We start from the raw sequence: 56717 nt of genomic DNA, 5'->3' as shown, positions 1-56717 counted from the left end.
AACGTCGGGATCGGCGCGCCCACCGTTGACTTGAGGACGAAGAGCGCGGCGAAGGCGAGGATGAGCCCTAACCCCCACCAGCCGAGGGCGGACGCGGGCCACACTCGCGTCGAGCGCAAGGCTTAGCTCTCTTTGTTGTCGCGGGAACGCCCGGTCATCCGCTCGATCTCGGCGTCGACGTCGGCCTCGGTGTGATAGCGATGACCCGGACCGTAGGCGTCCAGCCCGATGAAGAGGGCCGCGACTCCCATTCCGAAGATCGCCCACACCGGCCAGTAGTACGCGCCGGGGCTGGTGATGAACCAAATGGCGGTGAGCAGCAGGGCTACGGCAGCCCAGACGCCCACGAACGACCAGAAATTGGACTTGGCCCGCAGTCGGCGCCGGGCGGCCTTTCGCAGTTCTTCGTCAGTCATGTCCAGCAGGCTACGCGTGCCGAAAGGGACCACTATGGACGAAAGTCCCGGCGCCGGGACGCCGGTTCAGCGGGCGTGCAACTCGACCTCGGCGCGGGACTCGGGACGCTCGTCCGGTAGGGTTGGGCACGCGAAGGGGAGTATTCCACCTGCGCTGCAGTCGTCAAGACGGTCGCCGATGAAGCCGGCCCGGTTGCAGCGGTGCCGTTCACGGTGCGGAAGAGACTTTCGGGAATCAGGCGACCCATGCCTACCCGGACGAAAGGCCCCCGCCATGCACCTCGAACTCCCGCTCGCGTTCGAAGCGACATCCCTCGCCATCATCATCGCCATCATCATCGCCGACCTCGTGCACGCGTATTTGCGGCCGCACGTGCCATCCACGAAGGAGTCGAGCCTCTGGGTGGCGCTCTACGTGGTGCTCGCCCTCATCTTCGCCGTGCTCATGCTCGTCTTCGCCGACGCGGAACACGCGAGCCAGTTCCTGGCCGGCTGGCTCACCGAGTACAGCCTGAGCGTGGACAACCTCTTCGTCTTCGTGATCATCATGGCGCGATTCTCGGTGCCGAGGCAGTTTCAGCAAGAGGTGCTGATGGTGGGCATCATCATCGCCCTCGTGCTGCGCGGCATCTTCATCCTGCTCGGGGCCCAGCTCATCGAGAACTTCAGCTGGATCTTCTACTTGTTCGGCGCCTTCCTGCTCTTCACGGCGTTCCAGCAGGCGTTCCAGAACAGCGAGGAGATGGATGAACGCGAGAGCGCCGTCATCCGCTTCCTGCGCAAGAGAATCCCCATCTCCAACGAATTCGACGGATCGAAGCTGCGCACCGTCGTCGACGGCAGGAAGATCTTCACCCCGATCATCGTCGTGTTCCTCGCCATCGGCACCACCGACCTGGTCTTCGCTCTCGACTCGATCCCCGCCATCTTCGGCATCACCACGAGCCCGTTCATCGTGTTCACGGCCAACGTGTTCGCCCTGATGGGGCTGCGCCAGCTCTACTTCCTGCTCGGTGACCTCATCGACAAGCTCGTGTACCTCAAGTACGGGATCGCGTTCATCCTCGCCTTCATCGGCGTGAAGCTCGTGTCTCACGCCCTGCACACCAACGAGCTGCCATTCGTCAACGGCGGCAAGGGAGTGGACTGGGCCCCGGAGATCGACACGGTGACGTCGCTCGTCGTCATCGTGTCGTCGATGGCGGTCGCGACGGTCGCGAGCGTCATCAAGATCCAGGCCGACAAGCGCCGCGAGGTCGACACCCCTACCCAGTGACGACCGGCGCGGCGGTCGGTGACCGTGCCACGGCCCGCCTCTGTTTGCGCACGCGCCGCACGCGCCGCACGCGCCGTGCGCGGCCTACCGGCCGGCGTCGAGCCGCGCCATGGCGAGCCTTTCGGCCGCCTCCAGCGTCGTGATGCCCTGGTCGCGTGCGTCGGAGAAGATCGTCGCCACCGTGTCTCCGATCGCATCGACCCGCGCCGAGATGGCGGCCAGGTCGGCGTTCGGTCGCGAGGCGATGTCGAGATAGACCACGCCTCCGGCGTTCACGACGAAGTCGGGGGCCCAGAGGATGCCGCGGGCCGCGAGCTCGGAGGCGCCCTCGCGCCGGGCGAGCTGGTTGTTGGCCGCGCCGACGACGCCGAGCACGTTGAGTTCGCTGATCACGCTCGAGGTGAGCACGCCGCCGAGGCCGCACGGCACGAGCAGGTCCGCGTGCACGCGCAGCGCGTCCGCGACGTCCACCCAGGTCGCTCCGATCTCCCGGGCGAAGTCCTGCTTGGCGAGGTTGACGTCGGTGACGGTGAGTTTCGCGCCGGCCCGGGAGAGCGCCGTGGCGAGACGGCCGCCGACCTGGCCGAGGCCGGAGATCACGATGTGGCGCCCGGCGATCTCCCGGCTGCCGAAGAGCGCCTCGACGGTCGCGACGATGCTCGCGTAGACGCCGGCGGCCGTGGCATCCGCGGGTTCGCCGACGCCGCCCTGGTCGGCCGGCAGTCCGCACACGTGCTCGGTACGCTCGGCGACGATCGCCATGAGTTCTGCACTCGTGCCCACGTCTTCGGCGGTCATGTAGGCGCCGCCGAGGCTCTCGATCGCGTCGCCGAGGTCGAGCATCGCGTCGCGCTTCTGCTCGTCGGTGAGCACCGTGCCCACCGGGAGGTAGATTACGGACTTGCCCCCGCCGCGGTTGAGACCGGCGGCGGCGTTCTTGAGGGTCATGGCGGCGGAGAGTCGCAGCGAGTCTGCGACGGCATCCGTCCAGTTGTCGTACTGCCACACCCGCGCTCCGCCGAGGGCCTGGCCCAGTCGGGTGGAGTGAACGGCGACGCTCATGATGAGGCCGGAACGCGGTCCGGTGGTGATGAGCACTCGTTCGTGAGTGAACGGAATGGCTGCGAGGGCATCCAGCGACGGCGATGGTTGCGTGAGCGTCAAGAGGGTTCTCCTTGGTGTGGCCTTGTGGGCTGTGGGCGACGCGCGATTGTGGTGCGCGACAGAGCCCAGCCTATGCCGATTCGGTCGCCTTGGCCGAGGGACGGAAACTCCGGGGCGGGAGCATCGCCCGCCCAGGCATCGCGGGCCGATCGGGCCGATTTCCTCGGCCGACGGAGTGTTCATCGCCGAACCGGGCGGCGCCGAGGCGGCGGTGGCACCCGGCGAGAGGACCCTCGTGCCGCCGGGGGTCGATCTCGAGCTCGGTGACGACTCGATCCGGGTGCAGCGCGGCGCGTGGCGCCTCCTCCTTAACTCTCCAGAATCGGTGTTAGCCTGTCTGGATGTTGTTCGGTCTGCTTCTCCTTCGTGGCCGCGACGGGTCCTAGCTTTCAGGCCTCCCCCTCGTCGCGGTGTGTTGCGTCGCGGGGTCTGGTGCTGGCATGAGCGCCGCTGGCTGACCACCGTTTGGTAGAGGAGAGCGCACCACAAATGAATCACGTATCCCCGGCAGTGCCCCGCACACTGGCCGAGAAAGTCTGGGACGACCATCTCGTCGTCAAGGGCGAAGCGGGCAGCCCCGACCTCATCTACATCGACCTGCACCTGGTGCACGAGGTCACGAGCCCGCAGGCCTTCGACGGTCTGCGCCTCGCCGGTCGGCCGGTTCGCCGCCCGGACCTGACGATCGCGACGGAAGACCACAACACCCCGACTCTCGACATCGACAAGCCGATCGCCGACCTCACCAGCCGCACCCAGATCCAGACGCTGCGCAACAACTGCGCGGAGTTCGGCGTGCGGTTGCATCCCCTCGGCGACATCGAGCAGGGCATCGTGCACGTCGTCGGCCCGCAGCTCGGCCTCACGATGCCGGGCATCACCGTGGTCTGCGGCGACTCGCACACCTCGACGCACGGGGCGTTCGGCGCCATGGCGTTCGGCATCGGCACGAGCGAGGTCGAGCACGTGCTCGCCACCCAGACGCTGCCGCTCACCCCCTTCAAGACGATGGCGATCACCGTCGAGGGCGAGCTGCGCCCCGGTGTGACCGCCAAGGACATCATCCTCGCGGTGATCGCGCAGATCGGCACCGGCGGCGGGCAGGGCTACGTGCTCGAGTTCCGCGGCAGCGCCATCCGCTCGCTCTCCATGGAGGGCCGGATGACGGTCTGCAACATGTCGATCGAGGCGGGGGCCCGGGCCGGAATGATCGCGCCGGACCAGGTCACCTACGACTACCTCGAGGGCCGGGCGCACGCGCCGAAGGGCGAGGACTGGGATGCCGCGGTGGCCTACTGGAAGACCCTCGGCACCGACGCCGACGCCGTGTTCGACGCGGAGGTGTTCCTCGACGCGAACGAACTCGAACCGTTCGTCACCTGGGGCACGAATCCCGGGCAGGGCGCGTCGCTCAGCGGGAACGTGCCAGACCCTTCGGCCATCGCCGACCCGAACGAGCGGTCGTCGGCCGAGCGCGCCCTCGAATACATGGACCTCGAGGCGGGCACCCCGCTCAAGGAGATCCGGGTGGACGCCGTGTTCATGGGCTCCTGCACCAACAGCCGCATCGAGGACCTGCGCGCCTTCGCCTCGGTGATCAAGGGGCAGAAGAAGGCGGACGGCGTGCGCGTCATGGTCGTGCCGGGCAGCGCCCGGGTACGAATCGAGGCCGAGGCCGAGGGCATCGACCAGATCGTGAAGGACTTCGGGGCGGAGTGGCGGTTCGCCGGCTGCTCGATGTGCCTCGGGATGAACCCCGACCAGCTCGCGCCCGGCGAGCGCTGCGCATCCACCTCCAACCGCAACTTCGAGGGTCGCCAGGGCAAGGGCGGTCGCACCCACCTCGTCTCGCCGCTCGTCGCCGCGGCGACCGCGATCCGCGGCACTCTCTCCAGCCCGTGGGACCTCGGTGTCACGGCGAACTCCACTTCGGAAGGGGTGAACGCCTGATGGACAAGGTCTCCGTGGTCACCGGCGTCGCCGTGCCGCTCGAACGCGCGAACGTCGACACCGACCAGATCATCCCCGCCGTCTTCCTCAAGCGAGTGACGAAGACCGGATTCGACGACGCGCTCTTCTACGCGTGGCGCCAGGACCCGGACTTCGTGCTGAACCGTGCGGAATTCGCCGGCGCCCGGGTGCTCATCGCGGGCCCCGACTTCGGCACGGGATCGAGCCGGGAGCACGCCGTCTGGGCGCTGCGCGACTACGGTTTCCGGGCCGTACTCAGCCCGAGATTCGGCGACATCTTCCGCGGAAACGCGGGAAAGCAGGGCCTCCTCGCCGGCGAGATCAGCGAAGAGGACGTCGAGAGGATCTGGGCGGCGATCGAGGCCCAGCCGGGCATCGAGGCGTCGGTGGACCTCGTGTCCAAGACGGTCACGATCGGCGAGATCACCGCTCCTTTCGTAATCGATGATTACACTAGGTGGCGGCTCCTTGAAGGCCTTGATGACATAGGCCTTACGCTGCGCGATGAGGCGCAGATCACACGGTTCGAACTCGCCAGGGAGACCTGGCGGCCGCGCACCATACCCGTACAACAGGCAGTAGGTGATTGAGTGAACTCCCTTGTGAAGGATGCCCAGAAGGCTGGCGAACGAGTGGGCTTGAAGTCCGACCAGATCGTGATTACCGGAGGGAATCCTCTCAAGGGTCGCATCCGCGTGCGGGGGGCGAAGAACCTCGCGACGAAGGCGATGGTCGCTGCGCTGCTCGGTGAGACGCCGAGCGTGCTTCGCGACGTACCGGACATCAGCGATGTCGAGGTCGTGCGCGGCCTTCTCGAGGTGTACGGCGTCGTCGTGACGAGCACCGTGCCCGGCGAGCTGCAATTCGATACGAGCAATGTCGAACGCGCGCACTTCGCGGAGATCGACGCGCACGCCGGCTCGAGCCGCATCCCGATCCTGTTCTGCGGTCCTCTGCTGCACCGCCTCGGTGAGGCGCGCATCCCGGACCTCGGCGGCTGCCGCATCGGCGACCGTCCGATCGACTTCCACCTCGACGCGCTGCGCGCGTTCGGCGCCGTGGTCGACAAGAGCTTCGAGGGCATCTACATCACCGCCCCCGACGGTCTCAAGGGCGCGAACATCACCCTGCCGTACCCCAGCGTCGGCGCGACCGAGCAGGTTCTGCTCACCGCCGTGCGGGCCACGGGCACGACCGAGCTGAAGAACGCGGCGATCGAGCCGGAGATCATGGATCTCATCGCCATCCTGCAGAAGATGGGCGCCATCATCTCGGTGGAGCCCAACCGCGTGATCCTGATCGAGGGCGTGGACCGCCTCGTCGGCTACAAGCACACGGCGCTCTTCGACCGCAACGAGGTTGCGAGCTGGGCCGCGGCCGCGCTCGTGACCAAGGGTGACATCTTCGTCGAGGGCGCCCGCCAGGTGGAGATGATGACCTTCCTCAACGTCTTCCGCAAGGTGGGCGGCGCGTTCGACGTGGAGGACGACGGCATCCGCTTCTACCGTCCGGAGGGCGACCTCAAGCCGGTGACGATCGAGACCGACGTGCACCCCGGATTCATGACGGACTGGCAGCAGCCGCTCATCGTCGCCCTCACTCAGGCGACCGGCGTCTCCTTCGTGCACGAGACCGTGTACGAGGACCGCTTCGGCTTCACGGATGCCCTCAACGAGATGGGCGCGAACATCGTCGTGCACAAAGAGGGCCTGCCCGACCACCCCCGCAGGGTCGCCCGGCGCGACTTCGAGCAGGCGGCCGTGATCACCGGGCCGACCAAGCTGCACGGTGCAAACGTGCGCGTGCCCGACCTTCGCGGCGGGTTCAGCTACCTCATCGCGGCGCTCGGCGCCGAGGGAGTGTCGACCGTCAGCAACGTGGGCATCATCAGCCGCGGCTATGAGCACTTCATCGACAAGCTCGAGGTGCTCGGGGCCGACTTTGTCTTCGAGGGATAACTCGGCAGTGCCGCGAGCGACAGCGCCGGAGCGCCAGGAGCCGGAACACCAGAAGTCGGAGAAGATTCCGATCTTCCGCCTCCTGGCGCTGCTGTTGATTCCTCCGATGGAGCTTCTCGCTCGGTATGTCATCATCGACGGCGACAAGCTGCCGAAGCACGGTGCGTTCGTCTTTGCGCCCAACCACTACAGCGAGATCGATCCCGTCGTGATCGGGCGGGTGATGTACAAGCTCGGGCGCGCCCCTCGGTACCTGACCAAGGCATCCCTCTTCAAGGTTCCCGTGCTCGGCTGGTTCCTGCGCACCTCGGGCCAGATCCCCGTCGAGAGATCCGGCGTCTCCCGCGGCAGCGACCCCATCGCCTCGGCGAGCAAGCTCGTGCGCGACGGCCTGGCCGTGGTGATCTATCCGGAGGGATCCCTCACGAGGGACCCCGACCTGTGGCCGATGCGCGGCAAGACGGGCGCGGTGCGCATGGCCCTCGAGGCCGGCGTGCCGCTCATCCCGGTGGCGCACTGGGGCACCCAGCTCGTGATGCCGCGCTACGCGAAGAAGATCAGCGTGTTTCCGCGTAAGACCATCACGGTGAAGATCGGCGACCCCGTCGACCTCTCGGCCTTCGCGGGCCGCGGACTCGATCCGACTACCCTCCACGAGGCGACCGCGGTGCTCATGGCCGCCATCACCTCCCTGCTCGTCGACCTTCGCGGCGAGCCAGCCCCCGCCGAACCGTGGGATCCGGCGAAGCACAAGCAGAGTGAGACCGGTCGATTTGAGTAACACCATGCCCATCCGTATCACGGCACCCGGCGCGCGCAGGGTCGCCGTGCTCGGCGCCGGCAGCTGGGGAACCACCTTCGCGAAGGTGCTCGCAGACGGGGGAGCCGACGTCGCCCTGTGGGCACGCCGGGCGGAGCTTGCGCGCGAGATCTCGCAGTCGAAGCGCAACAGCGACTACTTGCCCGGCATCAACCTGCCGCGCAACCTCTGGTCGAGCCCACGCATCCCCGAGGTGATGGACGGGGCCGAAGTCGTCTTCCTCTCGATCCCCAGCCAGTCCCTGCGCGAGAACCTGCGGATATTCCGCGACGTGATCCCCTCCGACGCCATCGTCGTGAGCCTCATGAAGGGTGTCGAGAAGGGCACCCGGTTCCGGATGAGCGAGGTGATCCACCAGGAGCTGAAGATCGACGAGAGCCGCATCGCCGTCGCCTCCGGCCCGAACCTCGCGCTGGAGATCGCGAAGGAGCAGCCGACCGCCGCCGTGGTCGCGTCGACGAGTCTCGAGACCGCGACGTTCGTGGCCGAACTGGCCACCAATCCGTATTTCCGGTCCTTCGTCAACACCGACGTGATCGGCACGGAGTTCGGCGGGGTGCTCAAGAACCTCATCGCCGTGGCCATCGGCATCGTCGACGGCGTCGGCTACGGCGAGAACACCAAGGCGTCGATCATCACCCGCGGCCTCGTGGAGATGACCGACTTCGCGGTGGCCTACGGCGGCCTCGCCCAGACGCTCTCCGGGCTCGCCGGGCTCGGAGACCTCATCGCCACCTGCGAGTCCCCGCTCTCCCGCAACAACACGGCGGGCCGACTCCTCGGCCAGGGCTACAGCTTCACGGATGTCGTGGCCCAGATGAACCAGACGGCGGAGGGCCTGTCGTCGGTGGCCCCCATCCTCGAGCTCGCGGCGGCGAGGGGCGTGGACATGCCGATCGTGCTTCAGGTGGCCGGTGTACTTGCCGGCACGATGAACCCGCGCGACATCGCGCCGCACCTCACCACGGACACCGACAAGCCGGCGATCCTCGTCGAGTAGTTTGGTCTAACCGGTGGGGCTCGGTGTGGGCGTCTCCGTTCCGAGCACGTCGTCGCGGCTGAGGCACTTCGACGTCTGCTTGATCGAGCCGACGGCGTTGGCCAGCTCGTCGAGGTATTGGGTGCCTTGCCCATTGGTGAGTCGGGAGTCGACGATCACTTCGACCGCCGGGACGCGTCCGAAGGTCGTGAACACATAGACGGGCGCCTTCGAGCTGTCGCGCAGCCAGTCGATGCCGCTGACCGTGTGACAGACATCCTTGGTGGGGCCGGGAGGCGTCACCCCGCAGCGCAGCAGGATGGCGGCCGGGTTGCCCCACGCGCTCGTCGCCTGGGCGTTGGTCTGACGGATGGCCTCGTTTGCGAGGGAGTGTGGCAGGCGCACGATCACCTCGGCGCAATCGGGGTTCGTGGCGTCGGCGGCGGGGGTGAGCGGCACCGTGGGGGTGCACGCGACGACGGCCAGGAGAAAGAGCGGTGCGAGCGCGGCGAGGACGCCGGCCCTGAGCTTCGAATTCATCGCTTTCAGGCTACCGTTCCGGGCGCGGCTCAACCTGCGCCCGTTTCTCGGCCCGTCTCCGCCCGCGCGTTTCCGCCCGCCGTGTTTCCGCCTCGCCCGCGTTTCTCCGGGCCGCCCGTGTTTCCGCCTCGCCGTGTTTCTCGCCTTGCGCGTGTTTCTCCGGAGGTTTCGCGGACATCCGGATTCCGAAGCCCGCACTCGCAGGCAACGCGCGCTCGTGCCTGCCCCGCGAAGCACGAACCTCCGGAGAAGCTTTGGTTCGTGGCGGCTCCGATCACACCTCGATCTCGCCCCCGACGGTGCGCAGGTGGTCGCGGAAGCTCAGGCCGGGATCGAGCGCCCGGCTCGCGAGGAAGTCGCCGAGGCGCACCTGGCTGCGCAGGGAGACCCCGGAGCGGATGCGTTCCGCCTGCATCCGCTCGGTGTCCCTGATCGACTCGGCGAGGGAGAACACCCGCTCGGCCTCCTCTGCCGGGACGAACAGCACGCCGTCCTCGTCTCCGAAGACGAGGTCGCGCCGGCCCACCGTCCACTCGCCGACCGTTGCGGCGTCCAGCGCGTCCGGCGCCCGGTCGCCCACGCTCAGGGGCCCGGTCGGGAGGGCTCCGAGGCTGAACAGTGGCAGGCCGATGGCGAGGATGTCGACGGTGTCGCGGTGGAGCCCCCACACCGCGATGCCGCCCAGTGCGGCGGACGCGGCCTCGAGGGCCACCAGGTCGCCCACGCAGCTCTCGTCGAGTCGGCCCCCGTTGTCGACCACGAGAACGTCGCCGGGCGCGCACGACTCGAAGGCCTCGAGGAAGATGTCGACGCTGCCGACATGACGCACCGGAATCACCCGGCCGGCAAGGCGCATGCCCGCGGCCAGCGCGACGAGTCCGGTCGGAGCACACCGCACCGCGACACCGGCCCGGACGCAGCCGTCGGCGAGATGAGCGGTCGTGAGCTTCTCGAACCTGCTGGCCAGGGTGTCATTGTCCATGGGGGCGTCGTCTCCTCGCTCGGCTCGGCCGCGGTGCCTGTACTCGGGGCCGTTGCACATAACGGTAGCGTTTGAGGCATGCCCTCCCCGCGCGACCACGACACCCTCGCCAGTATCGGGGAGAGCGCGGCGCTCCTCCGAATCTTTCCCCGACTGCCCGACTCGGTGGCGGGCCTCCTCGGGCCGGGTGACGACGCGGCGGTGGTCGCCGCGCCGGACGGCCGCTTCGTGGTGACGACGGACATGATGATCCACGGTCCGGACTTCCGTCTCGCCTGGTCGACGCCGCACGATCTCGGCTGGAAGGCCGCGGCATCCAACCTCTCCGACGTCGCGGCGATGGGTGCGGTCCCGACCGCGCTCGTGGTGGCGATCGCCGCCCCGGCCGACTCGCCCGTCACACTGCTCGAAGGCATCGCGGATGGGCTGCGGGACGCGTGCGCCGCGCTTGCGCCGGGCTGCGGGGTGGTCGGAGGCGACCTCTCCGTGTCGCCGACGCTCACGATCGCCGTCACCGCCTTCGGCGACCTCGAGGGACGGCCTCCCGTGCTGCGCTCCGGGGCGCGGGTGGGCGACATCGTCGCCGTGGCCGGTGTGCTCGGCGAGGCCGCCGCCGCCCTCTCGCTTCTCTTCACGGAGGCGGTCGACCCGCTCGGACATCCGGATGCCCGGCTCGCGACCGCCCTGCGCCCACGCACCGCGCCGCAGCTGGCACCCACGCCGCCGATTTCCGCGGGGAAGATCGCCGCGCTCGCCGGGGCGACGGCGATGCTCGACCTGAGCGACGGGCTCGCCATCGACTCGGCCCGGCTAGCGCGGGCGAGCGGGCTGGGCATCGACTTCGATCTCGCCTCGCTTCGCGCTGGCGGCGCGGACCCGGCCCTGGCGCTCGGCGGCGGTGAGGACCATTCGTTGCTCGCGACCTTCCCCGCCGGGACGCCGTTGCCCGCGCCGTTCCGCCGCATCGGAGTCTGCGTGGCCGGGGAGGGCCTCACCGTGGACGGGGCGCCGCACGATTCGGCCGGCTGGGACCCCTATCGCGACTGGAGCGGGTCCGCCGGGTAGCGTTCGCCTCGCATCTCCCCTCCGCTTCGTCGCCGGTGCACCCGCGGCGGGAGTCGTGCCGTCGCGGACGGATAAACGCTCCCGTGCGCCGGCCCGGCAGCGGCGGAAACGGCGTCCAGCGCCCTCGCGGCGGGGGAAGCCGCACCCGGCGGCGGGGACATATCGTGGCGGAGGGAGGCGAGACTCCCGCCGTGACGCGCTATCCCCGCCGCGAGCCGCGAGCAATTCGGCCTCAGACGGAGCGGGCCCACCACAGCGTCGTGTCGCCGTAGTCTTTGCGGCGGTCGAGCTCGATTCCGGATGGCCAGGCGGGTTCCGGGGACCGGCTGCTGCGTTCCACCAGCACCACGGCATCCGCGGCGAGGCGCCTGGACAGGGACTCCAGGCTCTGCGCGAGCTCGGCCTCGTCGAGGTCGTATGGCGGATCGAGGAAGACGAGATCCCACTCGTCGAGGGTCGAGTCGAGGAAGGCCTGAGCGGCCTGACCGGACACGACGACACGCAGCTCGCTGTTCTTCGGAGCGCGGCCGAGCACGACGGCGGCGTTCTTGCGGCAGACGTTGGCGGCGGCGGCGACGCGGTCCACGAGAGTCACCTGCGCGGCGCCCCGGCTCGCGGCCTCGAGGCCGAGCGCACCGGAGCCGGCGTAGAGGTCGAGCACGCGGGCTCCGGCGATCACGTCCCGGGCGTCGAGGGCCGAGAAGATCGCCTCGCGAACCCGATCGCTCGTGGGGCGGGTGCCGGAGCCCGGCGTCGCGAGGGTCAGGGAGCCGGCGAACCCGGCGATGATGCGTGTCATGGCGCAACGAGCCTACCGGCGGCCGTGCCGTCCCCGATTCCGCGGCCCCGAGCCGCGTTTCTCCGGAGGATCGCGGATCCGCGCACCGTCGCGGTCCCTCCTGGCCAAAGGGTACGGGCCACGGCATCCGGCGGATCGCGAAACCTCCGGAGAAACGCGCCCGAGCCGGAGAAACGCGCCTGGGCGGGAGAACGCGCCCGGGCGGGAGACGGAGCCGAGCCGAGGAACGAGCCGAGGAACGAGCCGGAACATGCCCGCCGTTCTGCCAATTGTCTACCGGGCGGGATTACCGTGGGAGCATGGCTCCCGATTTCCGCAAGCCGTTCCGCGTCATGACGTTCCGCCCTCGTCACCTGCCGCCGAGCGTCGTTCCAGAGACCCCCGACCTCGCCCCTCCGATTCGGCCGAGCCTGGTCAACAATGCGATCTACGAAGACGGATGCCGCGTCGCGACCCTCGACTCCCTCGACGACACGTTCGCGGCGCTCGAGGCGCGGCCGGGCTCGATGGCATGGATCGGGCTCTACCGTCCGACCACCGCGGAGATAACCTCGCTCGCCGACCAGTTCGGCCTGCACGAGCTCGCCGTCGAAGACGCGATCGTCGCCCACCAACGGCCGAAGATCGAGCGCTACGGGTCGACCCTGTTCGTCGTCTTGCGCGCCGCCCGCTACCTCGACGCGAAGGAGGAGGTGGAGTTCGGCGAGCTGCACGTGTTCATCGGTCACAACTTCGTGATCACGGTGCGGCACGCCGAGTCGCCGGACCTCTCGCTGGTGCGCGGCCGCCTCGAGCGCACGCCCGAACTGCTCGCCCGTGGCACCGAGGCGGTGTTGTACGCGATTCTCGACGCCGTGGTCGACGGCTACGCGCCCGTCGTCGCCGGCCTCTCGAACGACATCGACGAGATCGAGACGCAGGTGTTCGACGGGGACCCGAGCGTCTCCCGGCGCATCTACGAGCTGTCCCGCGAGGTTATCGATTTCGAGCGGGCCGCCCGCCCGCTGATCGGCATGCTCGATCAGATCTCGCACGGTTTCGAGAAGTACAAGATCGGTGAGGACCTGCAGCAATACCTGCGGGATGTCGCCGACCACGTCACGAACGTCAACGAGCGCATCGAGGAGTTCCGCATTCTGCTCCGCGACATCCTCACGGTGAATGCGACGCTCGTGGCCCAGCGCCAGAACGAGGACATGCAGAAGGTGGGGGAGGCGAGCAACCGCCAGGCGGAGGAGGCCCGCAAGATCTCCGCGTGGGCGGCCATCCTGTTCGCGCCCTCGATCATCACCGGGATCTACGGGATGAACTTCCACGTGATGCCGGAGCTGGCCTGGCCGTTGGGTTACCCGATCGCGATCCTGCTGATGGTGGCGGTGAGCGGCGGGCTGTTCGCGATCTTCCGCAACCGGCGCTGGCTGTGAGCGAGGATGGCGTGCAGACGGCGGAGGCGGAGCCCTCCGAACTCGAGGCACTCTTCACCCCGCCGGAGGCCGTCGCCGAACCGCGGCGGGCATCCCTCGCCGTGCAACTCGTCGTTATGGTCGCGGCGGTGTCTGCACTCTGCGTGGTCGCCGTGCTCGTGATCACCGTCGCGGCACCGGTCGTGACGCAGGTCGTCGCAACCCTCCTCGCGCGGCTCGCACCCTCGTCGTACTAGCGGGGTCGGCGGTCGCGGGTACCCTCGGAGGGTGGAATCCCCCCTCGATGCGAAGCTCAGCACCGCCCTCGGCGGGCGCACGGCCTCGGCGATCGAGAAGGGCCTCGGGCTCGCGACGGTCGGCGACCTTCTGAGCCACTATCCGCGCCGCTACGCCCAGCGCGGTGAGCTCACGGCGCTCACCGAGCTTCCGCTCGACGAGAACGTCACGATCGTCGCTGAGGTGATCGAGAGCCGGGAGCGGCCGATGCGGGCGAAGCGCGGGTCGATCCTCGAGGTGCGGATCAGCGACGGAAAGGGCATCCTCACCCTCACCTTCTTCAACCAGGCCTGGCGCGCCAAGGAGCTGCGGCCAGGAGTGCGCGGCATCTTCGCCGGCAAGGTGGGCGACTACCGGGGCACGATGCAGCTCGCTCACCCCGACTACGAGCTCTTCGAGAAGCCGGATGCGGAAGGCGGTGCGGCGGACGGCGAGACCGCAGCCGCCGACGAGCTGGCCCGCAAGTGGGCCGAACAGCCGATCCCGATCTACCCGGCCACGGCCACCGTCGCCTCCTGGCAACTGCAGAAGGCGATCGGCGTCGTTCTCGACACCCTGCCACCGCTCGCCGATCCGGTGCCGGGGCCGGTGCGCGGCGACCGCAAGCTCATGAGCTACTCCCGGGCCGTCGAGCTGATCCACCGTCCGCAGAAGGATGCCGACTGGGGGGCGGCGCGCAAGGCGCTGCGGTTCCAGGAGGCGTTCGTTCTCCAGGCCGCGCTTCTGCAGCAGCGTCAGTCATTGCGCGAGCAGGCCGCCGTTCCGCGGGTGCCCAGGGCCGGCGGATACCTGGAACGCTTCGACGCCCAACTCGCCTTCACCCTCACCGGCGACCAGACCACGGTCGGGGCCGAGATCGCCGACGATATCGCTGCGGCGGCGCCGATGAACCGGCTCGTCCAGGGCGAGGTGGGGTCGGGCAAGACTCTCGTGGCGCTGCGGGCGATGCTCGCGGTGGCGGACTCCGGCGGTCAGTCGGCGCTGCTGGCACCCACCGAGGTGCTGGCGGGCCAGCACCTGCGGTCGATCGTGAAGACCCTCGGTCCGGACCTCGCCGCGTCCCTCCGGCCCGCGATCATCACCGGGCAGCTTCCGGCAGCCGACAAGCGCAAGGCGCTCCTCGCCGCCGTCTCCGGCCAGGCGAACATCGTCGTCGGCACGCACGCCCTGATGAGCGAGAGCGTCGGCTTCTTCGATCTCGGACTCGTCGTCGTCGACGAGCAGCACCGCTTCGGGGTGGAACAGCGCGAGGCCCTGCGACGCAAGGGCGCGACTCCGCCGCACGTGCTCGTGCTCACCGCCACGCCCATCCCGCGGACTGTCGCGATGACGGTCTTCGGCGACCTGGACGTGTCGACGATCGCTGAACTGCCGTCCGGCCGGGTGCAGATCCAGAGCTTCGTCGTGCCGCTCGCCGACAAGCCGGGCTGGGTGAACCGGGTCTGGGAGCGTCTCGCCGAAGAGCTCGCGAAGGGCAGGCAGGGCTTCGTCGTGTGCCCGGCGATCGACTCGACGACGGTGGACGACACCGACGACGAACTCGAGTCGAGTCCGGCCAAGCGGGCGAACGTCACCGATGTGCTCGCCGAACTGCGCGCGAACCCGCTGCTCGCATCCGCCCGCATCGAGGCGCTGCACGGGCGGCTGCCGAGCGAGGAGAAGGACGCGATCATGCGCGCGTTCGCCCGGGGCGAGATCGACGTGCTCGTCGCGACGACGGTGATCGAGGTGGGCGTCGACGTGCCCAATGCGTCGACGATGGTGATCCTGGACGCCGACCGCTTCGGCGTCTCCCAACTGCACCAGCTGCGCGGCCGGGTGGGGCGCGGTGGCGTGCCTGGGCTGTGTCTCATGGTGACGGATGCCGAGGACGGCACGGTGGCCCGCGAGCGCGTCGAGGTGGTCGCCTCCACCCTCGACGGCTTCGAACTGGCGCAGAAGGACCTGGAACTGCGCCAGGAGGGCGACGTGCTCGGCAGTGTGCAGTCCGGCGGTCGGTCGTCCCTGCGCCTGCTTCGAGTGGCCAGGGACGGCGAGTTGATCACCGAGGCCCGCGCGATCGCCAGGGCGGTACTCGACGACGACCCCGCCCTCGCGGGCCATCCGGCCCTGCGGGCGGCTCTCGATCGTCGCCTCGACGAGGCCAGTCGCGACTTCCTCGCCAAGAATTAAAGACTCACTCCGCAACAGGACGGGTCGATGTCACAAGTCAGTAACGTCGAGCCGATAGTCTCAGAGACATGAACAGGATCGCCGTCGTCCCTGGTTCCTTCGACCCCGTGACCCTCGGTCATCTGGACGTCATCGAACGCGCTGCGGGGATCTTCGATCAGCTGCACGTCCTGGTCGTGCACAACCCGGACAAGTCGGCCCTGCTTCCGGTTGCCCAGCGCGTGGCCCTCATCGAGCGGGCGATCGCCGAGGGCGGTCTGCCGGAGAACATCACGGTCACCTCCTGGAGCGTCGGCCTGCTCGTCGACTACTGCACGGATGTCGGCGCGAGCGTGCTCGTGAAGGGTGTGCGTTCCCAGGTGGACGTGGCCTACGAGACGCCCATGGCGATCGTCAACCGCAACCTCGCCGGGGTGGAGACCATCTTCATGCTGCCGGATCCGGCCCACGCCCACGTGTCGAGCTCGCTTGTTCGCCAGGTTGCGGCGCTCGGCGGAGACGTGAGCCCGTATGTTCCGCGCTCGGTGGCCGACTTCCTCCAGAAGCTGTAGCCCCGCCCCGACAGTCGCCGTGCGCGCGAGCGGCGGCAATTGGTCTGGTGGCAGGATGGAGTCATGCTTCCCCTCAAACTCGGTTACAAGGCCTCCGCCGAGCAGTTCGACCCGCGTGAGCTGGTGGAGATCGCGGTCGCCGCGGAGGCGCACGGCATGGAGAGCGTCGCGGTGAGCGACCACTTCCAGCCCTGGCGGCACGCCGGCGGGCACGCGCCGTTCTCGCTCGCCTGGATGGCGGCCGTCGGCGAACGCACGACGACGGTGCAGATCGGCACCTCGGTGATGACGCCGACGTTCCGGTACAACCCGGCCGTGATCGCCCAGGCGTTCGCGACGATGGGGTGCCTGTATCCGGGGCGGATCATGCTCGGGGTCGGCACCGGCGAGGCGCTGAACGAGATCGCGACCGGATTCCGCGGCGCGGGGGAGCAGGACTGGCCGGAGTTCAAGGAGCGCTTCGCTCGCCTGCGCGAGGCGGTTTCGCTGATGCGTCAGCTCTGGACCGAGGACCGGGTCGACTTCCAGGGCGAGTACTACTCCACCCACGGGGCCTCCATCTACGATCGTCCGGACTTCCCGGTGCCGGTGTACATCGCGGCCGGCGGCCCGGTCGTCGCCCGGTACGCCGGGCGGGCCGGCGACGGCTTCATCTGCACGTCCGGCAAGGGCATGGAGCTCTACACCGAGCAGCTCATCCCTGCAGTGCAGGAGGGCGCAGACAAGGCCGGCCGGGATTCCGCCGGCATCGACCGGATGATCGAGATCAAGCTCTCCTACGACACCACCGTCGAGGCGGCGCTGGAGAACACCCGGTTCTGGGCCCCGCTGGCGCTCTCCAAGGAGCAGAAGCACGACATCACCGACCCGATCGAGATGGAGGCCGCGGCGGATGCCCTGCCGATCGAGCGGATCGCCTCCCGCTTCATCGTGGGCGCCGACCCCGAACTCGTCGTCGCCGAGATCAAGACCTACCTCGACGCCGGCTTCAACCACCTGGTTTTCCACGGCCCGGGCCAGGATCAGCGGCGCTTCCTCAGCCTCTTCGAGAAGGATCTCGCACCGCGCCTCCGAGCCCTGGCCTAGCGCGGACGACCGCCGCCGGGGCATCCCCGACGGCGGTCTCCGTCGCATCCGCCTTCATCAGCGCTGCGGCAGGTTGAGCCGGACCCACCGTTCGGTGGCGCGCTCGCGCTCGAGGCGGGCGATCTGCTGCTCGACGCGGCGGGCACGCCTCTCGCGCGACTCGACGTCGAGCGGACGGCGCCCCCACTTGATCAGGGCCACGCCGAGGTGCAGCGCTGCCCGGTCGAGCAGGCTCACCCGACGAGCGGGGCGCTCCCGACGGTACTGCCGGGATTGGGGCGGATGATCGTGGCGACCGGGAGTGGTCGACACGGCATTGTGAGACGCGGTGCTATTCATTCGTGATGTTCCTCTGCGTGCGGCAGCGGGCGCGCGCGAACGCGGTTGCGTTCGCCGTCGCCCGGTGCGGCGGGAGCCGCTCCGAGAGCGGCGGATGGGACGGCGCGTCGGTGACGGTGCCGTGCGGGGTGGTGGACCCGAGCAGGCGCGACGATGATCGCCGCGTTGAGGCCTGCCGGGACGGGCTTCGAGAGCGTCACCACCGTCAGGACCGGTGGCGGAATGTGCTTCCGAGGGAAGCGGCGCTAGCCGATCAGGCGGTGGGGACGCCGACGAAGCCGGCGGGGATTCGGGACATTCCCGGAATATCTGTGGTGTACACGCTGGCCTCCTTTCGACGATGGCGCTTGATCACCGTACCGGCAGGAGCGACCGGCACGCAAGGAAAAATTCGATCAATCGAACAATCGTCGAATTCGAGCCGATCGAGCCTCGTCATCGGCCCCTTGATTCCCTAAGATCGCCTCATGTACCTCATCCTGCCCCTTGTGGTCCTCGGAATCGTGATCGCCGCCCTCGTCGACATCATCGGCTCCGACCAGGGGCGCATCCGGCATCTCGACAAGACGCTGTGGCTCCTGATCGTGATCCTGTTGCCGCTGGTCGGCTCGATCGTGTGGTTCGCCATCGGCCGGGAGCGTCCCCAGGTCGTCGACCGGGGGAGCTTCGGCGACCCGCGGCGGCGGGAGACGCCGGTGCCGCTGCCGAGCAGCAGCAGCACCGAGCGTGAAATCGAGGCGCTCGAACGGGAGATCCGCGACAGCGAGAATGAGGACCGCATCCGACGGCTCGAGGCCGAGTTGCGCGCGAGGGACCTCGAGAACTGATCCTGCCGCCTGGGCCGTGCCGTAGGGTGCAGGGGTGGGAATCTCTGCGGCCGAACTGGACTCCTTCCGCGGGCGAACGCTGCCCGATCTCGTCGGTCCCGGCCTCCGCCTGCTCTTCGTCGGCATCAATCCCGGCCTGCGCACCGCGGCCGTCCAGGCGCACTTCGGTCGGCGCGGCAACCGTTTCTACCCGGCGCTCTTCCGCGCGGGAATCGTGGACCGCGTGATCGACGCCTCGGAGGGGCTGGATCCCGCCGACCGCGAGCACCTGATAGCCCGGGGAGTCGGCATCACGAGCCTCGTGCCGGGCGCGACGCGCCGAGCGGACGAACTGGACGACGAGCAGTTGAAGGCCGGGGCCGCGGCCCTGGCGGTGCGCGTGGAGAGCCTCCGCCCGGCGGCGGTCGCGATGCTCGGCATCACCGCCTACCGCATCGCCTTCGGTCGCCGCCAGGCGCTCGTCGGTCGGCAGCCCGAGACGATCGGTGGCGCCCAGCTGTGGGTGGTGCCGAATCCGAGCGGGCTCAACGCCCACTCGAGCCTCGCCGACCTCGGTGACGCCTATCGCGAGGTCGCGCTGGCGGCCGGGATCCTCGTCTTCGCCCGGCCGTCGCCCGGCACGCGAGAATAGAGGCATGCCCCCCACATCGCCCCACATCGGCTACGCCGCCATGCTGGAGCAGTTCCACCCCACCGAGATCATCGAACTGAGCACCCACGCCGAGCGGAACGGCTTCGCCGGCACCATGGCGGCCGACCGCTTCCAGCCCTGGGTTCCGCGGCAGGGGCACGCGAGCTTCGTCTGGAACGTGCTCGGCGCCCTCGGGCAGACCACGTCCGGGGACCTCGGTACCGGCATGACCGTGCCGACCTTTCGCTGGCATCCGGCCATGGTCGCCCAGGCGAGCGCCACGCTTGAGGCGATGTATCCCGGTCGACACTGGCTCGGCATCGGTTCGGGGGAGGCGATCGACGAGCATGTCACCGGGGCCTACTGGCCGGAGACCGCCGAGCGCATCAACCGGATGTTCGAGGCCGTCGACGTGATCAACAAGCTCTTCACCGCCTCCGCGGCCGGCCGGGACGCGAAGCACTCCGGCACGTTCTTCAAGCTCGAGTCGTCCAGGCTGTGGACGATGCCGGACGCGCCGCCGCCGATCCTCGTGGCCACCTCTGGGCCGGTCACGGCCAAACGCGCGGGCCGCGTGGTCGACGGGCTCATCGTGGACGGGGCACCGATCGAGAAGATCGCCGCGCTCCTCGACCGCTTCGACGAGGGGGCGCGGGAGGTGGGCAAGGACCCGTCCCGCAGCCTCAAGGTGCTGCGCCTGCACCTCAGTTGGGCGCCCACCGCCGGCGAGGCGATGACCAACGCGATCACGGAGTGGCCGAACGGCGGGATGCGGTTCCCGCGCTCCGACATCCGCTCGCCCTTCGAGTTCGAACAGCTCGCCCGGCTCGTGCGAGCGGAGGACTTCGAGGGCAGGATGCTCGTGTCCGAGCAGCCGGACGCGCACCGCGCACATATCCAGCGCTACCTCGACCTCGGCTTCGACCGCATCTACCTGCACAACGCCGGCCGCAACCAGCGCGAGTGGATCGACGTCTTCGCCCGCGACGTGCTGCCGGCGCTCACCCGATGATGCTCTCCGTCTTCGCCCTCGACGGAATCGCCGAGATCGTCTCCGGCGACGACCTCGCGTCGATCATCGGCGACGCTGCCGAGGGCCGCCTGCAGGACGGCGACATCCTCGCCGTCACCTCCAAGGTCGTGTCGAAGGCCGAGGGCCGCATGATCTCTGCGCTGGATCGGGAGCAGGCGATCACCGACGAGACCGTGCGCGTCGTGGCGACGCGCGCCTACCCCGGCGGGGTCACCCGGATCGTGGAGAACCGGCTCGGGGTGGTGGGAGCCGCCGCCGGCGTCGACGCCTCCAACACGCCGCACGGAACCGTCCTGCTGCTGCCGGTGGACCCGGATGCCTCGGCCCGCGTCATCCGTTCCGTCCTGTCTGCACGCTTCGGGCTCCGACTCGGCGTGATCATCACCGACACGCTCGGCCGAGCCTGGCGTGAGGGCCAGACGGACGTCGCGATCGGTGCGAGCGGGGTCGTGGTGCTCGAGGATCTGCGCGGCTCGACCGACGCTCAGGGCCGATCCCTCGAGGTCACCCTGCCCGCGGTGGGCGACGAGATCGCGGCGGCGGCCGACCTCGTGAAGCGCAAGGCCAGCGGGCTGCCGGTGGCCGTCGTGCGAGGGATGGGGCACCTGCTCGATGAGGCGGCGCCGGGCGCCCGGGTGCTGGTTCGACCGTCGGAGAAGGACATGTTCCGGCTGGGCACCGATGAGGCCTGGCACCAGGGTTTCGACGCAGGGCGCGCGGCGCGTGACTGACTGGTGGGTCGTCGTGCCGGTGAAGGGCACGGCGGACGCGAAGTCCCGGTTCGGCGGGTCGCCCGGCGCGCACGCATCGCTCGCACGGGCCATCGCTCTCGACACCGTGGAGGCCGCTCTCGCCACCCCGGGAGTGCTGGGGGTGCTCGTGGTCACGTCGTCCGAGGCCTCAGCGGACTTCGCCGGGATCGGCGCTACCGTCGTCGTGGAGGCGGGCCCGCCGGGGCTGACTTCGGCGATCGCGCAGGGCATCGAACGTGCGACGGCCCGGTCCGCAATGGGCGAGGGGGTAGCGATCCTTCTCGGCGACCTGCCGGCCCTCAGCGCGGAGGAACTCGGGCAGGCCCTCGGGCTCGCGGCCGCTCATCCGCGGGCGATGGTGGCGGATGCGGACGGCACGGGAACCACCCTCATCACGGCACTGAGCCCGGCGACGCATGCGCCCGCCTTCGGCATCGGTTCGGCGGCCGCGCACGCCGCCGCGGGGTACGTCGTGCTCCCCGTTTCCGCAGCTTCGGGCCTGCGGCGGGACGTCGACACGCTCGAGGAGCTTCGGGAGTTGGCCGGGCGGCTGGGTGTGCGGACGGCGGCCGCGTTCCGCGGCTTGTGAGGCGGGTGCCCGCTCGACCTTGCCGCGCCATGGTCGCGGTGGGTGAGGTGCCCACATCTGCCGCTATGTCGGCGGCAGATGCGACGAATCTGGGCACCTCACCGGGTTCGATCCCTGGAGTGACTCGCCGGGAGTGAACCGCAGGGGACGCGTGCCGGTTGCCGCGCTCGGTGGGCTGGTGTTGCTCGGGCTTGCGCTGCCTCGCCCGCAGCGCGAAGGAGAGCGCGCTCGATCAGCGCGAGTTGACCACGTCCAGCGGCAGCAGCCGAAGCGACTTGCCCGTCGACGCGTAGCCGGTGGACGCGTTCCGGCGCGCGACCTCGCGCCGCTCCGCCGACGGCTCGCCGTACGTCGTGGTGCGCTGGTAGGCTTCGCGTCCGATCGCCGAGGTGAGCTCCTCGAGCTCGTCCACGGTCTTCTCCGAACCGTTGTCGGCGCCGGCCATGCGGCTGATCGTCTCCTCCATGAGGGTGCCGCCCACATCATCCGCGCCGCCCTGCAGCATGAGTTGCGTGCCCTCCGTGCCGAGCTTCACCCAGGAGGTCTGGATGTGGTCGATGCGGCCGTGAAGCATGAGGCGCGCGACCGCGTGCACCGCCCGATTCTCCTGGGCGGTCGGGCCAGGACGGGCGACCCCGGCGAGATATACCGGTGAGTTCATATGAACGAACGGCAGGAGTACGAACTCGGTGAACCCGCCCGTGTCGTCCTGCACGCGAGACAGGGTCCGCAGGTGCCCGACCCAGTGGGTGGGGTTGTCGACGTGGCCGTACATCATTGTGGAGCTCGAGCGGATGCCGATGCTGTGCGCGGTCGACACGATGTCGATCCAGGCCGCGGCCGGCAGCTTCCCCTTGGTGAGCACCCAGCGCACCTCGTCGTCGAGGATCTCGGCGGCGGTTCCCGGGATCGTGTCGAGTCCGGCCGCCTGAGCCTCGAGCAGGAAGTCCCGATAGCTGAGGCCGGTGCGCGCCGCGCCGTTCACGATCTCCATCGGGCTGAACGCGTGAAGGTGGATTCCGGGCTGGCGTTCCTTCACCTGCCGGGCGAGGTCGAAGTAGGCGGTGCCGGGCAGGTCGGGATGGATGCCGCCCTGCATGCAGATCTCTGTCGCCCCGATGTTCCAGGCCTCGTCCACCCGGTCGCCGACCTGCTTCATGGAGAGAGTGAAGGCGTCGGCATCGGTCTTGCGCTGCGCGAAGGCGCAGAAGCGACAGCCGGTGTAGCAGACGTTGGTGAAGTTGATGTTGCGATTGACCACGTAGCCGACGCGGTCGCCGACCGTGTCGTGGCGCACCCGGTCGGCGAGGCTGGCGAGCGCATCCAGGTCTTGCCCCTCTGCGCCGAGAAGCGCGAGGTACTCGGCGTCGCTGAGCCCCGCCGGGTCTGTCTCGGCGCGGGACAGCGCCGCGCGCACGGCGGGGTCGCCCGAGTGGCCGACCGGTCGTCGGGTGTCGCCCACGGTCTCGCGCAGCTCGGACCAGTCGCCGTAGACGTCCTCGAAGTCGCTGCGCCGGTCGGTCGAGCGGCCCTCGGTGTCGATCTCGGTGTGGAGGTTGACCCGGCCGGAGCCGATCCACTCGGGGTCCGGCTCCTGCCACGGCAGTCCGACCGGAACCCGGCCCTCGACGGCGAGTCCGTCGGGGGTGGCGAGAGCGCGGATGTGGGGGAGCAGCCGCGGGTCGAGCCACGGCTCCTCCGCGCGAACGTAGTGCGGGTGCACGGTGAGGCGCTCGCGCAGGGTGTAGCCCGCGGCATCCGTGAGCCTGGCGAGTTCGTCGATGTTCGGCCAGGGGCGCTCGGGGTTGACGTGGTCGGGGGTGAGCGGGCTCACGCCGCCCCAGTCGTCGATGCCGGCGCGCACGAGCATGGCCAGCTCGTTCTCGTCGGTGAGGTTCGGCGGTGCCTGGAGGCGGGCACCCGGACCGAGCACGATGCGCGACACGGCCACGGCGGCGATATATTCCTCTACCGGCAAGTCTTCGCGCCGCATCATCGCGGTCGACATCTTCGACCGGAAGTTCTGGATGATGACTTCCTGGATGTGCCCGTGGCGCCGGCTCGCGGCGCGGATCGCGAACAGCCCCTCGATTCTCTCGGCGTAGGTTTCGCCGATGCCGAGGAGCAGACCGGTGGTGAACGGCACGTTGCTGCGGCCGGCGTCCTCGATCACCCGGAGACGGATGGCCGGGTCCTTGTCCGGCGACCCGTAGTGGGCCTGGCCCTTCTCGGTGAAGAGCCGAGTCGAGGTGGTCTCGAGCATCATGCCCATCGACGGCGAGACGGGCTTGAGGCGCTGGATCTCCTCCCAGGTCATGACGCCCGGGTTCATGTGCACGAGGAGTCCGGTCTCCTCGAGGATTCGCACGGCCATCGCCCGCAGGTAGGCGACCGTCGAGTCGTAGCCGTTCGCATCCAGCCATTCCCGCGCCTCCGGCCAGCGCTCCTCCGGCCGGTCGCCGAGGGTGAAGAGCACCTCCTTGCAGCCGAGGGCGGCCCCGTTTCGGGCCACTTCGAGGATCTCGTCCGGCGACATGAACATCGCCTTGCCCTGGGACTTGAGCTGCGCGGGAGTCTTCACGAAGGCGCAGTAGTGGCAGCGGTCCTGGCAGAGGTGGGTGACCGGGATGAAGACCTTGCGGGAGTAGGTGATCACCCCGGGGCGCCCGGCCCGCTCCAGCCCGGCATCCCGAACGCGACCGGCCGCCACCAGGAGGCGGTCGAGGTCGGCGCCCCGGGCGTGCAGCAGGGTCTCGGCCTCGGTCGCGTCGATCGTCACGCCGGTCTCGGCGCGCTTCAGGGCACGACTGATGGCGGATGCGCTGGGGACGAAGGCTTCTTCACTGAATTCCGGCATGGCTCAACGTTTCTTGATCGAAAGAAAGAGCCCAAAGCCGGGCGCGAAACCAGATTCGCCGCCAGTCTAACGCCGGCATGTTTCGGGCGTGCACAATGCGCGGCTTGTGCGGCGCGGCCTCTGCGCCGTGCCCCGACTCACCTCGACCGGCTGCGTCCCGATGCACCCCGATGCACCCCGCGGCATCGCGCTGCACCCGGCTGCACCCTGCTCCAGCTCGCGGCATCCCGCTCCAACTCGCCTTTCTCCGGAGGATTGCGGCTCAACCAGGCGAAATCGGGCTTTTCGACCGCGATACGGCGCGCGCAGAACAAAACCTCCGGAGAAACGTCAGAGCGGAGGAGAAGGTCTAAGCGGAGGAGAAACGTCGGAGCGGAGGAGAAACCGGATGCGGCGGGCCGGGGTCGGAACAGAGCGACGGGTCGCTGCCGTGGCGGCGACTCTCGCACACGTTTCTCCGGAGGATCGCGGCTCAACGGGTGAAAAATAGGGCGTTTCGGACTCGATACGGCCGGCAGGGAACCAAACCTCCGGAGAAACGCGAGTGGGCCGAGGTGAGTGGGCCGAGGCGGCGGGGCCGAGGCGGCGGGCGACGAGACTACCGGGTGGCGAACGCGAGGGCGTCGGCGGCGAGGCGCGCGCTCGACTCCGGGTCGCGCATCCAGAGCGGCACCGCGGTCGCGCGGATGCCGGCGGCCTCGACCGCGGGAACGGCGGCGGCATCCGCCTGGTCGACGAGCCAGGCGTCGAGCAGGCCGCCGGCCGACCGCGCGCCGTAGTGCGCCGCCACGGCCTGCGCCGAGGTGGCGACGCCGATCGCCGACAGGCAGGCATCCGCCATGCCGCGCACGACGGCGCCCGCGATGATCGGGGAGACGCCGACCACCGGCGCCGGTGCAGCCGCGATGGCCTCGCGGATGCCCGGGATGCCGAGGACGGTGCCGATCGAGACGACGGGATTCGACGGCGCGACGAGGATCACGTCCGCGGAGCCGATCGCCTCGAGTACGCCGGGGGCGGGGCGGGCGGCCTCGACCCGGTGCTGCACGAACGCGCGGGCGGGCAGCGCCGCCCGATGCCGCGTCCACCACTCCTGGAAGTGCATCGACGTGCCGGCGTCGTCGACGACGACATGCGTCTCGACCTCGTCGTCGGTCGCCGGCAGGAGCGTCGCGCCGAGGTCCCAGCGGGAGGTGATGCGCCGGGTCACCTCGCTGAGCGGCAGCCCGTCCCGCAGCAGCGACGTGCGGGCGAGGTGCGTGCCGAGGTCGAGGTCGCCGAGGGTGAACCACGGCCAGCCGACGCCGTAGGCGCGAAGCTCGGCGCTCACCCGTTCGGTCTCGCCGATGCGACCCCAGCCGCGCTCCTCGTCGTTCTCGCCGGCGAGGGTGTACATGATCGAGTCGAGGTCGGGCGCGATCCGCACCCCGGTGAGCCACATGTCGTCCCCGGTGTTCACGATCGCGGTGAGCTCGGCGGTGGAGCCGGCCGCCCCGTCGGGGAGGGCCGACCGCACGTGTTGGCGCAGTCCGCGGATGAAGCGGGCGCCGCCGACGCCGCCGGAGAGCACGGTAATTTTCACGGGTCAACGCTAGCCGCTGCGCCGACAGCGTTCGGGCCACGAGCGCACGGCAGATTCCCAGCCGCAATTCAGCGGTCCATCTGGCAGACTCACGAGAGGTACTCCACACGCTTTGCGAAGGTCAACGGTGAACAACACGAGCGACGCCATGGCACTCGACGATTTCTATCGAAACTGCGCCGAGATCATCCGTCGAGTCGAGACCGTGATCGACGGCAAGCGCGAGGCCGTTCAAATGGCACTCACGGCGCTGCTCGCCGAGGGGCACGTGCTGATCGAGGATGTTCCGGGCGTCGGCAAGACCATGCTGGCTCGGGCGCTTGCCAAGTCCGTCGACTGCACAGTCAACCGCATCCAGTTCACCCCCGACCTGCTTCCCTCTGACATCACCGGTGTCTCCATCTACAACCAGGTGGAGCGCGAGTTCGAGTTCAAGCCCGGGCCGATCTTCGCGAACATCGTGATCGGCGACGAGATCAACCGGGCGAGCCCGAAGACCCAGTCGGCGCTGCTCGAGAGCATGGAGGAGGGCCAGGTCACCGTCGACGGCACGACCTCGATCCTCGCCTCGCCGTTCACCGTCATCGCGACCCAGAACCCGGTCGAGATGGAGGGAACCTACCCGCTGCCCGAGGCGCAGCGCGACCGCTTCATGATGCGCATCTCGATGGGCTATCCAGACGAGGCCGCCGAACTGGCGATGCTTCGCCGGAGGGAGTCGTCGAGCCCGCTCGACGACCTCGAACCGGTGGTGAGCACGGTGCAGCTGATCGCCATGATCGAGACCGTGAGGGGAGTTTTCGTGTCGTGGGCGGTCGAGCAGTACGCGGTGAGCATCGCCCAGGCGACGCGACGCGACGAGGATCTGAGGCTCGGCGCGAGTCCGCGGGCGACACTCCAGCTCGTGCGCGCCGCGAAGGCCCGGGCGGCCCTCGATGGCCGTGAGTTCGTGCTTCCCGACGACATCGACGCCCTCGCCATCCCGGTGCTCAGCCACCGACTCATCCCCACCAACCGGGTGTCTGGCCGGGGCAATCCGTTCGACCCGGGCGCGGTCTCCGAGATCATCGCCCGCATCGTGGGGGCGACGCCCGTGCCGCTCGGTGCAGTGGGGCCGGCCTGAGACCGCCATGTCCAGCCGCTGGCGCCGACGGCGCTCCTCGCGCACGGCGCGACTGACCAGACGCGGGGTGGTGCTGCTCGTCCTCGGCGCCGCCGCCCTGCCGCTCGCCTACTGGTTGGGGCGGCGGGAGCTGCTCTACCTCGGCAGCTTCCTCGTCTTGCTGCCGCTCGTTGCCCTCGCCTTCGTGCGGTGGCGGAGGGTGCGGATGTCGGTGCGCCGAACCTTCGCGCCCTCCGTGGTGAGCGCGGGACATCCCACCGTGGTGCACCTCGACATCGAGAACCAGGCCACCACGCCGACCATGGAGGTCGCCTGGCGTGACACCTGGCCATGGCGGCCGTACTCCACCCAGCCCGGGCGGCTCGGCGCGCTCAAGCCGCGGGGGCCACGGTTCGCCGGGCGAGGCAATTCGGCCCGCATGAAGTATGAGCTGGTTCCCCCGATCCGCGGAGCCTTCCCGGTGGGGCCGATGCTCGTCGACTTCGCCGACCCCTTCGGCCTCGCGACGGGCGAGGCCGTCGCCGGCGCGATGCAGACCCTGATCGTGACCCCGGATGTGGTGGCCCTGCCAGACAACGTCGTGTCGATCGCCGCAGACGAGGGGCCGACCCGCACGCTGCAGCGCAGGGCGCTCGGCGGCGAAGACGACCTCATGACCCGGGAGTACCGACGCGGGGACGCCCTCCGGCGCGTGCACTGGCGCGCATCCGCCCACCATGGCGAGCTCATGGTGCGCCAGGAGGAGCAGCGAAGCCACGCGGAGGCGCGCATCGTGCTGGAGACCCGCCGCGTCCGCTACCGCGACGCCGAGTCGGGGCGCGAGGTCGACCAGCCGGAGAGCGAATCCTTCGAGCGGGCGGTCTCCCTGATCGCCTCGGTCGGACTTCACCTGCTGCGCAGCGGATTCGTCGTGCGCGTGATCGAGACCGGGCAGCAGCAACTCGCGCCGCCCGATCGCCCGAACGAGTTCCTCGAGAGCCTCGCCGTGGTGCGGCTCGTCGACGACGCGACCTCTGACCTCACCCTCCTCAGCGGCGTGGACCGGCCGGACCGCTCCCAGGGCTCCATCTTCGCGGTGCTCTCGGAGCCCGACCACCAGCTCGTCGAGCGTCTCGTCACCCAGCGCCACTCCTTCGATCTCGCCGTCGCCTTCCTCGTCTCGCCCCGCCAGCTGGCGCTGGCCGGCGTGCTGCGCGCGGGCGGCTGGATCTGCATCCCGGTGGCCGTCGGCGAACCGATAGAGTCCGTCTGGCGCGCGGTCGGTGCCGCCCAGGAGGCGAGCCGTGCACGCGGTTAGCGCGGCGAGCAGGCTCCGCCCCGCCGCCACCGCACCCTCCGATTTCGGCCGGGATCGCTCGGTGAGGGTGAGCGGCGCGCTCCTCCTCGCGCTGATCGCCACGATCACCGGACTGCACGTGATCCTCGAGGGTGCGCTCTGGTGGATCCAGCTCGTGCTGCTCAGCGCGCTCGTGCTCGGGACGGCGACCGGCGCGCGCTACCTCACGCGGTACCGATGGCTGCCGCCGCTCCTGTCGCTACTCGTGTTCGGGGGAGCGCTGACGCTGTTCTTCGCCTCCGGCACCGGCTTTCTCGGAGTCGTGCCGACCGGCGACTCGTTCGAGCGGTTCCGCGAACTGACCGATGCCGCCGCCGTGTCGATCAACCGGCAGTCCCTGCCGGCCGTGGCGAACATCCCGATCACCTTCCTGCTCTGCGCCGGAGTGGGGGCAATCGCGTGGATCGCCGACCTGATCGCGCTCACCCTGCGTTTTCCGGCGCTCGCCGGCATCCCGCTCGCCGTGCTCCTCGCGGTGCCCAGTGTCGTGTCCATCGATTCCACCGACCCGTTCGTGTTCGTGGCCGCTGCCCTCGCGTTCCTGCTGCTCCTGCGGAGCGCCGTGCCCCTCAGGCTCACTCGCGCGACCGTGTCACTCGCCTCGGCGATCATCGTCGGCACGATGGTGCTCCCGCTCGTGCTTCCCGCTGTCACGCCGGCGGAGGAGGTCGGATCGGGGCTCAGCACGGGCGTGAACCCGGTGCTCTCCCTCGGCGACGACCTGCGCCAGGACATCGAGCACACGGTGCTCGACTACAGCACGAAGTCGGGCGACGGGCACTACCTGAGGCTCGTGAGCCTGGAGAAATTCGTCGGATCGAGCTGGAGCCCAGACAATTTCTCGGTCAACCGGGGCAACACGACGAACAAGCTGGGGGAGGCCCCAGGACTGTCGCCCGACGTGGGCCGATCGAACGAAACGAGCTACGTCTCGATCAAGTCCCTCACGAGTCCGTGGCTCCCCCTTCCGTACCCCACCACCACGATCAGCGGGCTCGTCGGTGACTGGTTCTGGGATCCGGCCGGACTCGTGGTGCGCAGCCCCAACCAGACCGCGGAGGGCGAGTCCTATCGGGCCGTGAGCCTCACGATCTCGCCGACGCCGGCGCAACTCGAGGCCGCCGGCTCCACCGTGCCGAGCGGTCTTGCACCCTACCTGGACCTCCCGGCCGACATCCCGGCGGTGATCGGCGCGACAGCCCAGGCGGTGGCGGGCGGCGCGCCAAGCAACTATGAGAAGGCGCTGCTGCTGCAGGACTTCTTCCGGATCGGCGACTTCGAATACTCCGAGACCGCCCCGGTGAAGGCCGGCTACGACGGCACGGGAATGAAGGTCGTCGCCGCGTTCCTCAAGGCGAAATCGGGGTACTGCATCCACTTCGCGTCGGCCATGGCGGTGATGGCGCGCAGCCTCGGCATCCCGTCGAGGATTGCGATCGGCTTTCTGCCCGGATCCCGCACCGGTTTCGACAGCGCGGGCCGCACCCTCTTCGAGGTGACCTCCCACGACCTTCACGCCTGGCCGGAGCTGTACTTCGAGGGCATCGGCTGGACCCGTTTCGAGCCGACTCCCGGACGGGGCGACATCCCGAGCTACGCCGACCAGAGCCTGGCCGATGTGCCGATCCCGGTCAATTCGACCCCCGCGTCGAACTCGCCGGCCGCCGCCCCGCGGCCGTCGTCGTCGGCCTCGGTCAACCCTCTGGATCCCTCCGGCCCCAACCGGGCGAACGGCGGCGGGATCGCCGGACTCAACTCGTGGCTCTGGACGGCGTTCGCGCTGCTGTTGGTGGCGCTGGTGACCTCCGTCCCCGGGCCGGTCAGGAGCCTGCAGCGCCGCCGCCGGGTGCGCTCGCTGCGAGCGGGAACGGCCCAGGCCGTCGTCGCCTGGCGTGAGGTGCTGCAGTCGGCGGACGACCTCGGCTACGCGATCCCACAGACGGCGACGCCACGGGAGGCGGAGGAGATGCTCGCTACCCATGTGCCGGGGGCGCACCCGGCCCTCGGCCGCCTCCGGGTCGCCGTCGAACGGGAGAGCTACGCGGCGCCGAGCGGCGGCGGTGCGTACCCGGGGGCGTCCGGTGACGTGCTGACGGTGGTCGGCGGCCTCCGCGCGACCGCCGGACGCTGGCGAAGGCTTCGGGCGGCGATCGCCCCGCGGTCGCTCTGGGCCCGCCTGGCGGCGCGGCTCAACCGCGAGGCCTAGGGACTAGGCGCGAGGACTGGGCGCGAGGCTCGTGTGCGGCCTCCCGGCTTGGGTCTAGGGCGTGTCTCCTAATGCTTTGAGCCAGATTGTGATGGCCCTGAGGACGGCTCCGCCGCGGTAGGTGATGGCGAGTTTGTCGTAGCGGGTGGCGATGCCACGCCATTGTTTGAACGTGTTGAAGGAGCGTTCGACGACGTTGCGGCGTTTGTAAATCTCCTTGTCAAAGGCGGGCGGCCGGCCACCCTTGCTGCCGCGCCGTTTCCGGTGGCCGATCTGGTCTGCCGGTTCCGGTATGACTGCCTGAATGCCGCGGGACCGCAGCAGCTTCCTGATCGCTTTCGACGAATACGCCTTGTCGCCGAGGGCCCGAACCGGGGTCGACCGAGGTCGTCCCGGGCCATGCCGTGGCACTTCCAGCGCAGTCAACAGATACGGGAACATCGGTGCGTCGCCACCCTGCCCCGGGGCGACAATCACTACCAGCGGACGCATTTTCGCATCGCACAGATGGTGGATCTTCGTCGTCAAACCGCCGCGCGACCGGCCGATTGCATGATCAGGAGGCTCGTGCCGAAATTTCGTGTAATTCGACAGGTCCCCCTGTGTCGCGGGGAAGGTTCGTAGCGTGCTGGTGGGCACGGTTCACCGTGGAATCCACCGACACCTCCCACTCGATCACCCCGGCCGCATCGGCATCAGCGAGCAGCCGGGTGAGAACCAGATCCCAGGTCCCGTCTCCCGAGAACCGCCGGTGCCGTTTCCAGACCGTCTTCCACGAACCGAAGTGATCCGGCAAGTCCCGCCACGGAATCCCGGCCCGATACCGGTAGATGATCCCCTCCACGACCCGCCGGTGGTCCTGAAAAGGCCTCCCCGACCGACCGACCGAACTGGGCATCAACGGCTCGATCCGAGCCCACTGGGCATCCGACAACACAGCAAAACGAGTCACCCAAAAATGATGGCAAACATCACCAGCAACGATAAGGAGACACGCCCTAGGGCCACGCCGCTGAGGCGAGGCTGGCGGCGACGGAGTCGAAGTCGTCCCGAACCAGGCCCGCCGTCACGCGCACGAAGTGTCCGCCGGGACCGGCGAGGCTGCCCTGCCCGGCCTGGCCCACCTGGAACGGCGTGCCCGCCGCCACGCGGATCCCGGCAGCGGCGAGCCGCACGACCGCGGTGCGCTCGTCCGCGACGGGCAGCCAGGTGTTGATGCCGTCGGCCGGGGCGACCGTGAGGCCCGCCCGGCCGAGCGCCTCCGACAGCTTGCGCTGGCGTGCGCGGTAGACGCGGCGGGCGTCGTTCACCTCGGAGACGGAGGTGGAGTCGGTGAGCAGGTCGTGCAGTATCGTCTGCAGCATCCGCGAGGTCCAGCCCGGCCCGAGGATCCGACGAGCCACGAGCTGCTCGATGATCTCGGTGTTGCCGCCGACCGCCGCGATCCGCAGGTCGGGGCCGTGGGACTTGGAGAAGCTGCGGATGTGGATGACCTGGTCGGGCAGCCACGCCCCGAGGCTCACATCCCTCGTCGCGGCGATCTCGCCGGAGTGGTCGTCCTCGATGATGATGGCGTCGCTCGCGTGGCGGCTGCGCTTCACGACGCGGGCGAGTTCCTCGGCCCGCGCCTTCGTCATCGACCGACCGGTGGGGTTCTGGGCCCGCGGCTGCAGGATGATCACGGTCGGCCGCAGGGTGAGGGCCTCCTCGAGCAGGTCGGGGCGCATCCCGTCGGCGTCGAGCCCGACGGGGACCCGCACCGCACCGAAGTGGTCGAGCAGGTCGAAGATGGGCGGGAAGCCGGGATCCTCCACCACCACCCGGTCACCAAAACGAACCGTGATCTCCATCGCGCGGGAGAGAGCGTCGAGGGCGCCGTCGACCACGGTCACCGCCTCGACCTCGTACGACCAGGTCGAGCGCAGGATGGCCTCGAGCTCCGGGATCACCGGCTGGTCGAGGTAGCTCACGGTGCCGGCCCGCATCGACACGCGGGAGAGGGCCGGGCCGAGCGCCGGGAGGAGTACCGGATCCGGGGTGCCGGTGGAGAGGTCGAGTCGGGTGGCCTCGAGCTGGCCGGCGAGCCCCTGGAACCGCGGGGGAAGCCACTTGCGTGGGGTGGCCATCACGAAGCTCCCGCTTCGGCCGCGCGAGATGATGAGGCCGACGCTCGACAGAGCCTGCCAGGCGTGGCTCACCGTCGCCGGGCTCACACCGAGGTCGGCGGCGAGTTCCCGCACGGTCGGCAGCCGGTCGCCGGGGGCGAGGTCGCCGGAGGTGATCAGGCGGGCGACCGCCGCGGCGATGCCATGCGGCGACGTCTCCTCGACGGCCCGCGCGATCGCCGTCACGACACGTCCTTGCGCTCAACCATTGATCTGATTCCGATTCGCCTCTATGTTTACGCCAACGTCACACAATGAAACATATGGGAAATGTTTACGGCGCACAATAACAAAACGAAGATGGCAATGGAGGCCCCGATGACTGTCGTACGTGCAGCGCTCACCCAAACCACATGGACCGGCGACAAGGAATCCATGATCGCCAAGCACGAACAGTTCGCCCGGGATGCCGCCGCGCAGGGCGCGCAGATCATCTGCTTCCAGGAGCTCTTCTACGGGCCGTACTTCGGCATCATCGAGGACACCAAGTACTACGACTACGCCGAGACGATTCCGGGCCCGACCGTCGAGCGCTTCCAGGCTCTCGCCAAGGAACTGAAGCTCGTGATCGTGCTGCCGATCTACGAAGAGGACATGCCGGGCGTGTACTACAACACGGCTGTCGTGATCGACGCCGACGGCACGATGCTCGGCAAGTACCGCAAGCACCACATCCCGAACCTCCCGCAGTTCTGGGAGAAGTTCTACTTCCGTCCAGGCAACCTCGGCTACCCGGTCTTCGACACCGCCGTCGGCAAGGTCGGCGTGTACATCTGTTACGACCGGCACTTTCCGGAGGGATGGCGCGAACTGGGGCTGGGCGGCGCGCAGATCGTCTTCAATCCCTCGGCCACCAAACCCGGCCTCTCCAACCGCCTGTGGGAGCTGGAACAGCCCGCCGCTGCGGCGGCGAACCAGTATTTCATCGGGGCCAACAACCGGATCGGCACCGAGACGGAGGAGTTCGGCGACGCCGCCGTCACCTTCTACGGCAGCTCGTACTTCGTCGACCCGCGGGGCAACTTCGTGGGGGATGTCGCGAGCACCGACAAGACCGAGATCGTGATCCGCGACCTCGACCTCGACGTGCTGCGCGAGGTGCGCAACGCCTGGCAGTTCTACCGGGATCGCCGGCCGGAGTCGTACACCGCGACGGTGGCGCCGTAGAGCGGCGGGAAGAATCGCGATGAAGACCCTGATCAAGAACGGCACGGTCGTCAATTCGACCGGCACCGCCACGGCCGACGTGCTCATCGATGGCGAGACGATCGCCGCGGTGCTCGCCCCCGGGTCGAGCCTGCTCGGCTTCGACGTCGAGTCGAACGTCGACACCGTGATCGACGCCCGCGGCAAGTACGTGATCCCCGGCGGGATCGATGCGCACACCCACATGGAGATGCCGTTCGGCGGCACGAACGCGAGCGACACCTTCGAGACGGGAACGCGCGCCGCCGCATGGGGCGGCACGACATCCATCGTCGACTTCGTCGTGCAGTACGCGGGAGAGAACATCCTCGACCAGTACCACCTCTGGCACGAGAAGGCCGCGGGCAACTGCGCGATCGACTACGGCTTCCACCAGATCCTCAGCGACGTGCAGGACTCGTCGCTCGTGGCGATGGACGAGTTGCTCGCCGAGGGCGTCTCGAGCTTCAAACTGTTCATGGCCTACAAGGGCGTCTTCCTCTCCGATGACGGCCAGATCACCAAGGCGATGCAGAAGGCGGCGAGCAACGGCTCGATGATCATGATGCACGCCGAGAACGGCAGCGTGATCGACCTGCTGGTGCAGCAGGCGGTGGCCGCTGGCAACACCTCGCCGCTCTACCACGGCCTCACCCGGCCGTGGCAGGCGGAGGAGGAGGCCACCCACCGTGCCATCATGCTCGCCAACCTCACCGGCGCGCCGCTCTACGTCGTGCACGTGAGCGCCAGGCAGGCGGTCGACCAGATCGCCGCCGCCCGCGACAACGGCCAGAACGTGTTCGGCGAGACCTGCCCCCAGTACCTGTACCTGTCGCTCGAGGAGCAGCTCGGCGCCCAGAGCGGGGAGTGGGGAGCCTTCGAGGGGGCCAAGTGGGTGTGCTCCACCCCCCTGCGCTCGCGCAAGGAGGGCCACCAGCACCACATGTGGCAGGCGTTGCGCACCAACGACATCCAGATGGTCTCCACCGACCACTGCCCGTTCTGCATGAAGGGCCAGAAGGACATGGGGCTCGGGGACTTCTCGAAGATCCCGAACGGCATCGGCTCGGTCGAGCACCGCATGGACCTGCTCTACCAGGGCGTGGTCGACAAGAAGATCTCGCTCGAGCGCTGGGTGGAGGTGACCTCCACGACCCCCGCCCGCATGTTCGGCATGTATGGCAAGAAGGGTGTGATCCAGCCCGGCGCGGACGGCGACGTCGTGATCTACGACCCGAACGGGCACACCTCGATCGGCCTGAACAAGACCCACCACATGAACATGGACTACTCCGCCTGGGAGGGCTTCGAGATCGACGGGCACGTCGACACCGTGATCTCCCGCGGCAAGGTCATCGTCGACGACAACCGCTACGTCGGAACGAAGGGCGACGGAAAGTACTTCAAGCGCGGCCTCTCCCAATACCTGATCTGATGAACCCCAACTCCGCGGTTGTTCCCCTTTGTCACGATTGTTCCCCGGCGAGCGGGTCCAATCCTGACAAACGGGAACATTCGCGGGCGAAGAAGAGAGCACAGTAGCCATGGAATTCGGAGCAGTACTCCAGACCAACCCGCCGGCGTCCCGCACGGTGCACCTCGCCAAGCTCGCGGAACAGCACGGATTCGAGTACGTGTGGACGTTCGACTCGCACCTGCTCTGGCAGGAGCCGTACGTGATCTACAGCCAGATCCTGGCCGAGACGCACCGGATCAAGGTCGGCCCGATGGTCACCAATCCGGCAACACGCGACTGGACGGTGACGGCCTCGCTCTACGCGACGCTCAACGAGATGTATGGCAACCGCACCATCTGCGGCATCGGACGGGGCGACTCGGCGGTGCGGGTGACGAACGGGGCGCCGACGACGCTCAAGGCTCTGCGCGAGGCGATCCACGTGATCCGCGAACTGGCGAATTCGCGGTCCGTCGAGTACAACGGCGCGCAGTTGCAGTTTCCCTGGAGCCACGGCTCCGAGCTCGAGGTGTGGGTGGCCGCGTACGGCCCCCTCGCCCTCAAACTCACCGGGGAGGTGGGGGACGGATTCATCCTGCAGCTCGCCGATCTCGACATCGCCGAGTGGATGATCAAGACCGTTCGCGACGCGGCCGAGAAGGCGGGCCGCGACCCGGCCGCCGTCAAGTTCTGCGTCGCGGCGCCGATGTACATCGGCGACGACTGGACCCACATGCGCGACCAGTGCCGCTGGTTCGGCGGCATGGTCGGCAACCACGTGGCCGACATCGTGGCCAAGTACGGCGAGTCCTCGTCGGTACCCGCCGCGCTCACCGACTACATCAAGGCGCGCGAGGGCTACGACTACAACCAGCACGGGCGAAGCGGCAACACCCACGCCGCCTTCGTGCCGGACGACATCGTCGACCGGTTCTGCCTGCTCGGCAGCGCGAGCGACCACATCGCCAAGCTCGGCGCGCTGAAGGAGCTCGGCGTCGACCAATTCGCGGGCTACCTGCAGCACGACAACAAGGAAGAGACACTTCGGGTGTACGGCGAGACCGTGATGCCTGCCCTGCGCGAACAGATCGTGGCCAAGGCATGACCGGAGAGGCCGCATGAGGCGCACGGCGGGCAAGCGGGCTCGCGCGATCGCGCTCGGGACGGCGGGCGTGTTGCTGCTCGCCCTGGCCTGGGAGCTCTACAAGAGCTTCGGACCGCTCGCCGGCTGGGGCGTCGGGGGAGTGCTGCTGCTGCCGCGCACCGACGACATCTCGATGCCGCACCTCGGCGCCATGCTCGCCCGGACGGCCGAGCCTCTCACCTCCGCCGCGGACTCGCAGCCGGTCTGGCTCATCGTGCTGCTCGGCTGCGTGTCGAGCCTCGGCACCGCCTTCCTCGGGCTGCTCATCGGGGCGGTGGTGGGCATCGGCCTCGCTCTCGTCATGCTCCGCTTCCGCGTCGCGGAGGCGGCGGTTCTGCCGTGGCTCGTGCTCAGCCAGACCGTGCCGCTCATCGCGCTCGCTCCGCTCGTGGTCACCTGGGGCGGCCAGTTGCAGTTCGGCAGCTTCAGCTGGCAGCGCTGGATGTCGGTGGCCGTGATCGCGAGCTACCTCGCCTTCTTCCCGGTGGCGATCGGTGCCCTGCGCGGGTTCCAGTCGCCCGAGGTCGCGCACACCGAGCTCATGCACAGCTACGCGGTCGGCTGGTGGAAGACCCTGTTCTACCTGAGGCTTCCGGCGAGCGTGCCCTACCTGTTGCCGGCCATGCGGCTCGGCGCCGCGAGCGCCATCATCGGCACCGTCGTCGCCGAGGTGTCGACAGGCACCGAGGGGGGCATCGGGCGACTCATCATCGAGTTCGCGCAGTCCGGCTCGAGCGATCCGGCCAAGGCATACTCGCCGATCGCCGGAGCGGTGCTCATGGGGCTCGCGGCCGCCGGGATCGTCTCCATCATGGGCCTCGCGCTCAGCCGCTATCGAAGGAACGAGGCCCAGTCATGACCGACTCCAGCCAGCACGCCGTGGAGATCGTCGGCGTCACGAAGACCTTCGCGGGAACGGGGTCGAAGCGCGCCAAGAGCCAGGGCGACGGCACCGTCGTCGCCCTCGACGACGTGAGCCTCACCGTCTCGCCCGGCGAATTCGTCTCCCTCATCGGCCCATCCGGGTGCGGCAAGTCCACGCTCCTCCGCCTGATCGGGGATCTGGACGAGCCGACGGCCGGCACGGTGTCGGTGTTCGGCAAGACCGCCCGCCAGGCGCGCATCGATCAGGACTACGGCATCGCATTCCAGAGCGCCGGCCTGCTGCCGTGGCGTTCGGTCGCCGCGAACATCGAGCTGCCGCTCGCGCTGCATCGCTTCGGGGCCCGCGAGCGCCGCGACCGGGTGGCGGAGCTGCTCTCCCTCGTCGGGCTCTCCGACTTCGGTGACAAATACCCCGAGCAGCTCTCCGGCGGGATGCAGCAGCGAGTGGCCATCGCGAGGTCGCTCGCCGAGAAGCCCCGACTGCTGCTCATGGACGAGCCGTTCGGCGCGCTCGATGAGATGACGAGGGAGCGGATGCAGTCCGAGCTCGTGCGCATCTGCGCCGAGACCGGGGCGGCCGTCGTCTTCGTGACCCACTCCATCCCCGAGGCGGTCTTCCTGAGTGACCGCGTGGTCGTGATGAGCCCGCGCCCCGGCCGCATCCGCGAGATCGTGCCCGTGGCCCTCGGCGACGACCGCGGCGAACTGCTGCGCGAAGACTCGCGGTTCTTCGCCGGGGTCACGGCCGTTCGCGAGGCCCTGCACGGCGCGCCGGCGGCGTCCGCGGTGCGCGGGGTGGAGTCTCGATGAACTCGGTGATCGTGCGCCGGGTGCTGCCGCCCGTGCTGCTCGGCGTGCTCGCGCTGATCGCGTGGCAGCTCGTGGTGCAGCTCGCGGGCATCCAGCCCTACCTGCTCCCGTCGCCGCTCGCCATCTGGACGCAGGTGCAGCTCATCGGTCCGCTCTTCGTGCCCGCCACGGTGGCGACCGGCACGAATGCCCTCGTCGGGCTTGTCATCGGGGCGGTGATCGCCATCCTCATCGCGCTTCTCGCCTCCCGCCTGCCGGTGGTCGACGAGCTCATCGCCCCCATCGTGGCGGCCGTCGCCGTCGTGCCGATCGTGGCTCTCGCGCCCATCCTCGGCAGCATGTTCGGGGCCACGAGCGAGACACCGCGGCGGGTGATCGTGGCGATCGTCGTGTTCGTGCCGGTCTTCATCAACACCGTTCGCGGGCTGCGCCAGGTGAAGCCGGTGCATCGCGACCTGATGCGGGCCTATGCGGCCTCCAACTGGCAGATCTCCCGCACCGTGACCATCCCGGGGGCCCTGCCGTACGTGTTCACCGGCCTCAACATCGCGTCGTCGCTCGCGGTGATCTCCGCGATCGTGGCCGAGTACTTCGGTGGCCTGCAGAACGGGCTCGGCTCGCGCATCACCTCCGCGGCGGCCAACAGCGCGTACCCGCGGGCCTGGGCCTACGTGTTCGCCGCGATTCTGCTCGGTGTCGTCTTCTACGGCGTCACGCTCGTCCTCGAGAGGCTCGCCTCGCGTCGGAGGACCTGACCTCCCCAGCGTCACCCTGCCGACGGCGTCAGGGGGCACCAGAAAGAAAGCACCAGCACCTTCCATCACAGCCAAGGAGAGATCGAATGAAACCCAGCAGAAGAGTCGTGCTCGGCGCTGCGGCGATGGCCGCAACCGCCGCCCTGATGCTCAGCGCATGCTCCACGTCAACACCATCCGCTTCGTCCAGCGCGACATCCGGGGCGCTCACCCCGGTGAAGCTGCAGCTCCAGTGGTTCGCCCAGGCGCAGTTCGCCGGGTACTACGCGGCGCTCAAGCAGGGCTACTTCAAGGATGAGGGACTCGACGTCACCATCCTCGAGGGCGGAACGGACATCGTGCCGCAGACCGTCCTCGCCAACAACCAGGCCGACTTCGCGATCGCCTGGGTTCCGAAGGCGCTTGCGTCCCGCGAGCAGGGCGCCGGCATTACCGACGTCGGCCAGATCTACCAGCGCTCGGGAACCCTCCAGGTGTCGATGAAGAAGGCGAACATCACGAGCGCCGCCGATCTCAAGGGCAAGAAGGTGGGCAACTGGGGCTTCGGCAACGAGTTCGAGCTGTTCGCTGGAATGACAAAGGCGAAGCTCAACCCGGCCAAGGACGTGACCCTGGTGCAGCAGAACTTCGACGAGAGCGCCCTGCTCTCCGGCGACATCGATGCCGCGCAGGCCATGGTCTACAACGAGTACGCGCAGATCCTGGAGACGAAGAACCCGGCGACGGGCGAGCTCTACAAGGCGAGCGACCTCAACGTGATCGACTGGAACAAGGAGGGAACGGCGATGCTTCAGGACGCGATCTGGGCCAACACCGCGAAACTCTCCAGCGACAAGGCGTACCAGGCGACAACGGTCAAGTTCCTCAAGGCCGTGATCAAGGGCTGGATCTACGCCAGGGACAACCCGCAGAAGGCCGCGGACATCGTGGTCTCCTACGGAACGAAGCTCGGCACTAGCCACCAGCTCTGGCAGACCAACGAGGTCAACAAGCTCATCTGGCCGTCCCCGGACGGAATCGGGGTCATCAACGCCGCCGACTGGAAGCGCACGGTCGGGGTCGCGATGGATGCCAAGAACCTCGAGGGCTCGACAGTGATCACCAAGGCGCCGGACTCCGACGCCTACACCAACACCTACATCAAGAAGGCGCTCGGCGAACTCAAGTCCGAGAACGTCGACACCACGGGCGCGAACTTCAAGCCCATCGACGTCACCCTCGCCGAGGGTGGCAAGTAACAACTCACTAGTCTGGTGCGGGGGCCGTCTTCGGCCCCCGCACCGCTCACAAAGGCAGCCATGAACATTCTCGACCCCGCGGCCGGCGAACACGCCTACGAACTCGACCGCTCCCACGTCTTCCACTCCTGGTCCGCCCAGGGGGCGCTGAAGCCCTTCGTGATCGCGGGGGCGCTCGCCTCCACCGTCTGGGACTTCGACGGCAATCACTATCTCGACTTCTCGAGCCAGCTCGTGAACATGAACATCGGGCACCAGCATCCGAGGGTCGTCGCGGCCATCAAGGCGCAGGCCGACACCCTCACGATGGTCGCCCCGGCCCACGCGAACCTCGCGCGCGGCGAGGCGGCCAAGCGCATCCTGGCCAAGGCCGGCCGGCCGTTCAGCAAGGTCTTCTTCACCAACGGTGGTGCCGACGCCAACGAGAACGCCATCCGCATGGCGCGGCTCGTGACCGGACGCGACAAGGTGCTCTCGCAATACCGGTCGTACCACGGCAACACCGGAGCGGCGATCGTGGCAACGGGGGACTGGCGACGGATGCCCAACGAGTTCGCCCGCGGACACGTGCACTTCTTCGGGCCGTTCGCCTACCGGTCCGAGTTCTGGTCTGACTCGCCGGAGCAGGAGTGCGAGCGCGCGCTGCACCACCTGGAGCGGATGATCGTGTCCGAGGGCCAGTCCACGATCGCGGCGATCCTGCTCGAGGGGGTCCCGGGAACGGCCGGCGTGCTCGTGCCGCCGCCCGGCTACCTCGAGGGCGTGCGGGCGCTCGCGGACAAGTACGGCATCCTGCTCATCCTCGACGAGGTGATGTCCGGGTTCGGCCGCACCGGCGAGTGGTTCTCCTGGCAGGGATTCTCGCGCGAGGAGGGCAACTGGAAGCCCGACCTCGTCACCTTCGCGAAGGGCGTCAACTCCGGCTACGTGCCCACCGGCGGGGTGATCATCTCGGAGTCGATCGCCAACGCGTTCGACGACGTCGTGTTCCCCGGCGGGCTCACCTACTCGGGGCATCCGCTCGCCATGGCGTCCATCGTCGCCTCGATCGACGCGATGGACGACGAGGGGATCATCGACCACGCCCGGGTGATCGGCAGCGACCACCTCGAGCCCGGACTCGCGGAGCTGGCGCGCAAGCATCCGATGATCGGCGAGGTGCGCGGCCTCGGCGTCTTCTGGGCCCTGGACCTCGTGGACGACCCGGACACCCGCAATCCCGTCTCCGGGGCCGTGATCGCCCGGCTCAAGGGCGAACTCATGTCGCGCGGGCTGCTGCCGTTCGCGGCGGACAACCGCATCCACGTCGTGCCGCCGTGCATCGTGACGGCGGACGAGGTGGCTCGCGCCCTCGAGATCTACGACGAGGCGTTCACCGCGGTCGAATAGCGTCGCCCGCCGAGTTCCGAGGTCCGCGTTCCGAGTTCCGCCCGACTTTCGCTTCTCCTTCCGCTTCTGCTTCCGCTTCTGCTTCCGAAATCCATGCAATTCCGGCGACACGCCGCCCGGATGCGTCGGCAAGCGGCGAGTCGGGCAGGAATGCATGGATTTCGGAAGGGGACGAAGGTCGGACCCGCGGCTCGCGTAAACTCGTTGGGTGCCTCACGTGATCAAGACCCCATACACCGTCGACGTGTACGACCTCATGCACCGCCCCGGCGAGATGCGTGAGCGTACCCTCGACGTGATCGTGCCCGAGTCCTTCGGCAACGCCATGATCGGCGTGAAACAGGGCAGCGAGCTGCGAATCGACCTGCGCATGGAGTCTCTCCACGACGGCATTCTGGTGAGCGCGGACATCGAGGGAACGGCCGCCGGCGAGTGCGGTCGCTGCCTGATCGACATCGAACAACCCGTTCAGGTCGAAATCCAGGAGCTTTTCGCGTATTCTTCAGACGAAGCTTTTGAATACGAGGTTCACGAGGACACGATTGACCTCGAACCCGTAGTCAGGGATGCGGTGGTGCTTTCACTGCCGTTCCAACCGGTCTGTCAAGAAGATTGCCTCGGTCTGTGCCCGCAGTGTGGGGTGCGACTACTCGACAACCCGGGCCACGAGCACGAGGCTCCCATCGATCCACGGTGGGCTGCGCTCGGTGACTTGGCAGACACCACCACCCCAGATGTAACCGATGCTGCAAGCGGCGTCGAGTAGAGAAAAGAGATAGTCATGGCAGTTCCGAAGCGCAAGATGTCACGCGCCAGCACCCGTGCGCGTCGCGCCCAGTGGAAGGCCACCCCGCCGACCCTGGTCAAGACCGTCGAAGGCGGCAAGACCACCTACAGCCTCCCGCACCGCGCGAAGGTTGTCGAAGACTCCACCGGCGCCCCGCTGTACATGGAGTACAAGGGTCGCAAGGTAGCGGACGTTTAGTCCACTCGCTTGCTCTGACGGAGCGATCGATGCCGGGCACTAGCGAAACACGGGGCGAACTCGTCGAGTTCCTCGCCGTCAGCGTCAGTCCGGACCTACTCGAGCTCGCCTTGACGCACCGCTCGTACGCGTACGAGCACGGTGGCGTCGCGCACAACGAGCGCCTCGAGTTCCTTGGCGACTCGATTCTCGGCCAGGCCGTCACGGTGATGCTGTTTCGGGAGAACCCCGACCTCGACGAGGGCGAACTCGCCAAGCGTCGGGCCAGCCTGGTGAGTTCCCTGGCGCTCGCCGAGGTGGCCCGCGAGATCGGGCTCGGCAGGCACATCCGTCTCGGCCGCGGTGAAGAGCTCACCGGCGGTCGCGACAAGTCTTCGATTCTCGCCGACACGGTGGAAGCGGTGATCGGTGCCGCGTACATCGACGCCGGCGGCGAGGCCGCCACCGAACTCGTGCTGCGGCTCATCCGTCCACTGCTCACCAACCCGGAGCGGTTCGGCGCGGCGATGGATCCCAAGACGAGCCTGCAGGAACTGGCGGCCCGGACAGGCCGTGGCCTCCCGCGCTACGAGGTGACGGACAGCGGACCGGATCACTCGAAGCGCTTCCACGCCACCGTGTCCCTCGGCGGTATAGACGTGGCCGAGGGCGACGGCACGAGCAAGAAGCAAGCGGAAATGGCGGCGGCGCTCGACGCCTGGACCGCCCTGTCGCAGTCCGACTGAGCGTGCCGGAGCTTCCCGAGGTAGAGGTGGTTCGGGCTGGCCTCGAGCCGGCGGTCACCGGGGCGACAGTTCGCGCCGTGACCGTCTTCGATGAGCGCTCGCTTCGCCGCCACAACGGCCCGAGCGAGGACTTCATCGACCGGCTCACCGGACGCACTATCACCGGGGCGGTTCGCCGCGGCAAGTTCCTCTGGCTGCCGCTGGCCGCCGCATCCGCTGCCGCGTCTCCCGCGGCTCCCGGCTCTCCCGCGGCTCCCGGCTCTCTCGCGGGTCCCGCGGCTCCCGGCTCTCTGAAAACGCAGGAGATTCGCCTCGAAACGGCGCCCCAGCCGGCATACGCCGCCGTCGACGAAGAATCTCCTGCGTTTTCGGCGGGGGCAGAGGCTCTCGTGGTGCACCTCGGCATGAGCGGGCAGGTGCTTCTGCGCGATGTCGGGCAACCGGATGACGCGCTCCTGCGAATCAGGCTGGATCTGGACCAGGACCGACTCGGTTCGTTGCGCGTCGACTTCGTGGACCAGCGGATCTTCGGATCGATGGCAATCGACGACCTCGTGCGCACGCCGGACGGGCGCCCGGGCGGGTTCGGCGGCGAGGCGGCTCTGGTGCCCAGCCAGGTCGCCCATATCGCCCGTGATCCGCTCGACCCGGCATTCTCCGACGCGCAGTTCTTCACGGCCCTCGCGAAACGCAAGACCGGCATCAAGCGCGCCCTGCTCGACCAGACCCTCATCAGCGGCGTCGGCAACATCTACGCGGACGAGTCGCTCTGGGCGGCCCGCATCCACTACGACCAGCCGACGGCCAGCCTGAGCCGCGCCCGCGCACGCTCGCTCCTCGCCGAGGTGCGGCTCGTGCTCGGCAAGGCGCTCGCGGAGGGCGGCACGAGCTTCGACGCCCAGTACGTGAACGTGAACGGGGCATCCGGCTACTTCTCGCACTCGCTGAACGCGTACGGGCGGCAGGGCGAGGAGTGCCCGCGCTGCGGACGGCTGATGGTGCGCGAGTCGTTCATGAACCGCAATTCGCATCTCTGCGCCTTCTGCCAGCGGCTGCGCTGAGCGGCGAACTGGCCTGAGGTATCCCGCCGCCCCGGCATCTCGCCGGTGCGGCATCCCGCCGCCGCGGAGTGCCGCTGTGCGGCATCCCGCCGCCGCGGCGTGCATAACTCCTGCAGTTCGGCGGGCAGGGTCGTGACGCTCCCGCGTATTCGGGGTGTTGGTCGGCTACGCCAGGTGAATTGCAGGAGTTATGCACGCTCGGGCGGGGAGCGGGGGCGGGGAGCAGGGGCGGGGAGCAGGGAGCGGGGGCAGGGGCAGGGGCAGGAGCAGGAGCAGGAGCAGGAGCAGGAGCGGGGAGCAGGGGCGGAGCAAGGAGCAGGGAGCAGGAGCGGCAGGGGGCGGGAGCAGGGGCGGGGAGCAGGAGGCGCCACGCCGAGAGTGCAAGGGCGGGCCTACGCCGCGGGGAGCCGCACGATGAAGACCGCTCCGCCGCCCGGCGCGTTTCCCGCGACGATGCTGCCGCCCAGCCGGGACACCAGCCGCGAGGCGATCGAGAGCCCGAGCCCGGTGCCCACCGGGCGGATGTCGCGGTATCGCGCGTGCAGCGCCCCGCGTTCGAAGGCGACCCGCAGGTCGTCGGCGCTCAGGCCGGGGCCACCGTCGCGCACCTCGAGCACGACATCCGTCCCCTCCGTGCGGGCGTGCAACTGCACTCCGGCGCCGGCCGGAGTCACCCGGAGCGCGTTCTCGACGAGCCCGTCGAGCACCTGGCGCACCCGCCGTCCGTCCGTGACGATCGTCGTGTGGTCGGCGGTGACCGCCAGCGCCACGCCGAGGGTCGCGCAGCGGCCGAGCCACGCCTGGCCGGCCTCGTCGAGCAGGGCGGCGACGTCGAGCGCCTGACGGTGGATCACGAAGTCGTCGGCCTCGAGCCTCGCAAGCTCGAGCAGATCGGCCACGAAGCGATCGAGGCGTTCGGTCTCCGCGACGAGGGTCGCGCCCACCGAGGCGATGTCCGCCTCGTGGATGAGGCCGTCGGTCATCGCCTCCCCGTACCCGCGCACGGCCGTGAGCGGTGTGCGCAGCTCGTGCGAGATCGACAGCAGGAACTCCCGCTGCCGGCCCTCGCTCGTGGTGAGGGCATGGTCGAGGCTGGCCAGGGCATCCGCGACATCGGCGATCTCGGTCGGACGGTGCGCGGTGATCGGCAGGCCGCGTTCGCCGGCGGCCATTCTTCGCGCCGTCGCCGCGGTCGTCACCAGCGGTTTCGCGATCCACCGGGCGAGCAGGGCACCGGCGATCACCGCGAGGAAGATCCCCACGAGGAGGGCGATCAGGATGCGACCGGCCGTCTGCTGGGTCGTGCGCTCGAGGCTCGCCTGCGAGCGCACGAGCACGATCGCCGCTCCGGACGGCGTCGCCCGGCCCTCGATCACCACCGTCTCGCCGTCGCTGCGCCGCACCGTGGACACCGGATTCCCGCGCAGCAGTCGCCGCACCATCGCCCGGTCGATGTAGGCGGCCGCTCCGCCGACCACCTGACCGTTTCGGCGAACGAGCGCCACATCCGTGTCGCCGAGGGCGAGTTTCACCCGATCGCTCAGGTCGCCGATGGTGGCCGCCGCGCGAAGCTTGCTCAGCACCTCCGCCTGGGCGGCAAGCTGGGCCTTCGCCTCGTTGATGGTCGACACCCGTACGAGTTGCAGGGAGATGAGGCCGGTGGCGAGAACGGCGAGCATCGCGACACTCACGGTGACGAGGGTGATGCGACCGCGCAAGGATCGGAGGTAGGCCCTCATGCCGACACCGAGTAGCCCACCCCACGGGACGTGACGATGGGGCTCGACTCGCCGAGCTTGGACCGCAGCTGGGCGACGTGGACGTCGACCGTGCGCCCGAGACCGTAGTCGGCCTGGCCCCACACCGACGACAGCAGCTGCTCGCGGGTGAACACCTGCCCCGGCGAGCTCATCAGCTTGGCCAGCAGATCGAATTCGGTGCTCGTGAGCGTGACCGGCACCCCGGATGCCTCGACCCGGCGCCGAAGCGGGTCGAGGACGATGACCCCGACGGTGAGCACGCGCCCGGCCACCGGTCCGTCGTGCCGGCGCAGGATCGTCTTGATCCGCACGACGAGCTCCCGGGGCGAAAACGGCTTGGTGAGGTAGTCGTCGGCGCCGAGCTCCAGGCCGAGGATGCGGTCGACCTCGTCGTCCCGCGCCGTGACGAAGATCACCGGCGTCCAGTCCTCGGCGGCGCGGAGCCGACGGCAGATCTCGATGCCGTCGATGCCGGGCAGGCCAACGTCGAGCACGATCGCGACGGGACGCAGGCGTCGGATGCTCGCGAGCCCGGCCTCCCCGTCGCCCTCCACGTGCACGCCGAAGCCCGCCTCGGCGAGGTAGAGGCGCTCGAGGTCCGCGATCGCGCGCTCGTCTTCGACGATCACGACGAGACCCCGCGACTGGCCCCTCGCATCCGACTCGCCCATGTGATCATTCAAGCGGATCGGCGGCCACAAACCGGGCACCGACGGCGCGCCCTTACATTCCCCGAACACGGGGCTCCTCGACGCGGTTCAGGCCGACTCGTCGGGCGGGAGCGGCGTGAGCTCCTCCGCTTCGAGAATCCTGCGCAGTCGCGCCTTGGTGAGGTTGGTGGAGACGATCCAGCGGATGTCCGGGTCGTCGACCGTGCGGAGCCGCTCGAACGCGACCAGTCCGGCGGCCGGTGACGCGGCGACCGCGACGCTCCAGCAGTACCCGAGGGCCTGGCGCAGGTTGCGCACCGCCGGGTCCCTGCGCCGGTCGGCGGGAAGTGAGCCGATCCAGTCGGTCGCGCTCGAGCACGCGTCGAGCGCGGCGCTCGCCGTGGCGGGGTCGGAGAGAAGTCGGGGCTCGCAGATCCCGGCGACGGCGGCCCGGCGCACGTAGCCGTCAGCATCCGTCAGCCAGTCGGCCACGATCGCCCGCAGCCGAGCCGGCTCGGCGTCGCCGATGAGCTGGAGGGCGCGCGCCGCGGCCTCGCGCACGCGCCAGAGCGGGTCGGCGGCCCGTTCGCGCAGCAGCGGCACGAGCGAGGAATCCCCGGGCTCGGCGGTGACGAGGCGGCCGACCGCCTCCGTGCCGCAGAAGCGCAGGTACTCGTCGTCGAGGTGGGCGAACCGAAGGATCGTCTCGCGGTCGGCGACCGCCGCGAACGCGTCGGCGAGCTCCAGGTTGCCGCGCGGGCCAGGCAGGCCCGACCGCTCGGTGAGATAGCCGGCCAGCTCCGCCTCCGGCACGGCCCTGAGCTCGTCCTCGCGCCGTGCGTGCATTCCTCAAGTCTTGCCCGGCCGGCGGCGCACCACAACGAGTCATCCGACCGCGGGACCACCGAGGCGGCGCGCCGGCTGTTCCGCCGCGCACGCGTGCATAACTCCTGCGGATTGCCGGTCGGTGGTGCGTCGGCCGCCGGGATTCCCGGGTCGCCGTAGCGGACGGCGGCGAATTGCAGGAGTTGTGCGCAGGGTCAACGCGAGGGTCGGACCCGCAGCCGAGGCCGAGACGCGCGCCTCGCCCGGTTGCCGGGGAGAGCCGCCGCCGTCCGGTACCGTAGACCCAGACGTTTCTGGGGCGTCGGAGAGGGCTGGCCGGTGTATCTCAAGAGCCTTACCCTCAAGGGGTTCAAGTCGTTCGCCCAGCCGACTACCTTCGCCTTCGAGCAGGGCGTGACGTGCGTCGTCGGACCGAACGGCTCCGGCAAGTCCAACGTCGTCGACGCCCTCGCCTGGGTCATGGGGGAGCAGGGCGCCAAGACGCTCCGCGGCGGCAAGATGGAAGACGTCATCTTCGCCGGCACGGCCACCAAGGGCCCGCTCGGACGGGCCGAGGTGATCCTCACGATCGACAACGCGGATGGCGCCCTGCCGATCGACTACGCCGAGGTCACGATCAGCCGCACCCTGTTCCGCAACGGCGGCAGCGAGTACGCGATCAATGGAGACACCTGCCGCCTCCTCGATGTGCAGGAGCTGCTGAGCGACTCCGGCCTCGGCCGGGAGATGCACGTGATCGTGGGCCAGGGCCAGCTCGACGCCGTGCTGCGCGCGAGCCCCGAGGACCGCCGCGGCTTCATCGAAGAGGCCGCGGGCATCCTCAAGCATCGTCGTCGCAAAGAGAAGACCATCCGCAAGCTCGACGCGATGCAGGCCAACCTCACCCGGTTGAGCGATCTCGCCGGGGAGATCCGCCGCCAGCTCAAGCCGCTCGGCCATCAGGCCGAGATCGCCAAGGAGGCCCAGTCGATCGCGTCGATCGTGCGGGATGCCCGCGCGCGACTGCTCGCCGACGAGGTCGTCACGCTCCGCGCCGCCATCACCGCGTCGGCCCGCAGCGAGAGCGAACGCAAGACCGAGCGGATCGTGCTGCAGGAACAGCTCGACCAGAACAAGCTTCGCGAGCACCGCATCGAGCAGTCGCAGGAGGGCGATGCCGTGGATCTCGCGCGCCGCACCGCCTTCGGCCTCGAGTCGGTGCAGGAACGGCTGCGCAGCCTCTACACGCTCGCCAACCAGCGCCTGGCCCTGCTCGGGCAGCAGACCGACGCTCCGGATGCCGGCCAGGGCGTCACCCGCCAGATGGTGGCCGACGCCGAAGACGAGATCGAGAGCCTCCTGACCGCGGTCACCGAGACGCAGGCCGCGTGGCAGGAGGCCCAGGCCGCGACCGCCGTCGCCCGAGCGAACCTCGACGGGCTCGACGAGCAGATCGCGTACCAGTCCTCCCTCGTCTCCCGGCACGACCTCGAGATGTCCAAGCTCAGCGGCCAGGCCGACACCGCGCTGTCCCGTCTCGCCGCGGTGCGCGGCGAGGTGCTCCGCCAGCAGAACGCGCTCGACGCGGCCCGCGACCGGCGGGAGAAGTCCCAGGCCTCGTTCGTCGAGTTGGAGGCCGAGGCGGCGCTCACCGACTCCGGCGAGACCGACCTCGACGCCGCCTACGAGACCGCGCAGGCCGAGGTTCTGGATGCCGAGGCCGAGATCGAGCGCCTGCGCGAACAGCTTCACGGCCACGAACGCGAACGCGACGCCCTCGCCGCCCGCACGAGCGCGCTGTCGTCGGCCCTCGACCAGAAGGACGGCTCGAGCGCGCTCGTCTCCGCGCGGCTCGCCGGCATCCGCGGACTCGTCGCCGAACACGTGCAGGTGCAGCCCGGGTTCGAGGCTGCGATCGCTGCCGCCCTCGGTTCGCTCGCCGACGCCGTTCTGGCCGACGATCGCTCGTCGGCGTTCGACGCGATCGAGCACTCCGGCAGCAACGACTATGGGCGGGTCGAGATCGTGATCGCGGAGTCCGGGGCGCCGACCGCGAGCGCCCTCGACCTCGGCGACGGCATCGTCAGCGCCGAGAGCGTCGTCACCGCGCCGGACGGCGTGCGGCACCTGCTCAGCGGAATTCTGATCGCCGACGACCTCGCCACGGCGCGCGCCGGCTGGACCGGTCTCGCCGCGGGCTCGGCCGTCACGATCATCACGAAGTCCGGCGACGTGCTGTCCGAATACGTGCTCCGCGGCGGCTCGGGGGCCAAGCGTTCGCGGCTCGAACTCGTTGCGGACCGCGATGCGGCGAAGCACCGGCTCGAGGAGGTGAGCTCCCTCATCGACCGCGCCAAGTTCGCGCTCGCCGAACAGCGGGGGCGTCATCAGGTGGCGAAGGAGCAGTCGGCGCGCGCCCTCACCGCCCTGCGTCAGTTCGACTCGCAGCTCGCCGCCCAGACCGAGAAGCTCAACCGCGTGCGCGTGCAGGTCGAGGCGGCCCAGGCGGAGGCCGACCGGCTCGAAAAGGGGCTCGCCCTGGCGACGGATGCGGTGGCGGATGCCGCAGCCCAGGCCGACCGGGCCCGCCAGGAACTGGAGACGGCGTCGTCACGCCCCCGCCCCATCCTCGATGTCGCCGCGCGCGAGGGCGTGCTCGCCGACCTCGAGTCGGCGCGGGAGAACGAGATCGAGGCGCGCCTGCAGGTGGAGACCGCGCGAGAGCGAGTGCGCGCCCAGCAGGCGAGGGCCGAACAGCTGAAGCGCCAGATGGAGGCGGACCGGGTTCAGGCCGAGGAGGCCGCCCGACGCGCCGTGATCCGCCGACGCCAGGTCGCCTCGGCCCAGCGGGTGCTCGAGGCGCTCCCCGCGGTGCTCGACTCCGTCGACCGGTCGGTGTCCCAGGCGCGGCTCGAGCTCGCCGCCCGCGAGGCCGAGCGCTCGGCGCAGAACGAGGAACTCGCCGAGCTGCGTCGCAGCGAGAACGCGTTGCGGGAGCGGCTCACCGCCATCAGCGAGAGCGTGCACGGCCTCGAGATGCAGGTCTACGAGAAGAAACTGCACCTCTCGACGCTGCTCGAGCGCGCCGGCGAGGAGCTCGGCCTCGTCGAGGACGTGCTCGTGGCCGAGTACGGCCCCGAACAGCTCGTGCCGCTCGATGGCGACCTTCTGCCCGCACGCGTTTCTCCGGAGGTTTCGGTCGCGGAGAGCGCAAATGGGGCCGAAATGGCCATATCCGAGACGGAATTGGCGGATGCTCCGGAGAAACGCGAGCGCGACGAGGAACTCGAGGAGAAGCGCGAGTCGGATGCCGCGGGGGCGATTCCCGAGGGCAAGCGATTCGTGCGGGCCGAGCAGGAGGCGCGGCTGGCGAGGGCGGAGCGCAAGTTCGCGCAGCTGGGCCGGGTCAACCCGCTCGCGCTCGAGGAATTCGCCGCGCTGGAGCAGCGGCACAAGTTCCTCACCGAGCAGCTCACCGACCTCACCTCGACGCGCAAAGACCTCCTCACGATCATCGACGAGATCGACGAGAAGATGCAGGACATCTTCGGGAGCGCGTTCGAAGACACGAAGACCGCGTTCAACGCCGTCTTCCCGGTGCTCTTTCCGGGGGGCACAGGCAGCATCCATCTCACCGATCCGGACAACCTGCTCACGACCGGCATCGAGGTCACCGTGAAGCCGGCCGGCAAGAAGATCGAGCGGCTCTCGCTGCTGAGCGGCGGGGAGCGTTCCCTCGCCGCCGTCGCGCTGCTCATCGCCATCTTCAAGGCGCGGCCCAGCCCGTTCTACATCATGGACGAGGTGGAGGCGGCGCTCGACGACGCCAACCTCGGTCGTCTGCTCACCATCTTCGAAGACCTGCGCGAGTCGTCGCAGCTCATCATCATCACGCACCAGAAGCGCACGATGGAGATCGCGGATGCCCTCTACGGGGTCTCGATGCGCGCCGACGGCATCAGCGCGGTCGTCGGCCAGCGGGTGAAGCAGGAGCAGGCAGGCTAGGCAGCCCGCTAGGCGAGTTGTTCCTCGGGCAGAAGCGGGGCGAGCGGCTCGTCGTTGACGGTGTGCACGCGCCAGCCCTCGCCGATCCGGTCGAAGGTGGCCGTCGATCCGTTGTTGATCTGATCGAGCTTGCGTCCGGCGAGCGCGCTGAGGGTGTACCGGATGATCGTGCCGTGGCAGACGATCACGACGTTCGCGTCCCCGTAGTCGTCGGCGATGCGATTCAGTGCCGCGAGGCCCCGGGCGACCACCGAATCGAGACTCTCGAGTCCGGGGTAGTCACGGTTCGGCCACCGAGCCTCGATGTCCTCCTCGGTCGCGCCCTCCCCGTCGCCGTAGTCGCGTTCGACGAGTTCGGGATAGCTCGGTCCCAGTGTGATGCCGAGCCCGTCGGCGATGATCTGCGCGGTCTCGCGGGCCCGCTTGAGGGGGGAACTCACCACGCAGTCCCACCGAGTGCCGGAGAGCACGGCGACCGCGTCTCGGGCCTGCTGCCGCCCGGTGTCGTTGAGGGGGATGTCGGACGAGCCCTGGAGACGAAGTTGGAGATTCCAGTCGGTCTGGCCGTGGCGGATGAAGGCGAAAGTCACCCCTCTAGTCTGCCCTGCCCCGGCGCGGGCGGCTGTCGCGCGAGCAACCCGAGCCCCGCGTGGAACGCGGGAGAGCCAGCCCGCGTCTGTGCCCCGCGTCCGTGCCCGTTGCGCCGACGAATTCCCGCGTCTGTGCCCGTTTGTAGCGTTCGTGACGGGTCGCGCGGGCACAGACCCTACGAACGGGAACTATTGCGGCGGGTGACGCGGCCCCGCCTGGAGAGTGCACGGGCGGTGTGCGCCCCGCTGGGTAGCATGGGGGAATGGCAACTCCGTGGTCCCTGTCGGGTGCGCTCAAGGGAATGTTCTCGCGCAAGACCATCGACGACGAGACCTGGGACGACCTCGAGGACGCTCTCATCACCGCCGATTTCGGCTCTGACATCACCGATTCGATCGTCGCCGAGCTGCGCGAGAACGTGCGCAAGTACTCCACGACCGACCCGGAAGACCTGCGGCGGATGCTGCGGGAGACCCTCGAGGAGCGCCTCGCCAGGCTCGACCCCACCCTCACCCTCAGCGCGCGACCGGCCGTCGTGCTCGTCGTCGGAGTCAACGGCGTCGGCAAGACAACGACGATCGGCAAGTTCGCGAAGTTCCTCACGACGCGCGGGCGCACGGTTATCGTCGGTGCGGCCGACACGTTCCGGGCCGCGGCGGTCGAGCAGCTGGCCACCTGGGCCGAACGCGGGGGCGCGTCCATCCAGAAGCCGCAGCAGCAGGGCCAGGATCCGGCATCCGTCGCCTTCCAGACGATCGAGCGGGCCCAACGCGAGGGCGTGGACATCGTGCTCATCGACACGGCCGGCCGCCTGCAGACCAAGAGCGGGCTCATGGACGAGCTGGCCAAGGTGAAGCGGGTCGTGGAGAAACAGACGGAGATCGCGGAGGTGCTGCTCGTGCTCGACGCGACAACGGGGCAGAATGGCCTCGCGCAGGCGGAAGCCTTCATCGAGCATGCCGGGGTCACGGGACTCGTGCTCACCAAGCTCGACGGGTCGGCGAAGGGCGGGTTCGTGCTCTCGGTGCAGGAGAAGACGGGAATCCCGATCAAGCTCGTGGGCCAGGGCGAGGGGATCAATGATCTCACCGGATTCACGCCTCACGTCTTCGTGCAGAACCTGATAGGACGATGATGAGCCAGGAGGGCACCATGGCAGGTTCGGATCCCGCCCCGACGCGCGCGCCGCGCCCGTACAGCCGCCTCTCGCTGGTGGCACTCGCCCTGGCGGTCGTCGGTGCGGCTGTCGGCTTCTGGGGCTTCGTGAGCGGCATCGACTACGCGCTCAACGGCTCGGGAAGTGGACCGGGTCCGAGCCTCATCGTGTTCTTCGTCGGGGCGGGGATCGTCGTCGCCTCGCTCGTGCTCGCGATCATCGCTCTCGTGCGATCGAGCGCGAAGATGATGCCGACGATCGCCCTCGCGGTGGGGCTGCTCCCGATCGCCGGGCTCCTCGTCGTGGTGCTCGCCAACCGGCGTTAGGAGCCCGCTCCGGCGCACCCGCCGGTCAGCGCCCGCGCGAGTTCGCGCCCAGCTGGGCGGAGAGTTCCGCCGCGACGCGGGCGGCCAGCGCGCCCGCCTCGTCGAGATGCGCCCCCAGCCGGGGCTTGGGAGCGCTCACGTTGATGGCGGCGATGATGTTCTGCCTGAAGTCGAACACGGGCGCCGAGACGCCGACCACGCCCGTCTCGAACTCCTCGTCGACGGTCGCGAAGCCGCGACGCCTGATCCGGGCGATTTCGGCCGTGAGACTGTCGAAGTCCGTCACGAGGGGGGTGACCCCAGTGGGCGACGCCATCGGGACGCCGGACGCCTGCAGCGGGGGACTGACGGGACCCGTGACCGCGGCGTCGTGGCCGTGGGCCTCGTACCAGCGCCGCAGGTCATCCTCCGCCCAGTCGCTCACGAGCACGCGCCCGGACGAGGTCTGCCAGGCCGCGGTGCTCACGCCCTCCCAGCCGAGGCCGCGAAAGGCGTACTCGCTCAGCTCGCTCGCGAGAGTGAGCACATTGCCGCCGCGGAGCACGCAGAGGTGGGTGGTCTCGTGCGTGGCGGTCACCATGCGACGCAGGTACGGCACCGATGCCCGCACCAGTCGGGATTCGAGCGTGCGCGCCGCGAGGGCGTAGAGCTGGTAGCCGAGCCGGTAGCTCTGCGTCACGGAGTCGCGCGAGACGAGTCCGGAGTCGGCGAGAGTGGCGAGTGTTCGCGAGACCGCGCCCTTGTCGCGTCCGGCGAGTTCGGAGACACGCACGACGCCGAGCCCGCCGGCCGACTCCGCCTCGGGCGAGCCGAGGATCTCGAGCAGCTCGAGATCCCTGCGGAGACCGGCCGAATTGCGCCGGGGGGCCGTAACTGCCGCTTCACTGTCGGTCGTCATGCCGCCCACGCTAGTGGATGGTTGCCATTTGCGCAACCGGGGTTGCTCAAATAAGAACCAACTCGTAGTGTTCCTCTAGTCGGCCGCTGCACCACAAGCGGCGACGGCAACTCAACGAAGAGTGAGGAGGACGCAACCGTGACCGGATTCGATTTCAGTCGGCTGCTGCATTTTTGGTCACAGCGGTGGCCGGACATCCTCGGTCTGATCGTCGAACACATCGCGGTCGTCGCCATCTCGCTGCTCATCGCCATGGTTGTCGGTGTCGGAATCGGCATGCTCGTCTGGAACCGCCCGATTCCGCGCTCCGTGGTAATCGCCGCCGCTGGTGTCGCCCTCACGATCCCCTCCCTCGCCATGCTGGCGCTGCTCATCCCCACCTTTGGGCTCGGTTGGACGCCCACCGTCATCGCGCTGGTCATGTACTCGCTGCTGCCGATCGTGCGCAACACCGTGGTCGGGCTTCGTGAGGTGCCGCCGGCCGTCATGGAGTCGGCGACCGGGATGGGGATGAACCAGTTCTCGGTGCTCCTGCGCATTCAGTTGCCGATCGCCTGGCCGATCATCCTCACCGGGGTGCGGGTCGCGGCGCAGCTCACCATCGGCATCGCCGCCATCGCCGCGTACGTCGCCGGTCCGGGGCTGGGCTCGTACATCTTCCAGGGACTGTCGTCCCTCGGCTCCGTGAATGCGCTCAACTTCGCGCTCACCGGCACTCTCGGCGTCGTCATCCTCGCGCTCCTCGTCGACGCGCTCTTCGTCACCATCACCCGCTACACGACGTCAAGGGGACTCCGTGCCTAAAACACCAGACACCGCCATCATCCAGATCGCCCGCAACACCAGCGGCGCCCGGATCGTGCTCGACCACGTCACCAAGAGTTACGCCAACCAGCCTGTCGCAGCTGTTGAGGACTTCTCCATGACGGCGGAGCCGGGCGAGCTGATCATGTTCGTGGGACCGAGCGGATGCGGTAAGACCACCACGATGAAGATGATCAACCGCATCATCGAACCGACGAGCGGCTCGATCTCGATCGACGGTCGCGACGTGCTCTCGCTCAACCCGCACGAGCTCCGACGTCACATCGGCTATGTGATCCAGCAGATCGGCCTGTTTCCGCACATGACCATTGCGGAGAACATCGCCGTGGTGCCCAAACTGCTCGGATGGAGCAAGAACGCCATCGGGGACCGTATCGACGAGCTGCTCACCACCGTTGAGCTCAACCCGAGGGACTTCGCGCACCGCTACCCCAAGCAACTCTCCGGTGGTCAGCAGCAGCGAGTCGGCGTTGCCCGCGCGCTCGCCGCCGATCCGCCCGTCATGCTCATGGATGAACCGTTCGGCGCCACCGACCCGATCACCCGCGAAAAACTGCAGGCCGAGTTCCTGCGGCTGCAGGACTCTCTCGGCAAGACGATCATCTTCGTCACCCACGACTTCGACGAGGCCGTGCGTCTCGGCGACCGAATCGCGGTGCTGAGCGATCGCAGCCAGATCGAGCAGTTCGACACCCCGGCCAACATCCTCGCGTCGCCGGCCAACGACTACGTGGCCTCCTTCATCGGGCACGGAGCGGCCATCAAGAGGCTCACCCTCATTCCCGTCACCGACGCCGTGCTCGGTCCAGTGAGCGAGTCGTCGGGCGGTCCCATCACCGTGTGCGACACCGACACCCTCCGCGACGCGCTGGACTCACTCGTGCTCACCGGACTCGCCGCGCTCACCGTCGTCGATGAGGCACGCCGGCCGATCGGATCCATCAGTGTCGACCGGATCTCGGCTGTGCTCGGGGCCGATGTCGCCACACCCACCGTGCAGGCGAGCCGGCCATGACCGGCCAAGCCACCGGGGACATGGCAGTGTCCTACAGCCGGCAGCCGAGCGTGCGCGGCCGGTTCTTCACCGCGAAGCGGTTCGTCACGCCGGTCCTCGTGGTCCTCGTGCTCG

Annotated in this window: 55 protein-coding genes (2 of these 55 cut by a window edge); 38 read left to right on the top strand and 17 right to left on the bottom strand. The window is 69.1% G+C overall.

Annotated features, from left to right (window positions below):
- On the bottom strand, positions 1–119 hold the beginning of the coding sequence (locus tag FVP33_RS12230) for a hypothetical protein (RefSeq protein ID WP_147783940.1). Its footprint begins 151 nt before the window's first position; 119 of the gene's 270 nt are visible here — the first part of the coding sequence; its start codon is at positions 117–119; its stop codon lies off the left edge, out of view.
- Between the two features lie 3 nt (positions 120–122).
- Entirely contained in the window at positions 123–416 is a 294-nt protein-coding gene (locus FVP33_RS12225; RefSeq protein ID WP_147783939.1) for a 2TM domain-containing protein, read from the bottom strand.
- A gap of 274 nt (positions 417–690) precedes the next feature.
- Between FVP33_RS12225 and FVP33_RS12220 the strand changes: the two genes are divergently transcribed.
- Entirely contained in the window at positions 691–1692 is a 1002-nt protein-coding gene (locus FVP33_RS12220) for a TerC family protein (RefSeq protein ID WP_147783938.1), read from the top strand.
- An 84-nt stretch (positions 1693–1776) separates the two neighbouring features.
- Here FVP33_RS12220 and FVP33_RS12215 read toward each other — a convergent pair whose 3' ends face one another.
- Positions 1777–2856 (bottom strand): Glu/Leu/Phe/Val dehydrogenase family protein, encoded by a 1080-nt coding sequence (locus FVP33_RS12215; protein ID WP_246142315.1) that lies wholly within the window; start codon positions 2854–2856, stop codon positions 1777–1779.
- 489 nt (positions 2857–3345) lie between these two features.
- Here FVP33_RS12215 and leuC point away from each other — a divergent pair, with 489 nt between their 5' ends.
- The 5 genes from leuC (at position 3346) to FVP33_RS12190 (ending at position 8605) form a co-directional block, all read left to right on the top strand.
- A complete protein-coding gene (gene leuC, locus FVP33_RS12210) occupies positions 3346–4806 on the top strand; it encodes a 3-isopropylmalate dehydratase large subunit (protein WP_187270694.1) in 1461 nt (486 codons plus the stop codon).
- Entirely contained in the window at positions 4806–5417 is a 612-nt protein-coding gene (gene leuD / locus FVP33_RS12205; RefSeq protein ID WP_147783936.1) for a 3-isopropylmalate dehydratase small subunit, read from the top strand. The genes leuC and leuD overlap by 1 nt, the downstream gene beginning before the upstream one ends.
- The gene (murA, locus tag FVP33_RS12200; RefSeq protein WP_147783935.1) at positions 5418–6785 is read left to right on the top strand and encodes a UDP-N-acetylglucosamine 1-carboxyvinyltransferase; all 1368 of its coding nucleotides are present in this window, start codon (positions 5418–5420) and stop codon (positions 6783–6785) included.
- A gap of 106 nt (positions 6786–6891) precedes the next feature.
- On the top strand, positions 6892–7566 hold the full coding sequence (locus FVP33_RS12195; RefSeq protein WP_246142331.1) for a lysophospholipid acyltransferase family protein: 675 nt from the start codon (positions 6892–6894) through the stop codon (positions 7564–7566).
- 4 nt (positions 7567–7570) lie between these two features.
- A complete protein-coding gene (locus tag FVP33_RS12190; RefSeq protein ID WP_187270693.1) occupies positions 7571–8605 on the top strand; it encodes an NAD(P)H-dependent glycerol-3-phosphate dehydrogenase in 1035 nt (344 codons plus the stop codon).
- Between the two features lie 6 nt (positions 8606–8611).
- On the opposite strand, the gene FVP33_RS12185 is transcribed toward FVP33_RS12190, so the two are convergent.
- A complete protein-coding gene (locus FVP33_RS12185) occupies positions 8612–9124 on the bottom strand; it encodes a DUF3515 family protein (protein ID WP_147783933.1) in 513 nt (170 codons plus the stop codon).
- 274 nt (positions 9125–9398) lie between these two features.
- The gene (locus tag FVP33_RS12180; protein ID WP_147783932.1) at positions 9399–10106 is read right to left on the bottom strand and encodes an RraA family protein; all 708 of its coding nucleotides are present in this window, start codon (positions 10104–10106) and stop codon (positions 9399–9401) included.
- A gap of 78 nt (positions 10107–10184) precedes the next feature.
- Here FVP33_RS12180 and thiL point away from each other — a divergent pair, with 78 nt between their 5' ends.
- Positions 10185–11171 carry a thiamine-phosphate kinase gene (thiL, locus tag FVP33_RS12175; RefSeq protein ID WP_147783931.1) on the top strand — a complete coding sequence of 329 codons (987 nt, stop codon included), beginning with the start codon at positions 10185–10187 and terminating at the stop codon, positions 11169–11171.
- Between the two features lie 232 nt (positions 11172–11403).
- Here the strand turns inward: thiL and rsmD are convergent, their stop codons facing one another.
- On the bottom strand, positions 11404–11970 hold the full coding sequence (gene rsmD, locus FVP33_RS12170) for a 16S rRNA (guanine(966)-N(2))-methyltransferase RsmD (protein ID WP_147783930.1): 567 nt from the start codon (positions 11968–11970) through the stop codon (positions 11404–11406).
- Between the two features lie 299 nt (positions 11971–12269).
- Between rsmD and FVP33_RS12165 the strand changes: the two genes are divergently transcribed.
- From FVP33_RS12165 to fgd, 5 genes are all read left to right on the top strand, one after another.
- The gene (locus FVP33_RS12165; protein WP_147783929.1) at positions 12270–13394 is read left to right on the top strand and encodes a magnesium and cobalt transport protein CorA; all 1125 of its coding nucleotides are present in this window, start codon (positions 12270–12272) and stop codon (positions 13392–13394) included.
- On the top strand, positions 13391–13630 hold the full coding sequence (locus tag FVP33_RS12160) for a hypothetical protein (RefSeq protein ID WP_147783928.1): 240 nt from the start codon (positions 13391–13393) through the stop codon (positions 13628–13630). The genes FVP33_RS12165 and FVP33_RS12160 overlap by 4 nt, the downstream gene beginning before the upstream one ends.
- Positions 13631–13661: 31 nt before the next feature.
- Positions 13662–15842 carry an ATP-dependent DNA helicase RecG gene (locus FVP33_RS12155; protein ID WP_147783927.1) on the top strand — a complete coding sequence of 727 codons (2181 nt, stop codon included), beginning with the start codon at positions 13662–13664 and terminating at the stop codon, positions 15840–15842.
- Positions 15843–15910: 68 nt separating this feature from the next.
- Positions 15911–16393: a pantetheine-phosphate adenylyltransferase gene (gene coaD, locus FVP33_RS12150; RefSeq protein ID WP_147783926.1), complete on the top strand. Its 483-nt coding sequence runs from the start codon at positions 15911–15913 to the stop codon at positions 16391–16393.
- A gap of 63 nt (positions 16394–16456) precedes the next feature.
- On the top strand, positions 16457–17479 hold the full coding sequence (gene fgd, locus FVP33_RS12145) for a glucose-6-phosphate dehydrogenase (coenzyme-F420) (protein ID WP_147783925.1): 1023 nt from the start codon (positions 16457–16459) through the stop codon (positions 17477–17479).
- A gap of 57 nt (positions 17480–17536) precedes the next feature.
- Here fgd and FVP33_RS12140 read toward each other — a convergent pair whose 3' ends face one another.
- Both FVP33_RS12140 and FVP33_RS12135 read right to left on the bottom strand, forming a co-directional pair.
- Positions 17537–17818: a hypothetical protein gene (locus tag FVP33_RS12140; protein ID WP_147783924.1), complete on the bottom strand. Its 282-nt coding sequence runs from the start codon at positions 17816–17818 to the stop codon at positions 17537–17539.
- A 253-nt stretch (positions 17819–18071) separates the two neighbouring features.
- Positions 18072–18257 (bottom strand): hypothetical protein, encoded by a 186-nt coding sequence (locus FVP33_RS12135; protein ID WP_147783923.1) that lies wholly within the window; start codon positions 18255–18257, stop codon positions 18072–18074.
- A 28-nt stretch (positions 18258–18285) separates the two neighbouring features.
- On the opposite strand from FVP33_RS12135, the gene FVP33_RS12130 reads away from it, so the two are divergent.
- Genes FVP33_RS12130 through cofC form a run of 5 tightly spaced genes read left to right on the top strand, consistent with a single transcriptional unit; the run spans position 18286 to position 21650 of the window.
- Positions 18286–18645 carry a PLDc N-terminal domain-containing protein gene (locus FVP33_RS12130; RefSeq protein ID WP_147783922.1) on the top strand — a complete coding sequence of 120 codons (360 nt, stop codon included), beginning with the start codon at positions 18286–18288 and terminating at the stop codon, positions 18643–18645.
- 34 nt (positions 18646–18679) lie between these two features.
- A complete protein-coding gene (locus FVP33_RS12125; protein WP_147783921.1) occupies positions 18680–19276 on the top strand; it encodes a mismatch-specific DNA-glycosylase in 597 nt (198 codons plus the stop codon).
- A 4-nt stretch (positions 19277–19280) separates the two neighbouring features.
- Positions 19281–20288, top strand: coding sequence for a TIGR03557 family F420-dependent LLM class oxidoreductase (locus tag FVP33_RS12120; protein ID WP_147783920.1), 1008 nt, complete (start codon positions 19281–19283; stop codon positions 20286–20288).
- Positions 20288–21040, top strand: a complete 753-nt coding sequence (cofE, locus tag FVP33_RS12115) for a coenzyme F420-0:L-glutamate ligase (protein WP_147784148.1) — start codon at positions 20288–20290, stop codon at positions 21038–21040. Before FVP33_RS12120 ends, cofE begins: the two co-directional genes overlap by 1 nt.
- Entirely contained in the window at positions 21033–21650 is a 618-nt protein-coding gene (cofC, locus tag FVP33_RS12110; protein ID WP_222706708.1) for a 2-phospho-L-lactate guanylyltransferase, read from the top strand. Before cofE ends, cofC begins: the two co-directional genes overlap by 8 nt.
- Positions 21651–21882: 232 nt before the next feature.
- Here the strand turns inward: cofC and FVP33_RS12105 are convergent, their stop codons facing one another.
- Entirely contained in the window at positions 21883–24507 is a 2625-nt protein-coding gene (locus tag FVP33_RS12105; RefSeq protein WP_147783918.1) for a bifunctional FO biosynthesis protein CofGH, read from the bottom strand.
- A gap of 598 nt (positions 24508–25105) precedes the next feature.
- Positions 25106–26089, bottom strand: a complete 984-nt coding sequence (gene cofD, locus FVP33_RS12100; RefSeq protein WP_147783917.1) for a 2-phospho-L-lactate transferase — start codon at positions 26087–26089, stop codon at positions 25106–25108.
- A 148-nt stretch (positions 26090–26237) separates the two neighbouring features.
- Between cofD and FVP33_RS12095 the strand changes: the two genes are divergently transcribed.
- Genes FVP33_RS12095 through FVP33_RS12085 form a run of 3 tightly spaced genes read left to right on the top strand, consistent with a single transcriptional unit; the run spans position 26238 to position 30754 of the window.
- Positions 26238–27212, top strand: coding sequence for an AAA family ATPase (locus FVP33_RS12095; protein ID WP_147784147.1), 975 nt, complete (start codon positions 26238–26240; stop codon positions 27210–27212).
- 7 nt (positions 27213–27219) lie between these two features.
- On the top strand, positions 27220–28509 hold the full coding sequence (locus FVP33_RS12090) for a DUF58 domain-containing protein (protein ID WP_147783916.1): 1290 nt from the start codon (positions 27220–27222) through the stop codon (positions 28507–28509).
- Complete coding sequence (locus FVP33_RS12085) at positions 28496–30754, top strand: transglutaminase TgpA family protein (RefSeq protein ID WP_147783915.1); 2259 nt, start codon at positions 28496–28498, stop codon at positions 30752–30754. Before FVP33_RS12090 ends, FVP33_RS12085 begins: the two co-directional genes overlap by 14 nt.
- 54 nt (positions 30755–30808) lie before the next feature.
- Here FVP33_RS12085 and FVP33_RS12080 read toward each other — a convergent pair.
- A protein-coding gene (locus FVP33_RS12080) for an IS5 family transposase (protein ID WP_425460948.1) occupies positions 30809–31706 on the bottom strand; the annotation gives its coding sequence in 2 pieces (ribosomal slippage) (positions 30809–31346 and positions 31345–31706; 900 coding nt in all).
- Between the two features lie 46 nt (positions 31707–31752).
- Complete coding sequence (locus tag FVP33_RS12075) at positions 31753–33105, bottom strand: aminotransferase-like domain-containing protein (protein ID WP_147783914.1); 1353 nt, start codon at positions 33103–33105, stop codon at positions 31753–31755.
- A gap of 132 nt (positions 33106–33237) precedes the next feature.
- On the opposite strand from FVP33_RS12075, the gene FVP33_RS12070 reads away from it, so the two are divergent.
- The 12 genes from FVP33_RS12070 to mutM all read left to right on the top strand — a co-directional run bounded on the left by FVP33_RS12070 (position 33238) and on the right by mutM (position 44552).
- Positions 33238–34086 (top strand): nitrilase-related carbon-nitrogen hydrolase, encoded by an 849-nt coding sequence (locus FVP33_RS12070; RefSeq protein ID WP_147783913.1) that lies wholly within the window; start codon positions 33238–33240, stop codon positions 34084–34086.
- 19 nt (positions 34087–34105) lie between these two features.
- Positions 34106–35539, top strand: coding sequence for a dihydropyrimidinase (gene hydA, locus FVP33_RS12065; protein ID WP_147783912.1), 1434 nt, complete (start codon positions 34106–34108; stop codon positions 35537–35539).
- A 109-nt stretch (positions 35540–35648) separates the two neighbouring features.
- A complete protein-coding gene (locus FVP33_RS12060) occupies positions 35649–36665 on the top strand; it encodes a TIGR03842 family LLM class F420-dependent oxidoreductase (protein ID WP_147783911.1) in 1017 nt (338 codons plus the stop codon).
- A gap of 13 nt (positions 36666–36678) precedes the next feature.
- Entirely contained in the window at positions 36679–37563 is an 885-nt protein-coding gene (locus tag FVP33_RS12055; RefSeq protein ID WP_147783910.1) for an ABC transporter permease, read from the top strand.
- Positions 37560–38399: an ABC transporter ATP-binding protein gene (locus tag FVP33_RS12050; RefSeq protein ID WP_147783909.1), complete on the top strand. Its 840-nt coding sequence runs from the start codon at positions 37560–37562 to the stop codon at positions 38397–38399. Before FVP33_RS12055 ends, FVP33_RS12050 begins: the two co-directional genes overlap by 4 nt.
- Positions 38396–39154 (top strand): ABC transporter permease, encoded by a 759-nt coding sequence (locus FVP33_RS12045; protein ID WP_147783908.1) that lies wholly within the window; start codon positions 38396–38398, stop codon positions 39152–39154. The genes FVP33_RS12050 and FVP33_RS12045 overlap by 4 nt, the downstream gene beginning before the upstream one ends.
- Positions 39155–39240: 86 nt before the next feature.
- A complete protein-coding gene (locus tag FVP33_RS12040) occupies positions 39241–40392 on the top strand; it encodes an ABC transporter substrate-binding protein (RefSeq protein ID WP_147783907.1) in 1152 nt (383 codons plus the stop codon).
- Between the two features lie 60 nt (positions 40393–40452).
- Positions 40453–41781 carry an aspartate aminotransferase family protein gene (locus tag FVP33_RS12035; protein WP_147783906.1) on the top strand — a complete coding sequence of 443 codons (1329 nt, stop codon included), beginning with the start codon at positions 40453–40455 and terminating at the stop codon, positions 41779–41781.
- Positions 41782–41998: 217 nt separating this feature from the next.
- Positions 41999–42547, top strand: a complete 549-nt coding sequence (locus FVP33_RS12030) for a YceD family protein (protein WP_342779868.1) — start codon at positions 41999–42001, stop codon at positions 42545–42547.
- Positions 42548–42562: 15 nt separating this feature from the next.
- On the top strand, positions 42563–42766 hold the full coding sequence (gene rpmF / locus FVP33_RS12025; RefSeq protein ID WP_147783905.1) for a 50S ribosomal protein L32: 204 nt from the start codon (positions 42563–42565) through the stop codon (positions 42764–42766).
- A gap of 29 nt (positions 42767–42795) precedes the next feature.
- Positions 42796–43491 carry a ribonuclease III gene (gene rnc / locus FVP33_RS12020; protein WP_147783904.1) on the top strand — a complete coding sequence of 232 codons (696 nt, stop codon included), beginning with the start codon at positions 42796–42798 and terminating at the stop codon, positions 43489–43491.
- Between the two features lie 2 nt (positions 43492–43493).
- Positions 43494–44552 carry a bifunctional DNA-formamidopyrimidine glycosylase/DNA-(apurinic or apyrimidinic site) lyase gene (mutM, locus tag FVP33_RS12015; protein WP_147783903.1) on the top strand — a complete coding sequence of 353 codons (1059 nt, stop codon included), beginning with the start codon at positions 43494–43496 and terminating at the stop codon, positions 44550–44552.
- 392 nt (positions 44553–44944) lie between these two features.
- On the opposite strand, the gene FVP33_RS12005 is transcribed toward mutM, so the two are convergent.
- The 3 genes from FVP33_RS12005 to FVP33_RS11995 all read right to left on the bottom strand — a co-directional run bounded on the left by FVP33_RS12005 (position 44945) and on the right by FVP33_RS11995 (position 47808).
- Positions 44945–46291, bottom strand: coding sequence for a sensor histidine kinase (locus FVP33_RS12005; RefSeq protein ID WP_147783902.1), 1347 nt, complete (start codon positions 46289–46291; stop codon positions 44945–44947).
- A complete protein-coding gene (locus tag FVP33_RS12000; protein WP_147783901.1) occupies positions 46288–46983 on the bottom strand; it encodes a response regulator transcription factor in 696 nt (231 codons plus the stop codon). The genes FVP33_RS12005 and FVP33_RS12000 overlap by 4 nt, the downstream gene beginning before the upstream one ends.
- A gap of 87 nt (positions 46984–47070) precedes the next feature.
- Positions 47071–47808, bottom strand: coding sequence for a HEAT repeat domain-containing protein (locus FVP33_RS11995; RefSeq protein WP_147783900.1), 738 nt, complete (start codon positions 47806–47808; stop codon positions 47071–47073).
- A gap of 318 nt (positions 47809–48126) precedes the next feature.
- Here FVP33_RS11995 and FVP33_RS11990 point away from each other — a divergent pair, with 318 nt between their 5' ends.
- Entirely contained in the window at positions 48127–51792 is a 3666-nt protein-coding gene (locus FVP33_RS11990; protein WP_147783899.1) for an AAA family ATPase, read from the top strand.
- Positions 51793–51800: 8 nt separating this feature from the next.
- On the opposite strand, the gene FVP33_RS11985 is transcribed toward FVP33_RS11990, so the two are convergent.
- On the bottom strand, positions 51801–52382 hold the full coding sequence (locus FVP33_RS11985; RefSeq protein ID WP_147783898.1) for a histidine phosphatase family protein: 582 nt from the start codon (positions 52380–52382) through the stop codon (positions 51801–51803).
- A gap of 263 nt (positions 52383–52645) precedes the next feature.
- Here FVP33_RS11985 and ftsY point away from each other — a divergent pair, with 263 nt between their 5' ends.
- Both ftsY and FVP33_RS11975 read left to right on the top strand, forming a co-directional pair.
- The gene (gene ftsY / locus FVP33_RS11980) at positions 52646–53518 is read left to right on the top strand and encodes a signal recognition particle-docking protein FtsY (protein ID WP_147783897.1); all 873 of its coding nucleotides are present in this window, start codon (positions 52646–52648) and stop codon (positions 53516–53518) included.
- 17 nt (positions 53519–53535) lie between these two features.
- Positions 53536–53865 carry a hypothetical protein gene (locus FVP33_RS11975; protein WP_147783896.1) on the top strand — a complete coding sequence of 110 codons (330 nt, stop codon included), beginning with the start codon at positions 53536–53538 and terminating at the stop codon, positions 53863–53865.
- A 25-nt stretch (positions 53866–53890) separates the two neighbouring features.
- On the opposite strand, the gene FVP33_RS11970 is transcribed toward FVP33_RS11975, so the two are convergent.
- On the bottom strand, positions 53891–54763 hold the full coding sequence (locus FVP33_RS11970; RefSeq protein WP_147783895.1) for an IclR family transcriptional regulator: 873 nt from the start codon (positions 54761–54763) through the stop codon (positions 53891–53893).
- Positions 54764–54901: 138 nt separating this feature from the next.
- Between FVP33_RS11970 and FVP33_RS11965 the strand changes: the two genes are divergently transcribed.
- The 3 genes in view from FVP33_RS11965 to FVP33_RS11955 are tightly spaced (each overlapping or abutting the next) and all read left to right on the top strand, a layout consistent with a single transcriptional unit that may run on beyond the window.
- Complete coding sequence (locus tag FVP33_RS11965; RefSeq protein WP_246142314.1) at positions 54902–55567, top strand: ABC transporter permease; 666 nt, start codon at positions 54902–54904, stop codon at positions 55565–55567.
- The gene (locus FVP33_RS11960; protein WP_246142313.1) at positions 55560–56603 is read left to right on the top strand and encodes an ABC transporter ATP-binding protein; all 1044 of its coding nucleotides are present in this window, start codon (positions 55560–55562) and stop codon (positions 56601–56603) included. Before FVP33_RS11965 ends, FVP33_RS11960 begins: the two co-directional genes overlap by 8 nt.
- A protein-coding gene (locus tag FVP33_RS11955; protein ID WP_147783893.1) for an ABC transporter permease crosses the window boundary here: on the top strand, positions 56600–56717 show its beginning. 668 nt of this gene lie beyond the right edge of the window; 118 of the gene's 786 nt are visible here — the first part of the coding sequence; it begins with the start codon at positions 56600–56602; the stop codon falls past the right edge of the window. The genes FVP33_RS11960 and FVP33_RS11955 overlap by 4 nt, the downstream gene beginning before the upstream one ends.

It is taken from the genome of Lacisediminihabitans profunda (assembly GCF_008040105.1).
GTDB lineage: Bacteria > Actinomycetota > Actinomycetes > Actinomycetales > Microbacteriaceae > Lacisediminihabitans > Lacisediminihabitans profunda.
Note: the sequence above shows the minus strand (reverse complement) of the source record. Positions and strands in the feature narration are given on the sequence as shown.

Coding starts and splice junctions, on each gene's coding strand:
- FVP33_RS12225 (WP_147783939.1), bottom strand. CDS start 416: ATGACTGACGAAGAACTGCGAAAGGCCGCCCGGCGCCGACTGCGGGCC.
- FVP33_RS12220 (WP_147783938.1), top strand. CDS start 691: ATGCACCTCGAACTCCCGCTCGCGTTCGAAGCGACATCCCTCGCCATC.
- leuC (WP_187270694.1), top strand. CDS start 3,346: ATGAATCACGTATCCCCGGCAGTGCCCCGCACACTGGCCGAGAAAGTC.
- leuD (WP_147783936.1), top strand. CDS start 4,806: ATGGACAAGGTCTCCGTGGTCACCGGCGTCGCCGTGCCGCTCGAACGC.
- FVP33_RS12195 (WP_246142331.1), top strand. CDS start 6,892: ATGGAGCTTCTCGCTCGGTATGTCATCATCGACGGCGACAAGCTGCCG.
- FVP33_RS12190 (WP_187270693.1), top strand. CDS start 7,571: ATGCCCATCCGTATCACGGCACCCGGCGCGCGCAGGGTCGCCGTGCTC.
- FVP33_RS12185 (WP_147783933.1), bottom strand. CDS start 9,124: ATGAATTCGAAGCTCAGGGCCGGCGTCCTCGCCGCGCTCGCACCGCTC.
- FVP33_RS12180 (WP_147783932.1), bottom strand. CDS start 10,106: ATGGACAATGACACCCTGGCCAGCAGGTTCGAGAAGCTCACGACCGCT.
- thiL (WP_147783931.1), top strand. CDS start 10,185: ATGCCCTCCCCGCGCGACCACGACACCCTCGCCAGTATCGGGGAGAGC.
- rsmD (WP_147783930.1), bottom strand. CDS start 11,970: ATGACACGCATCATCGCCGGGTTCGCCGGCTCCCTGACCCTCGCGACG.
- FVP33_RS12165 (WP_147783929.1), top strand. CDS start 12,270: ATGGCTCCCGATTTCCGCAAGCCGTTCCGCGTCATGACGTTCCGCCCT.
- coaD (WP_147783926.1), top strand. CDS start 15,911: ATGAACAGGATCGCCGTCGTCCCTGGTTCCTTCGACCCCGTGACCCTC.
- fgd (WP_147783925.1), top strand. CDS start 16,457: ATGCTTCCCCTCAAACTCGGTTACAAGGCCTCCGCCGAGCAGTTCGAC.
- FVP33_RS12140 (WP_147783924.1), bottom strand. CDS start 17,818: ATGAATAGCACCGCGTCTCACAATGCCGTGTCGACCACTCCCGGTCGC.
- FVP33_RS12135 (WP_147783923.1), bottom strand. CDS start 18,257: ATGACGAGGCTCGATCGGCTCGAATTCGACGATTGTTCGATTGATCGA.
- FVP33_RS12130 (WP_147783922.1), top strand. CDS start 18,286: ATGTACCTCATCCTGCCCCTTGTGGTCCTCGGAATCGTGATCGCCGCC.
- FVP33_RS12120 (WP_147783920.1), top strand. CDS start 19,281: ATGCCCCCCACATCGCCCCACATCGGCTACGCCGCCATGCTGGAGCAG.
- cofE (WP_147784148.1), top strand. CDS start 20,288: ATGCTCTCCGTCTTCGCCCTCGACGGAATCGCCGAGATCGTCTCCGGC.
- FVP33_RS12105 (WP_147783918.1), bottom strand. CDS start 24,507: ATGCCGGAATTCAGTGAAGAAGCCTTCGTCCCCAGCGCATCCGCCATC.
- FVP33_RS12095 (WP_147784147.1), top strand. CDS start 26,238: ATGGCACTCGACGATTTCTATCGAAACTGCGCCGAGATCATCCGTCGA.
- FVP33_RS12090 (WP_147783916.1), top strand. CDS start 27,220: ATGTCCAGCCGCTGGCGCCGACGGCGCTCCTCGCGCACGGCGCGACTG.
- FVP33_RS12070 (WP_147783913.1), top strand. CDS start 33,238: ATGACTGTCGTACGTGCAGCGCTCACCCAAACCACATGGACCGGCGAC.
- hydA (WP_147783912.1), top strand. CDS start 34,106: ATGAAGACCCTGATCAAGAACGGCACGGTCGTCAATTCGACCGGCACC.
- FVP33_RS12060 (WP_147783911.1), top strand. CDS start 35,649: ATGGAATTCGGAGCAGTACTCCAGACCAACCCGCCGGCGTCCCGCACG.
- FVP33_RS12055 (WP_147783910.1), top strand. CDS start 36,679: ATGAGGCGCACGGCGGGCAAGCGGGCTCGCGCGATCGCGCTCGGGACG.
- FVP33_RS12050 (WP_147783909.1), top strand. CDS start 37,560: ATGACCGACTCCAGCCAGCACGCCGTGGAGATCGTCGGCGTCACGAAG.
- FVP33_RS12045 (WP_147783908.1), top strand. CDS start 38,396: ATGAACTCGGTGATCGTGCGCCGGGTGCTGCCGCCCGTGCTGCTCGGC.
- FVP33_RS12040 (WP_147783907.1), top strand. CDS start 39,241: ATGAAACCCAGCAGAAGAGTCGTGCTCGGCGCTGCGGCGATGGCCGCA.
- FVP33_RS12035 (WP_147783906.1), top strand. CDS start 40,453: ATGAACATTCTCGACCCCGCGGCCGGCGAACACGCCTACGAACTCGAC.
- rpmF (WP_147783905.1), top strand. CDS start 42,563: ATGGCAGTTCCGAAGCGCAAGATGTCACGCGCCAGCACCCGTGCGCGT.
- rnc (WP_147783904.1), top strand. CDS start 42,796: ATGCCGGGCACTAGCGAAACACGGGGCGAACTCGTCGAGTTCCTCGCC.
- FVP33_RS12005 (WP_147783902.1), bottom strand. CDS start 46,291: ATGAGGGCCTACCTCCGATCCTTGCGCGGTCGCATCACCCTCGTCACC.
- FVP33_RS12000 (WP_147783901.1), bottom strand. CDS start 46,983: ATGGGCGAGTCGGATGCGAGGGGCCAGTCGCGGGGTCTCGTCGTGATC.
- FVP33_RS11995 (WP_147783900.1), bottom strand. CDS start 47,808: ATGCACGCACGGCGCGAGGACGAGCTCAGGGCCGTGCCGGAGGCGGAG.
- ftsY (WP_147783897.1), top strand. CDS start 52,646: ATGGCAACTCCGTGGTCCCTGTCGGGTGCGCTCAAGGGAATGTTCTCG.
- FVP33_RS11975 (WP_147783896.1), top strand. CDS start 53,536: ATGGCAGGTTCGGATCCCGCCCCGACGCGCGCGCCGCGCCCGTACAGC.
- FVP33_RS11970 (WP_147783895.1), bottom strand. CDS start 54,763: ATGACGACCGACAGTGAAGCGGCAGTTACGGCCCCCCGGCGCAATTCG.